The organism is Limnohabitans sp. MORI2, assembly GCF_027925025.1.
Lineage (GTDB): Bacteria > Pseudomonadota > Gammaproteobacteria > Burkholderiales > Burkholderiaceae_C > Limnohabitans.
This window is the reverse complement of record NZ_AP027058.1, coordinates 2,325,020-2,381,988: the sequence shown is the minus strand read 5'-3', so window position 1 is coordinate 2,381,988 and position 56,969 is coordinate 2,325,020. Positions and strand designations below refer to the sequence as shown.

The following is a 56,969-nucleotide window of genomic DNA, read 5'->3' as shown; positions in this document are numbered from 1 at the left end:
TTTTAACTCCCCTTCGTTGGCACGCGAGGTGAGGTAGGCGAACACGGCTTACATCGCTGCGCGACGAATGGCGCCGTATTCGCCTACCTCACCTCGCTTCGCATCGTAATAAGCCCACCTGAATTCCGAAACGTGTGAGGGGCATACAGATGCGGCGCCATTCGTCGCGAAGCGATGTAAGCCGCGTCTGTATGCCCCTCACACGTCTATGCCAACGAGACAGCCATACGCTCATAAAAAAACCGAGCACGCATGCTCGGTTTTTTAGAGTGCTGAGCCCCGAAGAGCTCAGCAGACGCAGAGGGCTTAGTGACCCGATGCGCCAGCAGCACCGTAGCCAGTTTCCGAACGCACTTGTTGTGCGGCGAAATCGGCACGCTCTTTCTTGGCTTGCTCGCTGTTGTCCAAGATGGAGAACAACCACACGCCCACGAAACCAATGGTCATCGAGAACAGAGCTGGAGAGCTGTACTGGAACCAGGCCGAGCCTTTGGGGTAGCCGAGAGTGGCTTCCCACACAGCAGGCGACACCACGGTCAGGCCAACAGAAGAGATCAGGCCCAAGAAGCCACCGATGACGGCGCCCTTGGTCGTGCAATCTTTCCACAGCACAGACATGAACAACACGGGGAAGTTAGCCGACGCAGCAATCGCGAAAGCCAAGGCCACCATGAAGGCGATGTTTTGCTTCTCGAAGGCAATGCCCAAGACCACAGCGATCACGCCCAAGGCCAAAGTGGTGATGCGAGATACGCGCAGTTCAGAAGCGCTGTCAGCTTTACCTTCTTTGAACACAGTGGCGTACAGGTCGTGAGACACAGCAGAGGCGCCAGACAGAGTCAAGCCAGCCACCACAGCCAAGATGGTTGCGAAAGCCACGGCAGAGATGAAGCCGAAGAACACGTCGCCGCCCACAGCCTTAGCCACCAGCACAGCAGCCATGTTGGCGCCACCGGCTTTGAGTTGAGCGTTCAGGTCGGGGTCAGTCATCACCAAGGTGATAGCGCCGAAGCCGATGATGAAGATCAACACGTAGAAGTAGCCAATCCATGTGGTTGCCCAGAACACAGATTTACGAGCTTCTTTGGCATCAGGTACCGTGAAGAAGCGCATCAAGATGTGTGGCAAACCAGCTGTACCGAACATCAAAGCCATACCGAAAGAAATGGCAGAGATGGGGTCCTTGATGAAGCCGCCAGGGCCCATGATGGACAAGCCCACTTTGGCAGCGTCTGTGGCATTGGCTTTTTCCAATGCAGCAGATGCAGCGGCAGCGGCTTCGGGTGTGGCTGCAGCAGCAGCTGATGCGGTGGCTGCTGCAATGGCAGCTTCCTTGGCAACGCCAGCAACAGCAGTCTTGACTTCAACGCCTTTGGCAAACAGGGCTTCAGGGCTGAAACCGAATTGCGCCAAGACCATGAAAGCCATGAAGGTCACACCAGCCAACAACATGATGGCTTTGATGATTTGCACCCATGTCGTAGCAGTCATACCGCCGAACAACACGTACACCATCATCAATGCACCCACGAGCACCACAGCAACCCAGTAGTCCAAACCGAACAACAGTTTGATGAGTGAGCCTGCGCCAACCATTTGAGCGATCAAATAGAAGGCCACCACCACCAACGTGCCAGAGGCAGCGAAGGCGCGGATGGGGGTTTGCTTGAAGCGGTAGCCAGCGACGTCAGCAAAGGTGAACTTGCCGAGGTTACGCAGACGTTCAGCCATCAAGAAAGTGATGACGGGCCAGCCCACCAAGAAGCCGATGGAGTAGATCAAGCCGTCATAGCCGTTGGCCATCACAGCAGCAGAAATACCCAAGAACGAAGCGGCAGACATGTAGTCGCCCGCAATCGCCAAGCCGTTTTGGAAGCCAGTGATGCCACCGCCAGCGGTGTAGAAGTCAGCAGCCGATTTGGTTTTCGCCGCGGCCCACTTGGTGATACCCAAGGTGGCAATCACGAACGCGCCGAACATGATGATGGCGGTCCAGTTGGTCGCTTGCTTGGTGGTTTGACCTAAGTCACCACCGGCTGCGAATGCTGTGCCTGCAGCCAGCGCCAAGACGGCGGCTAAGAGTGTGGAGATTTTTTTCATTTGGTAGCGTCCTCCAAGATTTCCTTGGTCAACGTGTCGTATTCGCTGTTCGCGCGGCTGACGTAAATGCCAGTGATCACGATCGTGAAGATGATCACGCCCATGCCCAATGGAATGCCAAGCGTTGTCACGCCAGCACCGGTGGGTTGTGCGAGGAAAGGTTTGTTAAAGGCAATCAATGCGATGTAGCCGTAGTACACGACCAACATCAACACTGTGAGGAACCAGCCAAAGCCGCTGCGCTTGGCACGCAGTTCTAGGTACTTTGGGTGGCTCTGGATCTTGCTGATCACTGGATCACTCATTGTTTATCTCCCGAATGGGTTATTTAAGAAACGCAAGAAGGACGAATCCTTCATTGACCAAGTCATTGTGTGAATAGGTACTGACCAAGTACTTACGTAAGCACCTGTGGAAAACCCTAGTCTGAACGTTTGTTTCACTGATATCTCAACATTCCGAGGGATTACCTGTACGCTTTGTGGCGAATGACGCTGTGCTTTTTGTCAAAGCATCAACAAGGGTTGTGTGGTTGTCAGAAAACGGTCAGCGAGTACACAGATAGTCGCCGCACAGCTGTCGACTAGCAGCTGCAATTCAAAGTCTAAGGAGACAAAAACTATGGCAACACTAGACGTGAACCGACCGATGTCGGCAGAAGAGAAGAAGGTGATCTTTGCCTCTTCGCTGGGTACGGTCTTTGAGTGGTACGACTTCTATCTGTATGGCTCGCTTGCTGCGATCATTGCGAAGCAATTCTTTAGCGGCTTGGATGAAGGCTCTGCGTTCATCTTCGCGTTGCTCGCTTTCGCTGCTGGCTTCATCGTGCGTCCTTTCGGTGCGATCTTCTTCGGCCGCTTGGGTGACATGATTGGCCGCAAGTACACCTTCTTGGTGACCATCCTGATCATGGGTTTGTCCACGTTCATCGTGGGTATCTTGCCGAACTACGCCAGCATTGGTGTGGCTGCACCTGTGATCCTGATCTGTTTGCGTTTGCTGCAAGGTCTGGCGCTGGGCGGTGAGTATGGCGGTGCTGCCACGTACGTGGCTGAGCACGCACCTCACGACAAGCGCGGTGCTTACACCTCATGGATTCAAACCACAGCGACTCTTGGCTTGTTCCTGTCGCTCATGGTGATCTTGGGGACCCGCACAGTGATTGGCGAAGAAGCCTTTGCTGATTGGGGTTGGCGTGTGCCGTTCATTGTGTCGATCGCTTTGTTGGCTGTGTCGGTCTACATTCGTTTGTCGATGAATGAGTCGCCTGCCTTCCAGAAAATGAAATCGGAGGGCAAGACGTCGAAAGCGCCATTGACGGAATCATTTGGTCAATGGAAAAACTTGAAGGTCGTGATTTTGGCGCTCATTGGTTTGACTGCGGGTCAAGCTGTGGTGTGGTACTCAGGTCAGTTTTATGCCTTGTTCTTCTTGACGCAAGCCTTGAAGGTCGACGGTGCTACCGCCAATATTTTGGTGGCTGTATCGTTGCTGATCGGTACACCTTTCTTCATCGTGTTTGGCGCTTTGTCCGACAAGATTGGTCGCAAGCCCATCATCATGTTGGGTTGTTTGTTGGCTGTGTTGACTTACTTCCCTGTGTTTGAAGCACTGACCAAGGCTGCAAACCCAGACTTGTACGCTGCACAACAAAAGAACAAGGTCGTTGTGACTGCTGATGCTGCTGAGTGCTCATTCCAGTTCAACCCTACAGGTACTGTGAAGTTCACTAGCTCATGCGATATCGCTAAGCAAGTGTTGGCTTCTAGCTCTGTGAGTTATGAAAACGCCGTAGGCACAGCCGGCACTCCTGCCACCATCAAAATCGGTGAAACAGAAATTGCCAGCTACAGCTCTAAAGGCTTGCCAGCTGACGAAGCCAAAGCTAAGGCCGCTGAGTTCAAGAAGGCTGTTTCCGATGCGTTGAAAGAAGCCGGCTACCCAGCTAAAGCTGATCCAGCGAAAGTGGACAAAGTCAAGATCACCATCATCCTCACTTACTTGGTGATTTTGGTGACCATGGTGTACGGTCCTATCGCTGCGATGTTGGTGGAAATGTTCCCCACACGCATCCGTTACACATCCATGTCTTTGCCTTATCACATCGGTAACGGCTGGTTCGGCGGCTTGCTGCCCACCACCGCTTTTGCGATCGTGGCGCAGACTGGCAATATGTACAACGGCTTGTGGTATCCCATCATCATTGCAGGCATGACGTTTGTTATCGGCATGCTCTTTGTGAAGGAAACCAAGGACGTCGACATCTACGCCGACGACTAAGCCTGTCAGCCACCTAGGGCAACCTAGGTGCTACATTCGAGCCCTCCTTCGTGGAGGGCTTTTTACTGATTTCGGAGAGATGAGATGTTGAAAATATTTGTAGGATTTGTGATCTTCGCGGCGCTCGCCATTTTTGTGATCATGAAGGGTGGCGACAGTCTAGACATGGGCGGTGAGAAGCACGGCGCAGATGCTGTGCACGCACCTACTGAAGCCGCTTCGGGTGCTGCGTCGGCGGCCTCTGCAGACGCTTCTGCTGCCAAGTAATTTTTCGTTACTTCGCTTGTCAAAACGCCACGGCTGGTCCGTGGCGTTTTGCTTTGTAGCAGCAGATGAATGCTTAAGGTTGGTAATGTCCCGATGCCAACCTCGACCCGTGCGAATCTCTAGAATATTTGCCACACTTCAAAAGGCACAGCCATGACAGGCACCATTCGTATTCGTGGCGCACGCCAGCACAACCTCAAAAACTTAGACCTCGACATTCGCACCGGCGAACTCACGGTGGTCACCGGCCCCAGCGGCTCGGGTAAATCGAGTTTGGTGTTTGACACTTTGTACGCAGAAGGCCAGCGTCGCTATGTGGAAACCTTCAGCGCCTATGCCCGCCAGTTTTTAGACCGCATGGATCGACCCGCCGTCGACAAAGTGGAAGGTGTGCCCCCCGCGATCGCAATTGACCAAACCAACCCTGTGCGCAGCTCGCGTTCCACCGTGGGCACGATGACTGAGTTGAACGATCACTTGAAGTTGCTCATGGCCCGCGCCGGTCAGTTGTTCGACCGCCAAACTGCCCAGCCCGTGCAACACGACACGCCACAAAGCATCTACGCTGAGTTGCAACGCCGCTGCGCGGCGCAGCCGCAAGACCCGCGCCTCATCATGACCTTTCCTGTGGAGTTGCCCGCCAACACCACACCCGCCGAGGTGGAGCAGTGGCTCAGTGCCAGCGGCTTCACGCGTATCCATGCCGAGCGCGAAGTGGCCACGCCCACGGGGCCACGTAAGTTGTTGGATGTGGTGGCTGATCGATTCAAGCTGGGCAACACCGAACAAGCCCGTGTGGTGGAAGCGATTGAGTTAGCCATCAAACGTGGCGGCGGACGCCTCAATGTGTATTGGTCTTTAGACGCAGAAGCGACGCCTGAGTTGTGGCGGTTTTCCACAGGCCTGCATTGCCCCGACAGCGACTTGCGCTACAGCGATCCCATCCCCTCGATGTTCTCGTTCAACTCGGCCGTAGGGGCGTGCGAGACCTGCCGAGGTTTTGGTCGCGTGATTGGGGTGGACTACGGGCTGGTGATTCCGAACGACAAACTCACCTTGCGTGCGGGGGCTATCAAAACCATCCAAACCCCAGCTTGGTCTGAAACGCAAGACGACCTCATGCGCCACGCCGAAGCCGAAGGCATTCCGCGTGACACCCCCTGGTACAGGCTCAGCCAAGAGCACAAAGACTGGGTCATCAATGGCTCGCCCTTGTGGAAAGGCAAATGGAACCACCAGTGGTACGGCATCAAACGATTCTTTGAATACTTGGAGAGCAAAGCCTACAAGATGCACATTCGCGTGTTGCTGTCTAAGTACCGCAGCTACACGCCATGCGGCACATGTGCAGGTGCGCGTTTGAAAACAGACAGTTTGCTGTGGCGCATGGGCACCAAAGCGCAGGCTGATTCGGTTTTAGTACCTGCTAAACGCTTCATGCCGCAAGGCGTGCAGTGGACGCGCGCTCAACTCGAAGCCATGCCCGGCTTGTGCTTGCATGACTTGATGTTGTTGCCCATCGACAAGTTGCACCAGTTCTTCAATAGTCTTCAAGTCGATGCATCCGGCGCCGATGCGCAAGCCTTGCATTTGCTGATGGATGAAATTCGCACGCGCTTGAAATACCTCAGCGATGTGGGCATTGGCTACCTCACGCTCGATCGACAAAGCCGCACGCTCAGTGGTGGGGAAGTGCAACGCATCAACCTCACCACGGCCTTAGGCACGTCGTTGGTCAACACCTTGTTCGTGTTGGACGAGCCCAGCATCGGTTTGCATCCGCGCGACATGAACCGCATCAACGAAGCCATGCTGCGCTTGCGCGATGCAGGCAACACACTGGTGGTGGTCGAGCATGATCCGGCTGTCATGCTGTGCGCTGACCGCATCATCGACATGGGCCCAGCACCAGGCGTGCGCGGCGGACACATTGTGTTTGACGGCACGAAAGAAGCATTGAAATCGGCCGACACATTGACGGGTGCTTACCTTGGGGCGCGCAAAACGATTGGCTTAGGCCTGAAGCGGTTGGTGACCGACAACACGCCACGTTTGATTTTGGAAGGTGCACGCGAACACAACCTGCAAAACCTCAACATCGAATTTCCGTTGCAACGCTTGGTGTGTATCACTGGTGTCAGCGGTTCGGGCAAGTCGACGCTGATTCAAGACGTGCTGACGCCTGCTTTGCTGCGTCAGTTCGGCCGCGGCACAGAAACACCCGGCGCACACGACCGTTTGTTGGGTGCAGACCATTTGAGCGATGTGGTGTTTGTGGACCAGTCACCCATTGGTAAAACCGCACGCTCCAACCCCGCCAGCTATGTGGGTGCGTGGGATGCTGTGCGCGAAATCTTTGCCGTTGCCCCTTTGTCGAAACAGCGCGGCTACACAGCATCGAAGTTCAGCTTTAACAGCGGCGATGGACGTTGCCCAACGTGTGGTGGCTCGGGCTTTGAACATGTCGAAATGCAGTTTCTGAGCGACGTCTACCTACGCTGCCAAGACTGCAACGGTCAGAGGTACAGACCCGAAATCCTAGAAGTCCGTATCGAGCGCGAAATTCGTGGCGTGGCTGCGGGGGCGACGGCGCAGCGACATTCTGAGCGCAGCGAAGAGGAGCAAGACGTTGCCCCCGCAGCCACGACACGAATCACTCTCAACGTAGCAGATGTGTTGGAGCTGACAGTCGGTGAAGCGCTGGAAATCTTCGCCAATGACCGCGAAGTGGTGCGCACTTTGCAACCCATCGTTGACGTCGGCTTGGACTACGTGAAACTTGGTCAACCTGTACCCACTTTGAGTGGCGGCGAAGCGCAACGCTTGAAGCTTGCTGGCTTTCTGGCCGAAGCTGCGAAAGCCAAAACTTCCAGCAAACAATCTCTCGCTAAAAAAGGCGTGTTGTTCTTGTTCGATGAGCCGACGACGGGCTTGCACTTTGACGACATCGCCAAACTCATGCGCGCCATGCGTCGCTTGTTGGAAGATGGCAACTCGCTCATCGTCATTGAGCACAACCTCGACGTGATTCGTGCCAGCGATTGGCTGATTGACCTCGGTCCCGAAGGTGGCGATGCGGGCGGCTTGTTGGTGGCCGAAGGTACGCCTGAAGATGTGCGTTTGCATCCCACATCGCACACAGGCAAAGCGCTGCGTGACTATGCGGCTGCGATGGGTGTGGTGTACGAGGTAGATGGCGAGAAAGCCTCTGCTGGGTTGGTGGCTGCTGAAGGTGCAACCAGATTTGCTGGCGCTGCAGCCAAAGACAGCGCGATTCAAATCGTCAATGCCAAAGAGCACAACCTCAAAAACCTCAGCGTCGACATTCCGCGTGGCAAGTTCAACGTCATCACGGGTGTGTCCGGCTCGGGCAAGTCCACGCTCGCGTTTGATATTTTGTTCAACGAAGGTCAGCGTCGCTATTTAGAAAGCCTCAACGCCTACGCACGCAGCATCGTGCAGCCTGCGGGTAGGCCCGAGGTGGACGCGGTTTACGGCATCCCGCCGACGGTGGCGATTGAGCAGCGCTTGAGTCGCGGTGGTCGTAAGTCCACCGTGGGCACGACCACCGAGGTGTGGCACTTCTTGCGCTTGCTGTATGTCAAGCTTGGCACGCAGCATTGCATTCACGACGGCGCAGCGGTGCAGCCGCAAACGCCCGAGCGCATTGCGGCGCAGTTGATGCGTGAGTTCAAGGGGCAGCACATTGGTTTGATGAGCCCCTTGGTGATGAACCGCAAAGGTGTGTACACCGAGCTGGCCGATTGGGCGCGTCCACGTGGCTACACGCACTTGCGTGTGGATGGCCACTTCTTGCCGACGAATGGCTTTCCACGCTTGGACCGTTTCAAAGAGCACACGATTGAGTTGCCAGTGGCCAGTCTTGAGGTGTCTGCGCAAAACGAAGCCGCATTGCGTCAAGCACTCGCCACCGCGTTAGAGCACGGCAAAGGCGTGGTGCATGTGTTGAGTCAACTCGATGGCTTGCGCGAAGCGATGGAAGCGGGCACCGACACCAACAGCATTGGCCGCTTGGATGTGTTCTCCACCTTGCGTGCGTGCCCTGTGTGCGCCACCTCGTACACCGAGCTGGACCCGCGCTTGTTCTCGTACAACAGCAAACACGGCTGGTGCCCCGACTGCGTGGGCACGGGCGTGAAACTCAACAAAGACCAACGCAAAGTGTTGGACGACTCGGTGCGTGACGACAAAGACAAAGGTCGCGAGCAAACCTTTGCCGAGCCCGATGTGGAAGATTTGGTCGATGTGGCGTGCCCAACGTGCGAAGGCACACGGCTGAACGCCACCGCGCGTGCCGTGAAGTTTGCAGGCGTGGGCATCACCGACATTGCGCGCTTAAGCGTGACTGAGATTCGCAAGTGGGTGGAGAAGCTTGAGATGAGTGGACGCGATGCTGACATTGCCCGCGACCTGTTGCCTGAAATCAAGAGCCGTTTGGAATTTTTAGAGCAAGTGGGTCTGAACTACCTCACGCTCGACCGTGGTGCGCCCACGCTCAGTGGCGGCGAGGCACAGCGTATCCGTTTGGCCGCGCAGCTGGGTAGCAATTTGCAAGGCGTGTGTTACGTGCTCGACGAACCCACGATTGGCTTGCATGCGCGTGACAATCAAATCTTGTTGAACGCTCTGCACTTGCTGAGCGATAAGGGCAATACGCTCGTGGTGGTGGAGCACGACGAAGACACGATTCGTCGTGCCGACCACATCATCGACATTGGGCCTAGCGCGGGTAAGCGTGGTGGGCGCTTGATGGGTGAGGGCTCGGTGAAAGACATCACTTCTCAAGAAGAGTCGCAGACGGGGCGCTATTTGTTGCATGCGATGCGGCATCCCTTGCAGGCGCGACGGCCTGTTTCTGAGGCTGCGCTTTCTGCTTTTGCGGTTGCGTCTGCTTCGCTCGCTGCGAAGGACGAGGCATTGCCGGGCTCCTCATGCGGCGAGCCAAAATCGTCACCCGGCAACGCCCCATCCTCCGCGAAGGTGGGTAAACGCAAGGCGGCTGCGCCTGTTGCTGAGGAGGTCGCAGTTGATGGCTCGCTTCAGTGGTTGTCGCTTGAAGGGGCTTCGCTCCACAACTTGAATGACGTGAGTGTGTCGATTCCGCTCAAGCGTTTGGTGGCAGTCACTGGTGTGTCTGGTTCGGGTAAGTCCACACTGGCACGCGATGTGTTGTTGCACAACGTGGCGGCTGCGGTGGCGCAGCGCTCGACGCAGGCAGGGCGCAAGCTAGATGATGACGGCCAACATCCTGCATGGGTCGGCTGCACGGGGCTTGATGGTTATCAAACCATTGACCGTGTGTTGGAAGTGGATCAAACGCCGATTGGCAAAACGCCACGCAGTTGCCCTGCGACCTATATTGGTTTTTGGGACACGATTCGCAAACTGTTTGCCGAAACACTCGAAGCCAAAGCACGCGGCTACGGCGCAGGGCGATTTAGCTTCAACACCGGCGAAGGTCGCTGCCACACCTGCGAAGGCCAAGGCATGCGCACGATTGAAATGAGCTTCTTGCCCGACGTGAAAGTACCGTGCGAAAGCTGCCACGGCGCACGTTTTAACCCCGAGACTTTGGCGGTGACATGGCGCGGCAAGAGCATTGGCGATGTGCTGCAAATGGAAGTCGACGAGGCGGTGGACTTCTTTGCCACCATGCCCAACATTGCGCACCCCTTGCAATTGCTCAAAGACGTGGGCTTGGGCTACCTCACCTTGGGGCAGCCTTCACCCACACTCAGCGGCGGTGAAGCGCAGCGCATCAAGCTGGTCACGGAGCTGAGCAAAGTGCGCGACGACGTGACTCGTCGAGGCAACAAAGCACCTCACACGCTGTATGTGTTGGACGAACCCACGGTGGGCCTGCACATGGCCGATGTGGACAAACTCATTCGCGTGCTCCACCGCTTGGTGGATGGCGGGCACAGCGTGGTGGTGATTGAGCACGACCTTGATGTGATTGCCGAAGCGGATTGGATCATTGACCTCGGGCCTGAGGGCGGTGATGGTGGTGGTTTGATCGTGGCTGCAGATACGCCTGAGGCTGTGGTGGCGATGGGGACACACACGGGGGTTGCACTGAAGCCCGTGTTGGCTCGTACGTAACGTGTCTTTTGTTAGGTTTGATGAGCTCTGACTTTTGCTTTGGCGTTGCTGCGTGCTGCGGGACAAGCCTAGGCTCCTCTTCGCTGCGCTCAGAATGTCGCTACGGCTTATCCCGCAGCACTTGTTTGCATGCGCGGAAATTTCGCTCATCTCAATGTGCGTATGAGTGATGCTCTGAGTGCCTATGTTTTTGTGTGCAGTCGGCAGTTGTGTCTGTATCCGAATCTGATGCGTGCCAACGCGAAGAGAGGCTCAGTGGTGTTGCCCGTAGCGACATTCTGAGCGCAGCGAAGAGGAGCCTAGGGCAATGCCACTGAGCCTCTCTTCACTACAAAAGTAAAGAATCAACCCGCTGTAGAAAGCGCAAGTCCAGCGTGCTCACGCAAAGGATGGAAATGAATCTTCGGAAACCGTTCCTGCGCCAACCGCACGTCATAAGGCGATGTGCACAAATACGCCAAGGTATTGGCCGCATCCAAAGCCATGCGCTGCGGATACGCGTTGGTGAATTCGCGCAGCTCCGCAGGTGTGTCCGCCGTGATCCAACGTGCACCGGTGTACTGGCAGCTTTCTAGCTTCACGTCGCAGTCGTATTCGGCTTTCAAGCGGTGTTGCACCACTTCAAACTGCAACTGGCCCACCGCGCCTAAGAGCATTGCGCCGCCGGCTTCGGGTTTGAACACCTGAATCGCGCCTTCTTCACCCAATTGGTCCAAGCCCTGTTGCAGTTGCTTGGTACGCAGTGGGTTTTTCAAAATCACCGTCATGAAAAGTTCAGGCGCGAAGAATGGCAGGCCTGTGAATTGCAAAGCGGGCCCGTCGGTGATGGTGTCACCCAACTGCACGCCGCCGTGGGTGGTGAAGCCGATGATGTCGCCGGCATAGGCTTCTTCCACCGCTTCACGGCGCTGCGACATGAAGGTCACCACGCTGGTGGGGCGCAGTTCTTTGGCGGTGCGTTGCACTTTGAGTTTCATGCCGGGTGTGAACTTGCCCGAGGCCACGCGCACAAACGCGATGCGGTCGCGGTGGTTGGCGTCCATATTGGCTTGTACTTTGAACACCACGCCTGCGAAGCCTTCGTCTTCGGGCTGAATGGTTTTCTCTACTGCTTGTTTGTTGACCACCAAGTGGCTCAAGCGCGGGCGAGGCGATGGGGAGAGGTCGACCAAGGCGTCGAGCACTTCCATGACACCAAAGTTATTCACACCCGAGCCGAAGAACACGGGGGTTTGTTTGCCGGCCAAGAAGGCATCTTTGTCGAACTTGGGCGATGCGCCTGTGGCCAGCTCCATGTTTTCCATGGCGGTGGACCATTCCAAACCGAAGCGCTCAGCCAGTTGGGCTTGCTCGGTGAGGGGGTGGGTTTCGAAGTCTTGTGGCAAACGCTCGGAGCCCGAGTCAAACACGGTCATGGCTTGCGTGCGCAAGTTGATGATGCCGCCGAACAACTTGCCTTGACCCACAGGCCAAGTCATGGGCACGCAAGGCATACCGAGTTCGCGTTCGACTTCGTCAAGGATGTCGAGTGGGTCGCGTACTTCGCGGTCCATCTTGTTGACGAATGTGATGATGGGCGTGTCGCGCTGACGGCACACCTCAATCAAGCGACGGGTTTGCGCTTCAACACCGTTGGCCGCATCAATCACCATCAAGGCCGAGTCCACGGCGGTGAGCACGCGGTAGGTGTCTTCCGAGAAGTCTTTGTGACCAGGTGTGTCGAGCAGGTTGATGACGTGCTCGCGATAGAGCATCTGCATCACAGACGAGGCGACCGAAATGCCGCGTTGCTTTTCAATCTCCATCCAGTCGGACGTGGCGTGACGGCTGGCTTTGCGGCCTTTCACAGCGCCCGCGATTTGAATCGCACCCGAGAACAGCAACAGCTTTTCGGTCAGTGTGGTTTTACCCGCGTCGGGGTGAGAAATGATGGCAAAGGTGCGGCGACGGCGCACTTCGTTCAGAAAGGAGCTCATGGATAGGCAAGAAAAAGGCGCTTAAAAATGGAGCGCAAGGCCAGAATCATAGCGCCGTAGGTTGCGCGTCCTCCTTGAGCGCGTGAGTGAGGATGGCTTGGATCAGCACCTCTTTGTCAAACGGTTTGGGTAGCACGTCTTTGAAGCCTAAGGACATGCATTCATTGACTGCTTCTTCGGCTACGTTGGCGGTCAAGGCAATGACGGGAACATCTGGATGCGGATGGCTTGGATCGTTGCGAATGCGGCGAACCACTTCTGTGCCCGAGATGTCCGGCATGATGAGGTCCATGAGTACCAAGTCATAGCGATGCTCACGCATTTTTTCTAAGGCTTCGGTGCCGTTGATCGCTTGGTCAATATTGGCTTTGGGTAGGCTGCGCTTGATGCTGGCGCTAGCCACCAATCGGTTGGTGAGGTGGTCGTCGACCACGAGCAAGTCAAGCGGCACATCATGAATTACCGCATCTGTTGTGATTCGGTTGGCTGGCGGTGCGACCTCTTCAATGGGCAGTGATACGGTGAATGTGCTGCCAACGCCCAGTTGGCTGGTAACCCCAATGGTGCCTTTGTGACTTTGCACCAAGCTGCGTGTGATGGCGAGGCCGAGACCATTGCCGTGCAATGCATTGCCAGCCTTCAAGTCGTGGTCGCTCACTTTGAGTTGAACAAAGGGTTTAAAGATCGCGTCCAGCGATTCGGGGGCAATGCCTGCGCCTGTGTCTTCGACGCTGATGCTTAATTGACCGTGCCGGCTCTCTGGCGTATCTCGTTTGAAACTGACCCGCATGCGCACTTCGCCACCTGTGGTGAATTTCAATGCATTGCCCAAGAGGTTGATGATGATTTGCGCCAGTCGGTGCGGATCAATCGAAGCCCAGTGAGGAAGAGAGTCCTCCAAGATCAGCGGGTAGTCCAAACCTTGTTCATTGGCGCGTGGGGCCAATGTCTGGTGTGTGCGCGTCAGCATCTCACGAAGATTGACGGCTTGTGGACTAAGCACCAACTTGCCTTGTTGGATTTGTGAAAAGTCCAACAAGTCATTGATGACGGTGACCAAATGTGATGCTGAGTTGCGTGCGCCTTGCACATATTGGCCTGCTGTTTGCGGTAGTTGGGTGTCTGTGGACAAAAGTCCCAAATATCCCATCACTGCATTGAGCGGTGTCCGCATTTCGTGACTCACCATGGCTAAGAATTGATCTTTGTGCGCGTTGGCGAGCTTCAAATTGGCGGAGAGCGTCTCTAGTCGCTTATTGGATTGGCGCAAGCGTCGGAGGTACTGCTCGTTGGCTGTGTCGTACGTTTGCACGAGCACCATTTGTGCAAACAACATGAGTGAAAACATGCCTGCGGCAAACGACATGCTTTGCCATGAGGCGTCTTGACCGATGCCTGAATCACCCACCGATTGAAGCGCAAATTGCACTTCCAAGGCTGGCAACAAACCTCGCGTTTGCGCAAGGTATAGCCCCAACACGCCGAGCATGGATGCAAGCATCGATGCTTGGGCCCATGTGCGTGATGCTGTAAATAAGGGTAGAAGCGGGATGATGGCCAGCCATGTGAGCACGGGGGACGTGACACCTCCTGTGATGGCAGCGTTGTATAGCACAACCCCCATCAAGGTGACTTGGTACAACACCACCCCTGATTTGACGCCGCCGCCATAACGCCAAACCGCCATGGATGCCGCCACTAAAAAGGATGCCACCATGGCCGAGTTTGCACTGCGCATGTTGCCCATCCAGTAGAGCCAAACGGCGATGCTCACCAAGCCGATGATGGCGGAGATCGTGAACGACGCAAAGAAAACATCTCGCATGCTGCGCAGTTGTGGCGGTAGCGAGCGTTTGATGAAAATATGGGTTCGGCGATTGACATGCATCATCCAATGTTAATGCTTAATGACTATTTTTAAGGAAATTGCTTTGCTTGCGCTAAAATGTTGGCATTCCGAGGAGCGCTGCAGCCTGTCGGCCCGCAAGGGGCTGGTTTCACAGGTGAGGCTCGGACTGCCAACCGCGCTCACCCACTAGTCAACGTGAGGTGAGCTCCTCGAAGAATTCTTCGGACTCCCAGATGACGCTGACCGCGCGTTGCTAGTGGCTTTGCCAACTTTTGGAGTCTCACAAATGAACGCTGTTCTTAAAACCAACGCCGCCGCCGATTACATCGTGGCCGACATGTCTTTGGCCGCTTGGGGCCGCAAAGAAATCAAAATTGCCGAAACCGAAATGCCCGGTTTGATGGCTATCCGCGAAGAGTTCGCCAAGTCACAACCATTGAAAGGTGCTCGCGTGACCGGTTCTTTGCACATGACCATTCAAACGGCTGTGTTGATCGAAACCTTGAAGGCTTTGGGTGCTGATGTGCGCTGGGCGTCTTGCAACATCTTCTCGACCCAAGACCATGCCGCTGCTGCGATTGCCGAAGCAGGCATTCCCGTGTTCGCCACCAAAGGCGAGACCTTGGAAGAGTACTGGGACTACACCCACCGCATTTTTGACTTCGGTGCGAAAGGCACACCTGGCGAAGGCCCCAACATGATCTTGGACGACGGTGGCGACGCCACGTTGTTGATGCACTTGGGCAAGCGTGCTGAAAAAGACGCATCCGTCATCGCCAACCCCAGCAGCGAAGAAGAAACTTGCTTGTTCAACTCGATCAAAGCCAAGCTCGCGCAAGACCCAACTTGGTACAGCCGCAAGAGCGCTGAAATCATCGGCGTGACTGAAGAGACCACGACCGGCGTGCATCGTTTGAAAGAGATGTCGGCCAAAGGCACTTTGATGTTCCGTGCGATCAACGTGAACGACTCCGTGACCAAGAGCAAGTTTGACAACCTGTACGGCTGCCGCGAGTCCTTGGTGGACGGCATCAAGCGCGCAACCGACGTGATGATCGCTGGCAAAGTAGCCGTGGTCGCAGGCTACGGCGATGTGGGTAAAGGTTCTGCCCAAGCCTTGCGCGCTTTGAGCGCCCAAGTGTGGGTGACTGAGATTGACCCGATCAACGCCTTGCAAGCCGCCATGGAAGGCTACAAAGTGGTGACCATGGAATACGCTGCTGACAAAGCAGATATCTTCGTGACCACCACAGGCAACCGTGACGTCATCACGTACGAACACATGGCTGCAATGAAAGACCAATCCATCGTTTGCAACATCGGTCACTTCGACAACGAAATCCAAGTTGCCAAGTTGGAAGAGAAGTGCAAGTGGGAAGAGATCAAACCACAAGTGGATCACGTCATCTTCCCAGACGGCAAGCGCATTATCTTGTTGGCTAAAGGCCGCTTGGTGAACTTGGGCTGCGGCACAGGCCACCCCAGCTTTGTGATGTCGTCTTCGTTTGCCAACCAGACGATTGCGCAAATCGAATTGTTCGCACACAAAGACGCTTACGACGTGGGCAAGGTTTATGTGTTGCCTAAGCACCTCGATGAAAAAGTGGCGCGTTTGCACTTGAAGAAAGTCGGCGCCATGTTGACTGAGTTGACCGACGAGCAAGCTGCTTATATCGGCGTGCCGAAGGTTGGCCCTTACAAGCCCGACACTTACCGCTATTGATGTGTGGCGTGCCCCGTTCTCGGGGCACTCGCAACGCGACAAACCCATTCTCCATTCGATGCGTGCAGATCAACTCCTTGTTGAACGAGGTTTGGCTGCGTCGCGCTCTCAAGCGCAGCGGTTGATCGCCTCGGGTGTTGAATGGCGCTTGGGCGCCAAGCTGTGGCAACGCGTGGTCAAAAATGGTGACGAGTTGCCACTGCCATGTGAAGTGCGTTTGCTAGACAACGCTGAAGCTCGCTATGTGTCTCGTGGTGGTTTAAAGCTCGAAGGCGCTTTGCAAAGCAGTGGCTTGTCTGCCCTGGGTTTGCGTTGCCTCGATGTGGGGCAAAGCACCGGTGGCTTCACCGACTGCTTGTTGCAACAAGGTGCTGCACAAGTGGTGGGTCTAGATGTGGGACATGGCCAGTTGCATCCACGCTTGCGTGAGGATGCACGCGTGGTGTGTGTGGAACGCATCAACGCCCGCGAGCTAGAAGCAAATGATGCGCGCGTGCCAGATGCACATCAAGGATTTGATTTGGTGGTGGGCGATTTGTCGTTTATCTCGCTCACCTTGGTGTTGCCTGCGTTGCTGCCTTTGTTGAAAAGGGGCGGCGCGTTGCTGATGTTGGTCAAGCCGCAGTTTGAATTGCAGCCCAGCGACATTGGTAAGGGCGGCTTGGTCAAAGACAAAGCCAGTTATGTGCAGGTTGAAGCGCGCTTGCGCCAGGCCTGTGCTGAGTTAGATTTGAACGTGTTGGGCTACTGGCCCAGCGCCATCGCCGGGGGCGATGGCAACAACGAATTTTGGATTGGTGCGCGTCGTCCATGACGCGCCAACAAGTGAGACGGATATGAACGCGAACAGCAGCTTGAGCATTGAATTTTTTCCACCCAAGACGCCAGAGGGTGCAGAGAAGTTGCGCGCGGTGCGTCAAGCGCTGTACCCACTCAAGCCACAGTTTTGCTCGGTCACTTACGGTGCGGGCGGCTCCACGCAAGCGGGCACCATCTCAACGTTGAAAGAAATTTTGAGCGAAGGCATGTCTGCCGCGTCACATTTTTCTTGCATTGGCGCTACGCGTGAGAGCGTGCGTCAGCAACTGGCCGAGTTCAAAGCCATGGGCGTCAAGCGTTTGGTGGCTTTGCGTGGCGATTTGCCCAGTGGCTATGGCGCGGGCGGTGAGTTTCAATACGCCAGCGATTTGGTGGCGTTCATCAGAGCTGAGACGGGCGATGACTTCAGCATTGAAGTGGCTGCCTATCCCGAGATTCACCCCCAAGCCAAATCGGCAGAAGCGGACTTGCAAGCCTTTGCCACCAAGGTGAAGGCGGGCGCGGATTCGGCCATCACGCAATACTTTTACAACAGCGATGCGTATTTCCGTTTTGTAGAAGATGCTGACAAACTGGGTGTTGAGGCTCCCATCATTCCGGGCATCATGCCTATCACCAGTTCTTCGCAGTTGCTGCGCTTTTCAGATGCGTGTGGTGCTGAGATCCCACGTTGGATTCGCTTGCGCTTGCAAGGCTACGGCGACGACATCGCTTCCATCAAAGCGTTTGGCTTAGAGGTGGTGACCGACTTGTGCGAGCAGCTGCGTGCGGGCGGTGCGCCGGGTTTGCACTTCTACAGCATGAACCAAAGTGCGGCGACTTTATCCATTTGTCAGAACCTAGGGTTGATGAGCTGACAAGTGATCGTTTGATCTTCATCAAACACCTTTTTGCAAGGGTTTGACCGGAGTCAATGTCTTGCTTCCTTCCTCGCTGTGAAATCAACAGCACGGGAATAGACCCGAGTTTAAGGAAGCAAAAAATGAAAAAAGTTCTTATCGCCGCCGCTTTGGGCATGTTGGTTGCTGGTCAGGTTGCCGCTCAAGAAAGCCCTTGGTTGGTTCGCGCACGTGCCGTGAATTTGAATATGGCGAATAACGATGCGACAGGTCTGGGCTTGGGCCTCTCTGTGAATGACAAGACCATTCCAGAAGTGGATGTGAGCTATTTTTTCAATAAAAACGTAGCGGCCGAGCTGATTTTGACTGTGCCACAACAGCAGCATGTGTACTCTAACGGTAGCGACTTGGGAACGTTCAAACATCTGCCGCCAACTTTGACGGCTCAGTACCACTTTACAGACCTCAATGGTTACAAACCATACGTGGGTGCTGGCTTGAACTTCACGCAGATTTCAGCTGAAAAAATCAGCGCAGCTGGCGGTACTAACAACGTCACTCTGAGCGATAAAAGTGTTGGTGCTGCACTTCAAGTGGGTGTTGATGTGCCTTTGACCAAGCAAGTGTCTTTTAACTTTGATGTGAAAAAGATTTATCTCAAGAGCAAGGTCTATGTGGGTGGCGTGGAGCACGGTGACCTCAAGCTCGACCCCGTCGTGGTGGGTGTCGGTGTCGGCTACCGCTTCTAAGCATTAGCATCTTCAAGCAAAAAGGCCTCGCAGTGCGAGGCCTTTTTCCATGCATTTGAAAGCATCGAATTAACCACCCGATTCCACCACCCACCCGCGACCGGGTCCACGTGCCAAAGCTTCTTCCACCACAGGCAAAGCTTCGTTAAGCAAGGGCTTGAGGGTGAACGGCGGGTTGACGATGAACATGCCGCTGGCGCTCAGGCCCGCATCTTTGCTACCCGTTTCGCGGCCAATCGCCAAAGTGGCGTGCATCCATGGTTTTTTGACTTGGCTGCACAAGCCTTTGAGTTTGCGAGGCAAATCGTGTGCTTCAGGGCGCGGGACGATGGGGTACCAGACGATGTAAGTGCCGGTGGCAAAGCGCTTCAAGCTGTCTTGGATGCAATCGATCACGCGGTAGTAGTCGTTCTTGATTTCGTAGCTCGGGTCAATCAACACACAGGTGCGGCGAGAGCCTGTGCTTGACACGGGAGGCGGCAACAAAGCCTTGAGTGACTCAAAGCCATCTGCACGAGCCACGCTGACTGTTCGGCCCGCTTCGAGCTGCTGCACATTGCCCGAGAGCGATTTGTGGTCGGTGGGGTGCAGCTCGAACAACTTTAAGCGGTCGCGCGCTTCGTGGCGCAGCAGCTTGTGGATGATGAACGGCGAGCCTGGGTAAATCTTGTGGCTGCCTTTGGCGTTGAAACTGGCCACCATGTCTAGGTAATCGGTCAGGGCGGCGGGGCCTTTGAGGTTCAAGACCTTCAAAATGCCTTCGGCGGCTTCGCCACTTTTTTCAGCATAGTCGCCGTCCAAACGGTACAGGCCTGCGCCCGCATGCGTGTCCACAAACTGAATGCCCGCGTCTTTGTGCATCAAATGCTTCAAAGTGGCAATCAAAGTGAGGTGTTTGAGGACGTCGGCGTGATTTCCGGCGTGAAAGGCGTGGCGATAACTGAACATAAGCGGGATGGTAACCCGCCAAATCACCTTGTTTTGGCCAAATTTGCGCAAGTGCTTGATTTTGCTTATAATCTTTGGCTATGCAGCGTTTGAGTGGTCCCGCGGCAGAGGCTTTGAAAAAGGCACATCCCACCTAAGAGGTTCTCAACAGAAGAACGCCGACCGTGGAAAAGGACCCTACAAACCAACTCTCCTTTTAGGATTTAACTATGTCTACATTCAGCGCAAAACCCGCTGACGTGGTGCATGAGTGGTTTGTGATTGACGCCACCGATAAGGTGCTCGGACGAGTAGCCAGCGAAGTTGCTCTCCGTTTGCGCGGCAAACACAAAGCCATTTACACACCCCACGTCGATACAGGTGACTTCATCGTCATCATCAACGCTTCCAAGATCAAGGTCACTGGTACCAAGTCTTTGGACAAGGTGTACTACCGTCACTCGGGCTATCCCGGCGGTATCACTGCAACAAATTTCCGCGATCTGCAAGCCAAGCACCCTGGCCGCGCCATCGAGAAGGCTGTCAAGGGCATGTTGCCTAAAGGTCCACTCGGTTACGCCATGATCAAAAAGCTCAAGGTGTACGGTGGTGCAGAGCACCCACACACCGCACAACAGCCTAAAGTGCTGGACATCTAAGGAGCTGACATGATTGGTGAATGGAATAACGGCACCGGCCGTCGCAAATCAAGCGTCGCTCGCGTGTTCTTGAAAAAAGGCTCCGGCAAAATCACGATCAACGGTAAAGACATCGCCGCTTACTTCGGCCGTCAAACCTCGATCATGATTTCGAAGCAACCTCTGGTTTTGACCGGCAACGTTGAAGCATTTGACATCCAAGTCAACGTGCACGGCGGTGGCGAATCTGGCCAAGCAGGTGCTGTGCGTCACGGTATCACTCGTGCTTTGATTGACTACGATGCAGGCCTCAAGTCTGCTCTGTCACAAGCCGGTTACGTGACTCGCGATGCTCGTGAAGTCGAACGTAAAAAGGTTGGCTTGCACTCTGCTCGCCGCCGCAAGCAGTTCAGCAAGCGTTAATCCGCTTCCTGTTTTGCCAAAAGCCGCATGGGTTCGCCCTTGCGGCTTTTTTGTTGTGTGTGTCATTCGCGCCAATGCCCACATCGTCAACAGCGTTTCTAAAGGCCGGCGCAGTGCCATTTCCGACTAAAGCGCTATACTTTTAGCCATTGAATTAGGAGTCCTCCCATGAGCGCAGTTGCTGAAACCGTACCAACAGAAATGCCATCCCCTTTCGTCTTCACCGATAGCGCGGCAGCTAAGGTGGCGGACCTGATTGCAGAAGAAGGCAATCCCGATTTGAAGCTGCGCGTGTTCGTGCAAGGTGGCGGTTGCTCAGGTTTTCAATACGGTTTCACATTCGATGAAATCGTCAACGAAGACGACACCACCATCAACAAAAACGGCGTGTCTTTGTTGGTCGACGCGATGAGCTACCAATACTTGGTGGGCGCTGAGATTGACTACAAGGAAGACTTGCAAGGCGCTCAGTTCGTCATCAAGAACCCCAACGCTACAACCACATGCGGTTGCGGTTCATCGTTCTCGGTTTAAGCCTTATAAATTCCACCCAGTACGCGGGCGCCTTTGGCGCCCGTTACTTTTGGTAGGTTGCCAGGCAGGCCGAGCACGGTTTGACGGGCAAGCCAAGCAAAGGCAGCAGCCTCCACTTGCAGCGGCGGCATGCCGCGTTCGGCAGAAGACAACACGCGTACTTGTGGCAAACCTGCTTGCAAGCGTTGCATGAGCAAACCATTCAATGCGCCACCTCCGCAAACAATGAGTTCAGAGGCTTGTGCTGCATGGCGCAACACATCGTTCACGCACGCACGTGCCGTGAACTCGGTGAGGGTGGCTTGCACATCTGCAGCGTTGGCATGGGCATAACCGCTGAGGTGGTGGGCGAGCCATGTGGGGTGAAAAAAATCGCGCCCAGTGCTTTTGGGCGGCGCTTGGTGCAGAAAAGGTGCAGCCAACATGGCTTGCAACAAAGGCTGAATCACCGTGCCGCTGGCGCCCCAGGCACCATCGTTGTCAAAGGCGTAGCCTGTGTGCGCTTGGCACCAGTGATCAAGCAGCGCATTGCCGGGGCCGCAGTCAAAACCCAACACATCGCCATCGGCGTGAAGCACGCTAAGGTTGGCGATGCCGCCGATGTTCAACACACCCACAGTGCGACCCGCTTGACCAAAGATGCCTTGGTGAAATACCGGTACCAGCGGTGCACCTTGGCCGCCTGCCGCGACATCGCGGCTGCGGAAATCGGCCACCACATCAATCTTGGTGAGTTCTGCTAGGAGTGCAGGGTTGTTGAGTTGAAGTGTGTAGCCCGTGCCGTCAAACGCGCCCGGTTGATGGCGGACGGTTTGGCCGTGGGCACCCATGGCGCACACATCGTTAGGGGATGTGTTTGTATCTGCCAGCAAGGCCTGAACCGTCTGCGCGTAAACCTGCACAAGACCATTGGCAGCGAGTGCGGCACGGTGTAGTTCGTTGTCAGACGGGGTGTTGAGTGCCAGCAACTCTTGCTTGAGCGCTGGTGCAAAAGGCGTGGCGTGATGCGCCAAGACGTGAGGGCGATCGCCTTCGAAATTGACCAGCACGCCATCGACGCCATCCAGCGAGGTGCCCGACATCAGGCCGATGAAATGCGAAGACGATGAAGTAGGCATTTATTCAGCGCTGCTGAGTTGACCGCTGGCTGCAGCAGCAAGCTCAACTTGGGCGATGGCCGCGTGTCGTTTGAATTGCTCACGCGCTGCTGCTGACACTTCCACTGCCACACTTTGACGCGCCATGGTGATCGGGTCTTTGTGTTGACCGTTGACACGGAATTCAAAGTGCAAGTGAGGACCTGTGGCCCAGCCGGTAGAACCAACCAAGCCAAGGGTTTGACCTTGCATGACCGATTGACCGCGCTTGACGTTGATACGGCTCAAATGCGCATAAACCGTCGTTTGTCCGCTGGCATGTTTGACCATCACCACATTGCCAAAACCACCTTGTGTGCCAGCAACATCGACGATGCCTTGGCCCACACTGCGCACGGGGGTGCCTGTGGGGGCCGCGTAGTCCACGCCCAAGTGCGCACGCCATGTTTGCAAGATGGGATGAAAGCGCATTTTGAAGCCGCTCGTCACGCGCGAAAACGCGAGGGGTGAGGCCAAGTAAGCACGTCGCAGGCTGATGCCATCGGCGTTGTAGTAGCCGCCATCTTTGGCATTGGCTTCTTTGAACCAAAACGCTTGATGGGTTTTGCCGTTGTTCACAAACTCGGCAGAGAGAACGCGCCCCGAGCGCAGCACTTCGCCATCGGCTTCGAGTGACTCGTAGACCACGGCAAAGCGGTCGCCCTTGCGCAGGGCGCGGTGGAAGTCGATGTCCCCCGCAAAGATGTCCGCCAATTGGCTGGCCACGCTGTCTGGGATGTTGGCGTCATCGGTGGCGGCAAACAATGAGCTTTGAATCGTGCCATTGCCCATGCGTGTGGTGACATTCAAACGGTCGGTTTCCAAACGTTCCACAAAGCCCTCGGCGGTGCGTTCCATCACCCAGCGGCTGAAGTTTTCACCATCGTCGTTGGCCCAGCGTGCGGTCATGCGGGTGAAGCGGTGCTGCGCATCGCCTTCGACGTTGACCCATCGACCTGCACGGCCCAAGATTTGTTGACGTGCGGTGCGGGTGTTGCGAAGGTAAGTGGCAGCTTCGGCGTCACTCAGGCCGAGGCGCGAGAGCAAGCTGTCTGCTGTGTCGTTCGAGCGTGTGACATCCGAGCGAAAGAGTTGTAACGGTTGCTCGACGGACAGACTGGGTAACGACAAAGTGCTGACGCTTTCGAGCACTTGATGCAAGGGCGTTTGGTTGCTGTTGGCATCCAAGCTGGCTACCGCAAACGCCCCACCACCCAAAAGTGACAGCGATACCGCCACGCCGGCTAAAACGCGACGTGGGTGCTGTTGAGCGATGTTTTGTAGGCGCGTGGCCCACGAAGCAAAGAGTGTCTGCAAGGCGGTGTCTCCAGCAGTTGGTCAAAGGTGGAGCCAAGCCCGCAGCCTCAAAGTTTGAGCCTCTAAAATCAGGCCCAAACACCAAACCGTCGAGTATACCTTGGATGGTGAAAAATCCTTATGAATCAAGCACCTGCACAAAATACCTCCGCTACCCATCCAGTTACTGATCGCGTCCTCGAAGCCTTGGCTGTCACCAAACGCGGCTGCGAAGAACTGATTCCCGAAGACGCATGGGTGAAAAAGCTTGCGCGCTCAGAGGCGACGGGCCAACCGCTGCGCATCAAATTGGGTTTGGATCCGACAGCACCCGACATCCACATTGGCCACACCGTGGTGCTCAACAAAATGCGCCAGTTGCAAGACTTGGGGCATCAAGTCATCTTTTTGATTGGCGACTTCACCAGTTTGATTGGCGACCCATCAGGCCGCAACAGCACACGTCCACCGCTCACGCCTGAGCAAATCAAGGTGAACGCGGAGACGTATTACAAGCAAGCCTCGTTGGTGCTCGACCCTGCGAAAACTGAAATTCGCTACAACAGCGAGTGGTGCATTCCACTGGGCTCCATGGGCATGATTCAACTCGCGTCCAAGTACACCGTAGCACGCATGATGGAACGCAACGATTTCCATGATCGCTTCCACGCCAACACGCCCATCAGCGTGCACGAGTTTTTGTATCCGCTCATGCAGGGCTACGACTCGGTGGCTTTGAAGTCTGATCTGGAACTGGGCGGTACGGACCAAAAATTCAACTTGCTCATGGGTCGCCACTTGCAGGCTGAGTACGGCCAAGAAGCGCAATGCATTTTGACCATGCCTTTGCTTGAAGGTTTGGATGGCGTTGAAAAAATGTCCAAGTCCAAGAACAACTACATCGGCATCAGCGAAGAGCCCAACACCATGTTTGCCAAGGTGTTGTCGATCTCTGATGTGCTCATGTGGCGCTGGTACACCTTGCTGTCGTTCAAATCGATGGCAGAGATTGAAGCGTTGAAAAAAGAAGTCGAAGGCGGTCGCAACCCCAAAGACGCCAAGGTGGCCTTGGCCAAAGAAATCACCGCACGCTTCCACGGTGCAGCAGCGGCAGAAGCGGCGGAACAAGACTTCAATAACCGCAGCAAAGGCGGTGTGCCTGACGAAATTCCAGAGGTGTCGCTCAGCGGCGCACCGATGGGTATTGGTGCATTGCTCAAGTCTGCTGGCTTGGCCCCTTCCACCAGTGAAGCCAACCGTTTGATCGACGGCGGTGGTGTGCGCGTGGATTCGAGTGTGGTCAGCGACAAAGGCTTGAAGCTCGATGCCGGAACGTTTGTGGTGCAAGTGGGCAAGCGCAAATTTGCGCGTGTCACATTGGCATAACAGAGCGGCTTTAGACTGCACGGATGAACACCCAGACCTTTGAAAAATGGCTCTCGCCCAAAGGCTTGCTTTGGGCTTCTGTGGCGGTCGCTTGCATCACCATCGCCTTGAAAACCTTGGCGTGGCACTTGACCGACTCAGTGGGGTTGCTGTCTGACGCCATGGAGTCCCTGGTCAATTTGGCCAGCGCTGTGTTTGGGTTGATGATGGTCACCGTAGCGGCCATGCCCGCAGACGAAGACCACCCCTACGGCCATCACAAGGCTGAGTATTTTTCTTCGGGCTTTGAGGGCATCCTCATCGTGGTAGCTGCGCTGGGCATCATGTGGGCGGCGGGGCATCGTTTGTTCGACCCGCAACCCCTTGAGCAAGTGGGCATTGGCTTGGCGTTGTCTGTCGCCAGCTCTGCGCTGAATGGCTTGTTGGCATGGGTGATGTTTCGTGCGGCCAAAACACACCGTTCGATTGCGCTCGAGGCCGACGCGCGCCATTTGGTGACGGATGTGTGGACCTCCGCCGGTGTGGTGGTGGGCATTGCGCTAGTGAGCTACAGCGGTTGGTTGTGGCTCGATGCCGCTGTGGCGATGGGGGTCGCGCTCAACATTCTCAAAGAAGGTTGGCATTTGATTTGGGATGCGTCACAAGGCTTGATGGATGAAGCGGTGGAGCCCGAGGTGCTGGCGCAAATTCATGCGGTGTTGCATGACGTGTCCATGACCCACGAAGAGGCAGGGGCTGATCACACGCACATCGTGCGCTTTGACCACATCATCACCCGCAAGGCGGGGCAGCGCCGTTTTGTGGATTTGCACATGCACATGCCCGCCGAATGGACCTTGGGGCGTGCGGCCATGTTTCGCGGCAACGTTGAGCAAGCCTTGATGAAGGCGGTGCCGGGACTGCGCGCCACCATTCAGCTGCTTCCCAACGATGTGGAAGCGCACATCGACGACCCATTGGATGCGCCGACAACTCTCGGGTAGAAAGGGCAACTCGTGAAAGCAGTGTTACAGCGCGTGAGCGAAGCCCGAGTGGTGGTGGATGGCCAAACAGTGGGTGAGATTGGCCAAGGCTTGGTGGTGTTGCTGTGCGCCGAAAAAGGCGACACCGAGGCCACGGGCCAAAAAATGCTCGACAAAATTTTGAAGCTGCGCGTGTTCTACGACGATGCTGGCAAGATGAACCGCAGCGTGACCGATGTGCAAGGTGGTTTGCTGATCGTCAGCCAATTCACGCTAGCAGCAGACACCAGCAGTGGCACGCGTCCGAGCTTCACCAGTGCCGCCCCCGCTGACGAAGGCCGTCGTCTGTACGATGCCTTTGTGGCGCAAGCCAAGTCGCGTCACGCCCTTGTGCAAACGGGCATTTTTGGTGCGGACATGAAGGTGCATTTGGTCAACGATGGCCCAGTGACCATCCCGATCACGATAATCGGTGAATGACCGATATCAAAAACAGCGCTACCACCTTTGCCGCCTTGCCCTTGGCGGCTGCCACCCTCGATAACCTGAACCAACTGGGCTACGCCCAGATGACTCCAATCCAAGCCGCGAGCTTGCCCCTCACCTTAGCGGGGCGCGACTTGATAGCCCAAGCTAGCACAGGCAGCGGCAAAACGGCCGCCTTTGGCATTCCCTTGGTTGAAAAACTGGATGCCACCTTGTTTGACGCGCAAGCCTTGGTGCTTTGCCCCACGCGTGAACTGGCCGACCAAGTGACGCAAGAGCTGCGCCGCTTGGCACGTGCCGTGGGCAACATCAAAGTGGTCACGCTTTGTGGTGGTGTGGCATTGCGCGGACAAGTTCAAAGCTTGGAGCACGGCGCGCATGTGGTGGTCGGTACACCTGGTCGCATCATGGACCACTTGGAGCGTGGCTCACTCAGCTTGCAAGGCCTCAAGACCTTGGTGCTCGACGAAGCCGACCGCATGTTAGACATGGGGTTCTTTGACGACATCGCCAAGGTCGCGCGCCAGTGCCCCAAAGATCGTCAAACCTTGTTGTTTTCGGCCACTTACCCTGATGGCATTGCCAAGCTCGCCGCGCAGTTCATGCGCGAGCCGCAAACCGTCAAGGTGCAGGCGCAGCACGACGCCCACAAGATCAAACAAATTTTTTACGAGGTGAGCAACCACGAGCGTTTGCACGCGGTGTCGCAACTGCTCAACCACTTCCGTCCCGAATCGACGCTGGCGTTTTGCAACACCAAGCAGCAGTGCCGCGATTTGGTGAGCGTGTTGCAAGCGCAAGGCTTTAGCGCTTTGGCTTTGTTTGGCGAACTCGAACAACGCGAGCGAGACCAAGTGCTGGTGCAGTTTGCCAACCGCAGCTGCTCGGTGTTGGTGGCCACCGATGTGGCAGCGCGTGGTTTGGATGTGGCCAACTTAGAAGCCGTCATCAACGTGGATGTGACGCCCGACCCCGAGGTGCACATTCACCGCATTGGTCGTACTGGTCGAGGCGACGCCGAAGGCTTGGCCCTGTCACTCGCCAGCATGGACGAGATGGGCTATGTGGGGCGCATTGAGCTCTTGCAAAACCGCGAGTCCACTTGGGCCCCGCTCAGTGGCCTCACGCCTGCAGCGGGTGGTGTGTTGCAGCCACCCATGGCGACCTTGCAAATTGTGGGTGGTCGCAAAGAAAAAATTCGCGCCGGCGATGTGCTGGGGGCGCTCACCGGCGAAGCGGGTTTTGCCAAAGAGCAGGTGGGCAAGATCAACGTGAACGAGTTTTCTACTTACGTCGCGGTCGAACGTGGCATTGCGCGTGAGGCCGTCAAGCGTTTGAACGCGGGGCGCATCAAAGGCAAAACGGTCAAAGTGCGTTTGCTGGAAGACGCGGCAGGTCGTTAGTCACACATTCGGCATGTGACTCTCGCACGCTGCACCGTTCCGGCTGCGTGCGCGTCCTGCATCAATACGGGCAAGGCAGCCCTAGTTCGGCCATGATGAGCATTTCTAGGGTCTCCATCTCAATGGCGTCTTTGTCAGAGGTCTCGTGGTCGTAGCCCTGCGCATGCAAGGTGCCGTGAATCAGCAGATGCGCGTAGTGTGCTTGCAGCGACTTGCCTTGCTCTTTGGCCTCAGCCGCCACCACAGGGGCGCACAGCACGAGGTCGGCCATCACCATCGGGGCTTGGGCGTAGTCAAACGTCAGCACATTGGTGGCGTAATTTTTTTTGCGGTAGCTGCTGTTGAGTGCTTGGCCTTCTTCGGCATCCACAATGCGCACCGTCATCTCGGCATCGTGGGCCAAGGCGTGGCGAATGCAGCGGTTCACAAATGCGCGGGGCAGAGCGGCTTTGTGGCGGGCGGCGTAGGGGATGTCGCCAAATTGCAGGGTGAGGTCTAAGTTGGGCAGGGCCATGTTTTTAAGCTTGTTTGCGTGAAGGAGCGCCGCTCGTTGCGCTGCGCTGTGCGTCGTACGCATCGACGATGCGCGCCACAAGCGGATGACGCACCACGTCTGCGCTGGTAAAGCGGGTGGTGGAAATGCCTTTGACGCGTTTCAACACGCGCTCTGCGTCAATCAAGCCACTGAGCTGGCCCTTGGGCAAGTCAATCTGGCTCACATCACCCGTGACCACCGCTTTGGCACCAAAGCCAATGCGGGTGAGGAACATTTTCATTTGCTCGGGCGTGGTGTTTTGTGCTTCGTCCAAGATCACAAACGCGTTGTTGAGGGTGCGCCCACGCATGAAGGCCAGTGGTGCAATCTCAATCGCGTTGCGCTCAAAGGCTTTTTGCACGCGGTCAAACCCCATCAGGTCGTACAACGCGTCGTACAGGGGGCGCAAATAGGGGTCTACTTTTTGGCCTAAGTCGCCGGGCAAGAAGCCGAGCTTTTCGCCCGCTTCCACCGCAGGGCGTGTGAGCACAATGCGTTGCACCGCGCTGCGTTCCAGTGCATCCACCGCACAGGCCACGGCCAAATAGGTTTTGCCTGTGCCCGCAGGGCCAATGCCAAAGCTGATGTCGTGCGCGGCAATGTTGTCGAGGTAAGCCGCTTGCGTGGGCGTGCGTGGGCGCAGGTCGGTGCGGCGGGTTTGTAGCGTGGGAATGTCTTCTTCCTCCATGCCGCTGTCGCCTGCCAGCATGAGCTGCACTTGCTCGGGCGGAATGGCCTTGGCTGCACGTTCGTAGAGCGCTTGCAGCACTTCGAGCGCACGGGTGGCTTTGGCTTTGTGGCCGTCCACTTTGAACTGCTCATGACGATGGGCGATTTTCACGTCCAAGGCAAGTTCGATGGTGCGCAAGTGTTCATCGGTAGGGCCGCACAAATGCGACAAGCGCGTGTTGTTGTGCGGGGTAAAGGTGTGGCGAAGAATCAAGTCGATAATCTCTCAAAAGGTCCCCAATGATAGGCAAGATGTGATTGGCAAATTAACCGGCATCCTCAGCGAGAAAAATCCACCTCAAGTATTGGTGGACTGCAATGGCGTGGGCTACGAGGTCGATGTGCCCATGACCACGTTTTACAACCTGCCCGCCACGGGGGAAAAGGTGTCTTTGCTCACCCATTTTGTTGTGCGTGAGGATGCCCAAATTTTGTACGGCTTTGGCACGGCGGCGGAACGCGCCTCGTTTCGCCAGCTCATCAAAATTTCAGGCGTGGGCCCGCGCACAGCGCTGGGTATTTTGAGTGGCCTAAGCGCGGACGAACTGGCTCGCGCGGTGTCCGACCAAGACGTGACGCGCTTGACCAAGGTGCCGGGCATTGGCAAAAAAACCGCCGAGCGTTTGTTGCTCGAACTCAAAGGCAAACTGGGCGCTGACCTAGGGCCCAGCGCAGCGGCGAGTACGGGCAACCAGAGCGACATCTTGCAAGCCTTGCTGGCCTTGGGCTACAACGACAAAGAGGCCGCTGCCGCACTCAAGGCTTTGCCAGCCGATGTGGGCGTGAGCGAGGGCATCAAGCTAGCGCTGAAAAGTTTGGCGAAATAAACCATGAGCATCCAGACCGACGACTTTGGTGAGTTCACCCCCGCGCCTCGCGTGGTGTCTGCTGCACCCATGTCTTCCAACGAGGAAGCCATTGAACGCGCCTTGCGCCCCAAGCTGCTGCAAGAGTATGTGGGCCAGCCCAAGGTGCGCGAGCAGTTGGAAATTTTCATTGGCGCGGCCAAAAAACGCAGCGAAGCGTTAGACCATGTGCTGCTGTTTGGTCCGCCCGGTTTGGGCAAGACCACGCTGAGTCACATCATTGCGCAAGAGCTGGGTGTGAACCTGCGTTCCACCAGCGGTCCTGTGCTCGAAAAGCCCAAAGACTTGGCAGCGCTGCTCACGGGCTTGGAAAAAAACGATGTGCTCTTCATCGACGAGATTCACCGTTTGTCGCCTGTGGTGGAAGAAATTTTGTACCCCGCGCTCGAGGACTACCAAATCGACATCATGATTGGTGAGGGGCCTGCCGCCCGCAGCATCAAGCTCGACTTGCAGCCCTTCACCTTGGTGGGCGCCACCACGCGCGCAGGCATGTTGACCAACCCACTGCGCGACCGCTTTGGCATTGTGTCGCGCTTGGAGTTTTACAGCGCCGAAGATTTGCTGCGCATCGTCATGCGCAGCGCGGGCTTGCTCGACACGCCGATTGACGAAGCAGGTGGTTTTGAGATCGCCCGCCGCTCACGTGGCACACCGCGCATTGCGAACCGTTTGCTGCGCCGTGTGCGCGATTACGCCGACGTCAAAGGCACGGGCCGCATCACGCAAGAGATGGCGCAAAAAGCATTGGCCATGTTGGACGTCGACCCGCAAGGTTTTGACCTGATGGACCGCAAGCTGCTCGAAGCCGTGATTCACCGATTCGACGGCGGCCCAGTGGGCCTTGACAACATCGCCGCCAGCATTGGCGAAGAGCGCGACACGATTGAAGACGTGATCGAGCCGTACCTGATTCAGCAAGGTTTCTTGCAGCGCACACCACGTGGTCGCACGGCCACCTTGGCGGCGTACCGCCACATGGGTGTGACGCCGCCCAAGTCGGCCTCTGACCTGTTTAACGAATAAAGCAGCTCAAGTGGTGCTCTCGTCACGCGGGGCGCCATGGGTCTCGTCAAAGTGAGACACATCGCCCCAACCGACCAAGCTCAAGCCTTGAGGCGTCCACAACAAGCGGTTGATGGCCGCATTGCCTAGATGCCAAGTGCGTGGTGCTTCGACCGATTGGTTGGTTGCCAAACGGTACAACGCATCCATCACGCCACCATGAGCGACCAACACAATTTGTGCCCCCATGTGTTGACTGGCTAGGCTGTCCACACACTGGCGGATGCGCTCGCGCAAGGCGGTGAGTGATTCGCCGCCTTTGGGTGCCCAGTGCGGGTCGCGACCTCGCCAAAGTCGACACTCTTCGGGATGTTGGGTTTCAATTTCCGCCCAAGTTTTGCCTTGCAAGTGTCCAAAGTGACGCTCTCGCAACAGCAGATGCGGTGTGACTTGCAAGGGCGTGGGCGTGTGTGCCATCAAGCGTGCGGGGGCGGTGGCGATGGCTTGCGCGGTTTCAAATGCACGTCGCAAATCGCTGCTGTAAATGGCTTGAATCGGCTCTTGCGCCAATGCATGGCCCACGCGTTCGGCTTGCCATCGACCGGTTTCATTCAGGTCGATGTTGAGGTGGCCTTGAATGCGTGTATCCACATTCCACAGGGTTTCCCCGTGGCGTATGGCGAGAATTCTGGTGGCTTGCATAGGGGTTTAGTTTAAAGATTCAAAAATCATGCAAAATAGCACGACCGTTCTTTTTCTGGTTTTTGTTTTTGACACGACGCATGACCTCTCCTCGCAAACCCACCGCATCAGAAGCCAAGGCCTTACAAAAAGGGCAGCAGACCAAAGCCGCGATTGTGGATGCAGCTTTGGGCTTGGCCACCCAAATTGGCTTAGAGGGCTTGAGCATAGGTGCCCTGGCTGAAGTCGCTCGCATGAGCAAATCGGGGGTGTTTGCTCATTTTGGCTCGCGTGAAGAGCTGCAATTGTCGGTGGTGCGCGAGTACCACACGCGTTTTGAAGCGGAAGTATTTTTCCCAATTTTGGAGGCAGAGCGAGGCTTGCCTCGCTTGCGACAACTGTTTGCCAATTGGACCAAGCGAACGTCTGCAGAAATTGACTCCGGCTGTTTGTACATCAGCGGTGCCGCTGAGTTTGACGACCGTCCTGGGCCTGTGCGTGATGCGTTGGCAGGCATGGTCAAAACATGGTTAACGGCAGTACACCGCACCGTGGTGCAAGCGCGTGAGGAGGGCCATTTGGCAGCTGACATGGATGCTGAGCAAATGGTGTTTGAGCTACACGGCCTCATCTTGGCGTTGCAATACGAAGCACGGTTTTTGCGTTCGTCCAAGTCGTTGGCGCGCACTCACAAAGGTTTTGAAAACATCTTGCAGCGCTATGGCGCAAAAGATGTGGCATCCAACATTCAAACAAGCGCTAAGCGCAACACCTCATCCAAAAAATAAGGAGACCCACCATGCCCAGCTACACCCCACCTCTGCGCGATATGCAATTTGTGTTGCACGAAGTGCTGCACGTCACCGATGACTTGAAACAAATGCCCAAGCATGCCGATATCGATACCGACACGATTGCGGCGGTGTTGGAAGAGGGCGGTAAGTTTGCGTCTGAGGTGATCTTCCCGCTCAACCAAGTGGGCGATCAGCAAGGCTGCGTGCTCAACCGCGACACGCACGAAGTCAAAACGCCAGATGGTTTCAAAGCAGCGTATGACCAATACGTGCAAGGTGGCTGGCCCGCTTTGAGCGCTGACCCCGACTACGGCGGTCAAGGTTTGCCTGTGGTGGTGAACCAGTGTTTTTACGAAATGCTCAACAGCGCCAACCAAGCGTGGACCATGTACCCAGGCCTCACGCACGGCGCATACGAGGCCTTGCACGCACACGGCACAGACGCACAAAAAGCGCTGTACTTGCCCAAGCTCACCAGCGGTGAGTGGACCGGCACCATGTGCTTGACCGAGCCGCATTGCGGCACAGACTTAGGTCTGTTGCGCACCAAGGCAGAGCCACAAGCCGATGGCACATACCGCATCACCGGCAACAAAATTTTCATCAGCGCCGGTGAACACGACATGGTGAGCAACATCGTGCATTTGGTGTTGGCACGTTTGCCTGATGCGCCTCCCGGTAGCAAAGGCATCAGCTTGTTTGTGGTGCCCAAGTTTCACGTCAACGCCGATGGCAGCTTGGGTGAGCGCAACGGCATTTATTGCGGCGGCTTAGAACACAAGATGGGTATCCACGGAAATGCCACCTGCCAAATGGTGTTAGACGGTGCCGTGGGTACGATGGTGGGTCAACCCAACAAAGGCCTGGCCGCGATGTTTGTGATGATGAATGCCGCGCGCGTGGGTGTGGGTATGCAATCGCTGGGCTTGACTGAAGTGGCGTATCAAAACGCTTTGGCTTATGCCAAAGACCGTATCCAATCGCGCAGCTTGACGGGGGTGAAAGAACCCAGCAAACCCGCAGACAGCATCTTGGTGCACCCAGATGTGCGCAAGATGCTGCTCACTGCACGTGCCTATGCTGAGGGTGGTCGTGCGCTGGCTTTGCACTGCGCCATGTTGATTGACCGTGAGTTGAGTCATCCCGATGAGGCGGTGCGTGCCGAGTCTGCTGAGCAAGTGGCTTTGCTCACTCCGATTGTCAAAGCCTTCATCACGGATAACGCGTGGACAGCCACCTCGTCGTGCATGCAAGTGTTTGGTGGGCATGGCTTCATTCGCGAGTGGGGCATGGAGCAATACGTGCGCGATGCTCGCATCAATATGATTTATGAAGGCACCAACACCATTCAAAGTTTGGACTTGTTGGGCCGCAAGGTCTTGGGCAACCAAGGCGCATCGCTCAAGAAGTTTGGCAGGCTCATTGCCGCGTTGGTAGAGGAGGCGCAGGGTGATGAAGACATGGCCGAGTTCATCAACCCACTGGCCAAGCTGGGCCAGCAAATGACGCAGTTCACAGGTGAGATTGGCTACAAAGCCCTAGAAAACGCCGATGAGGTGGGCGCAGCCGCAGTGGACTACTTACGCGTGGCCGGTCACTTGGTGTTTGGTTATTTTTGGGCGCGCATGGCGCATGTGGCCTTGCAAAAAATTGCGGAGGGCAACCGCGATCCGTTTTACCAAGCCAAGTTACAAACCGCGCGCTTTTACTTTGCCAAGCTGTTCCCAGAAACAGCCTCGCTCATGCTCACGGCGCGTGCGGGCTCGGGTGTGCTCATGGAGACAGAAGCGGTGTTTGCCTGAGTTGTTTCAAACTTTGAATGGAGTAAATTCAAACCATGATCCAAATTAACTTTTCAAGATGCGTGGCTGCAGCGAGTTTCTTACTGGCCAGCTGTAGCTTTGCGCAAATGACCCCCGTGGGCACTTGGCACACGATTGACGATAAAACTGGCGAGGCCAAAGCCGAGATTCAAATCGTTGACAACGGTGGTGTGCTCAATGGCCGTGTGGTCAAGTCGTTGCGCAACGACCCCAATGCCAAGAAAACTTGCGACGACTGCAAAGACGATCGCAAAGGCAAAGACATCATCGGCATGGAAATCATCCGTGGCGTGAAGCCTGATGCCTCTGGTGAAAATTTGTGGGCCAACGGTGGGAAAATTTTGGACCCAGAAAACGGCAAGGAATACACCGTGAAAATGGTGCCGCTGGAGGGCGGTAAAAAACTGCAAGTGCGCGGCTATATCGGTCCTTTCTTTCGCACACAAACTTGGCTGCGCGCCCAATAAACAAGGACTCTCATGAGCGAAATTCTGAGCCACATCGATTCGGGTGTGATGACCCTGACATTCAATCGCGTTGACAAGAAAAATTCACTGACAGCGGCGATGTACACCGCACTAGCCGATGCGGTTGAACAAGCCGAACGCAACCCAGATGTGCGCGTGTTGGTGTTTCAGGGCGCAGAAACGGTGTTTTGCGCTGGGAACGACATTGCAGACTTTTTGAATAACCCACCATCTACGCAAGATGCGCCGGTGTTCCGTTTGCTCAAAAACGTGGCTGCGTTTCCTAAACCCATGTTGGCGTCCGTGGCAGGCCCTGCTGTAGGCATTGGCACCACGCTGCTGTTTCATTGCGACTTGGTTTACGCCGGTGACAACGCTGTGTTTGCCATGCCGTTTGTCAATCTGGGTATTTGCCCAGAGGCTGCGTCTAGTTTGCTGGCGCCACAAATGATGGGCTACCACCGTGCGGCAGAGGCTTTGCTGTTGGGCGAGCCTTTCATGGCTGAAGCCGCGCTGGAGGTGGGGTTGGTCAACCGTGTGTTGCCCCCCACGGAAGTCAACAGCTACGCTCAAGCGCAAGCCCGCAAGCTGGCAGCGAAGCCACTGACATCGCTCTTAGAAACCAAGCGCTTGATGAAAATGGGACAAACCCAGTTGGTGCAACAGCAAATGAATGCTGAGGCTGTCTCATTTGGCCGCATGTTGAAAGAGCCTGCTGCCAAAGAGGCGTTTGGCGCGTTCATGGAAAAGCGCAAACCAGATTTTTCAAAATTGTGAGCGCTGTGGATATGACACCACCCATGGCAAGCCCTGTTGTTTTTGAGCCTGAGTACCTCGAAGGCTTTCGTGAAATCTACGAAGAGAAGATTGTCTTCAACCAAACACTAGGGTTGAAATTGGTGAGCGTCACACCTGATGAAGTGGTGGCTCGCATTGAGATGCGCCCAGAGTTGGTGGGGCACTACGCGTACAACCGCATTCATGGAGGCGTCATCAGTGCGGTGCTGGACGCGATTGGCAGTGCTGCCGTCATGGCGTGTTTGGCAGCGAAGCACATGAAGGAGTCTCCGTCCGAGCGTTTGGAGCGTTTTGCCAAACTCGGCACGATCGATTTGCGGGTGGATTATTTGCGTCCCGGAATTGGCGAATACTTCACCGTGCATGCTCACGCTTTGCGTGTAGGCACGCGTGTGGGTACATCGCGCATGGAATTTCGCGGGCCCGATGGGATGTTGATGTCCACGGGCACAGGCGCGTACATCGTTTCTTAGTCTTTGGGGATGACGCGCGGCTTGCCGTCTTTGTCGATGGCCACATAGGTGAGGGTGGCTTGCGTCACCTTGATGTACTGGCCTTGCTCATTCCAACGTTCGGCAAATACCTCCACACTCACCGTGATGGAGGTGTTGCCCAACTTCACCACGCGTGAGAAAAAGCTCAAGATATCGCCCACGCGCACGGGCTGCTTGAAGATGAACTCATTCACCGCCACGGTGGCAAAACGCCCGCGTGCATGACGTGCAGGCAACACAGCCCCTGCCAAGTCCACCTGCGCCATCACCCAGCCGCCAAAAATATCGCCATTGGCATTGCAGTCGGCGGGCATGGGGATAACCTTTAAAACCAACTCTTGGTCTGTGGGGAGATGTTCGGCGTGAGGGCGAGGTGTGTGAGACATGGGCACAATCGATGAGTTATTTATTGGCATTGTGCAACATGCGTCATCACGGTCATTCTTCGATTCCCTTGCCCGACGGGCAAACCCATCACCAGCGCGCTGACAGCGACACACTCAAACGCCTCTTTCCCTATTTGTGGCAATACAAGTGGCGCGTGTTCGCCGCTTTGGCATTCATGGTCGGTGCCAAGCTGGCTAATGTGGGCGTGCCCTTGCTGCTCAAAGAGTTGATCGACGCCATGTCGTTCAAACCGAACGATCCCGCCGCGCTCATCGTGGTGCCCGTGTCGTTGTTGGTGGTGTACGGCGTGCTGCGTTTGTCGGTGTCGGCCTTCACCGAGTTGCGTGAGTTGGTGTTTGCCAAAGCCACGCAAGGCGCGGCACGGCAAATTGCGTTGGAAACGTTTCAGCATTTGCATGGTTTGAGTTTGCGTTTCCACTTGGAGCGTCAAACCGGCGGCATGACGCGCGACATTGAGCGCGGCGTGCGCGGCATTGAGTCGCTGATTTCGTATTCGCTCTACAGCGTCGTGCCCACGCTCATTGAGGTGGCCTTGGTGCTGAGCATCTTGGCGGTGAAGTTTGATGTGTGGTTTGCAGGCATCACCGTGCTGGCGCTGGCGCTGTACATTGTCTTCACCGTCAAGGTGACCGAGTGGCGCACGCAGTACCGCCGCCAAGCCAATGAGTTTGACTCGGCTGCCCACACCAAAGCGGTGGATTCGTTGCTCAACTATGAAACGGTCAAGTACTTCAACAACGAAGCCTTTGAGGCGGCGCGTTACGACAAAAGCCTAGAGGCCCTGCGCCGCGCGCGTTTGAAAGCGCAAACGTCCTTATCGCTGCTCAACACAGGGCAGCAACTCATCATCGCCGTGGCTTTAGTGGCCATGCTGTGGCGCGCCACGCAAGGTGTGGTGGATGGCCGCATGACTTTGGGTGACTTGGTCATGATCAATGCTTTCATGATTCAGCTCTACATCCCGCTCAACTTCTTGGGTGTGCTTTACCGCGAGATCAAACAAAGCCTGACCGACCTCGATCGCATGTTCACCTTGATGGAAAAAGAACGCGAAGTGGCCGACGACGCAGGCGCCAAAGACTTGGCCTTGCAAGGCTCGCCGCATGTACGTTTTGACAACGTGGTGTTTGCCTACGAAGCCACGCGCCCGATTTTGCAAAGCGTGAGCTTTGACATTCCTGCAGGCAAAACCGTGGCGGTGGTGGGCGCGTCGGGCTCGGGTAAGTCGACGCTGGCGCGTTTGCTGTTTCGCTTTTACGACGTGGGCGCAGGTGCCATCACCATCGACGGCCAAGACATTCGCTGCGTCACGCAACTGAGCGTGCGCCGCGCCATTGGCATCGTGCCGCAAGACACCGTCCTGTTTAACGACACGGTGCGCTACAACATCGCCTATGGCCGACCTGAGGCCACGCCCGAAGAAGTGGAGCAAGCCGCCAAGGCCGCGCATATTCACGACTTCATCGCAGCTACGCCCAAGGGTTACGACACCATGGTGGGCGAGCGCGGCTTGAAACTCTCTGGCGGTGAAAAGCAACGCGTGGCCATTGCTCGCACCTTGCTGAAGAACCCGCCGATTTTGATTTTTGATGAGGCCACTTCAGCACTCGACAGTGCCAACGAACGAGCCATTCAAGCCGAACTGCAAAGCGCCGCGCACAACAAAACCACGCTGGTGATTGCGCACCGCCTCTCGACCGTGGTGGATGCCCACGAAATTTTGGTGATGGAAGCGGGGCGCATTGTGGAGCGTGGCACGCATACGGTGTTGCTGGCTATGAATGGCAAGTATGCGCAGATGTGGGCGTTGCAGCAGTCTGCTGAGGTTTGATTTTTGCTCGCTGGTTGGTTGCTTTGACGTTGCAGCGAAGCTTGGGTGGCGAACCCCAAACGGCTTACATCGCTTCGCGACGAATGGCGCCTTATTGGGGTACGCCACCCAAGCTTCTTTGAGCGAACGATGCTGAAATGAAAACCTTTCGCGCCTGAAACATTCCGAACCACCAAATGCGAGTTGGGGTAGGCAGATGCGGCGCCATTCGTCGCGAAGCGATGTAAGCCGCGTCTGCTTACCCCAACTCGCATCTTCGAGGAACCCAAAAAAAAGGCTTCTCGTAAAAACGAGAAGCCCCTTGCTTGGGTGAGTCAGTATTTTGGTCTTCGCTCACATCGCTAAGCGATATGAGCTTCGCCCGCGTACTGACAAGCTGCGCACGATGTGCGCAGTGGCCTTACAGGCCAGCTGCAGCTTTGAGAGCTGCAGCCTTGTCGGTACGCTCCCAAGTGAATTCAGGCTCTTCACGACCAAAGTGGCCATAAGCCGCTGTCTTGCTGTAGATAGGACGTAGCAAGTCGAGCATTTGAATGATGCCTTTGGGGCGCAAGTCAAAGTGCTCAGCCACCAGTGCTGACAACTTGTCATCAGAGATCACGCCAGTGCCTGCCGTGTTCACGGTAATGTTCATGGGGCGTGCCACGCCAATGGCGTAAGCCACTTGCACTTGGCATTGCTTGGCCAAGCCAGCGGCCACGATGTTTTTAGCCACGTAGCGTGCAGCGTAAGCGGCAGAGCGGTCCACCTTGGATGGGTCTTTGCCAGAGAACGCGCCACCGCCGTGAGGGCATGCGCCACCGTAGGTGTCAACAATGATCTTGCGGCCAGTCAAACCGCAATCGCCTTGTGGGCCGCCGATGACGAAACGGCCTGTGGGGTTGATCAAATACTTGGTGTCTTGCAACCACTCTTTGGGCAACACGGGCTTGATGATCTCTTCGATGATGGCTTCATTGAAGCTGGCCTTCATCTTGGTGGCTGACTCGCTTTGGTCTGGGCTGTGTTGGGTAGACAACACCACGGTGTCAATGCTGTGAGGCTTGCCGTCGACGTAGCGCATGGTCACTTGGCTCTTGGCATCGGGGCGCAGGAAAGGCAAGCGGCCATCTTTGCGCAACTGGGCTTGGCGCTCGACCAAACGGTGTGCGTAGTAAATAGGAGCGGGCATCAGCTCAGGCGTTTCGCTGCACGCGTAGCCAAACATCAGGCCTTGGTCGCCCGCGCCGATGTTGAGGTGGTCGTCTGACGCGTGGTCCACGCCTTGGGCGATGTCGTTGGATTGCTTGTCGTAGCACACCATGACGGCGCAACCTTTGTAGTCGATGCCGTAGTCGGTGTTGTCGTAGCCGATGCGCTTGATGGTGTCGCGTGCGACTTGGATGTAGTCGACGTGTGCGTTGGTGGTGATCTCGCCAGCCAACACAACCAAACCAGTGTTGGTCAGTGTTTCGGCGGCCACGCGTGAACGTGGGTCTTGTTCAAAGATCGCGTCCAAAATCGCATCAGAAATTTGGTCAGCCACTTTGTCTGGGTGGCCTTCTGAGACGGATTCAGAGGTAAAGAGGAAGTCGTTAGACATGAAAAAAGCTCCTTGTTTTCAATGGGTTTATCGGCGTTGCCGACCCTGAAAACTTGGAGCCTAGCGAACGCTTTAGCAGAGTGGCCTTGATCGCTCATAGCCTGCACACCGAAGTGTGTCGTCGCCCTGCAAGTAGTTCTTTAACTCGGCGACAATCAAGATTCTAGTGGATTTATCAAAGTCATCAAAAAGTTCATGTCGGCCACCACGCGCATCTTTCATTTCCTAGCTCGCTTGCCTCTGCCTTTGATGCAGCGACTAGGCGCTGTGCTCGGGTGGCTGGTGTGGTGGCTGTCGCCCAGCTATCGCCGAAACTTCCATGCGAATGTGCAAGCGGCAGGTGTGGCTTGGCACGAGGCTCGCCCTGCGGTGGCGGCCATCGGTCGCATGGTGGCCGAGTTGCCTTGGGTGTGGATGCGTCCGCACACGGCCACGCTCGATGGTTTGGTGAAGTGGGATGGCGCGGAGCATTTTGAATCTGCCATGCAAGCAGGCAAAGGCGTCATCATCATGTCGCCGCACATCGGCGCGTGGGAGATTGGCGCGCAAGCCATTGCTGAAAAATTTGGCCCCACCTATGGCCCCATGATTGCCCTGTTTCGCCCTGCGCGCAAAGCTTGGTTAGAGCCGTTGGTGGCCAATGCCCGCACCCGCCCTTATTTAGATTCAGCACCCACTTCATTGGCAGGCGTGCGCACGCTCATTCGCGCTTTGCGCAATGGCGGCTACACGGCTATCTTGCCGGACCAAGTGCCACCTCTTGGGCAAGGTGTGTGGGCGCCATTTTTCGGTCGCGATGTCTACACCATGACCTTGCTTGCCAAGCTGGCGCAACAAACGGGTGCGCAAGTCATCATGACGTGGTGCGAGCGTTTACCAACGGGGCAGGGCTTTTGCATGCACATGCGCCCCTTTGAAGCGCCTGAGATGAAAGACGCGACGGTATCACCCGAGGTGGCCGCTGCCGCTGTGAACCGTGGTGTGGAGCGCATGGTCTTAGATGCGCCAGGTCAATACCTGTGGGGCTATGCCCGCGACAAACAACCGCGTGCAGAAGGCTAAGCCATGTTTACTAAGTTTGGCTTATTGTTTTTGCGCGCTTTGAGCTATTTGCCCTTGTCATGGTTGCGAGCATTGGGTGCAGGTTTAGGTGCTGTGCTGATGGTGGTGATTCCATCTCGTCGCCGCGTGGTGCAAGCCAATTTGCGCGTGTGCTTTGCGCATTTGAGTGAGGCCGAGCGCGATGTGTTGACCCGCCAAACCTTTGTGTATTTTGCGCAAGCGTGGCTGGATCGCAGCTGGTTGTGGCACCGCAGTGCAGCCTGTATCCAAGCGCGTGTGCAGCTGTCGGGTGAGGTGGCCGCTTTGTCTGAGGCTACGCCAACCGTGTTGTTTGCACCGCATTTCATGGGGCTAGATGTGGGATGGACGGCGCTCACCATGAGCCTACCTTTGAACTTCACCACCATCTTCACACCGCAGTCCAATGCGGCGGTCGATGCGTGGGTGGCCGAGGGGCGTCAACGTTTTGGGCAGGTGCGTTTGTTCAGGCGTGAGGACGGCGTTAAGCCCATCGTCAGTGCGCTACGTCAAAACGAATTGTTGTATTTGCTGCCCGACATGAATTTTGGCCCGAGCGAGTCGATCTTTGTGCCGTTTTATGGTGAGCAAGCGGCGACAGTGCCCTCGCTCTCGCGCTTTGCCAAATTGGGCCGTGCCCGCGTGATGCCTGTGATCACGCGCATGACGTCCACAGGCTATGAGGTGGTCGTTCACCCTGCGTGGACAGATTTCCCGACCGACGATGCCGAGGCGGACACTGCCGCCATGAACCAACGCTTAGAGGTATTCATCAACGCCATGCCAGCGCAGTACTTCTGGGTGCACAAGCGCTTTAAGACTCGGCTGCCAGGCGCGCCCAGCATCTACTGAGCTTAGGGATGCATCCATTGGTACAAGGTGCTGGCTACTTCATCCACACCTTGTTTTTTCAACGCTGAGAACAAACGCACTTCACCGCCACCGGCTTGCAGCTTGGTGATTTGCAGTGCTTTGTTGGCTTCGGCGCGGTTGAGTTTGTCAGCCTTGGTGAGCAGCACCAAAAATTTCAAACCTTCTTCCACGCGTGGGCGAATCACGTCCAACAAAATTTCGTCCAGTTCTGTCAGGCCATGACGTGGGTCACACATCAGCACCACCGCACGCAAATTGGGGCGTGTGAGCAGATAGTTGGCCATCACCTGTTGCCAGCGAATCTTGTCTTGCTTGGGCACAGCGGCGTAGCCGTAGCCAGGTAAGTCGGCTAGCACGGCATCGGTTTTGCCTTGGCGCCCCATGGCGAACAAGTTGATGTGTTGGGTGCGACCTGGGGTTTTGGAGGCGAATGCCAAGCGCTTTTGCTGGGTCAGCACGTTGATGCAGGTCGATTTACCTGCGTTAGAACGACCCACAAAGGCAATTTCAGGCAAGTCGTAGGTGGGTAGGTGGTGCAATTGCGCGGCGGTGGTCAAAAACCGGGCGGTGTGCAACCAGCCCATGGCGTATTTGGCTTGGTCTTTGGGGTTGAGTAGCTCAAAAGCAGCTTTGGCTGCGGCGCGATCTGCATCGCGCTGGGCCTCAAATTCAGCGTTCAAGACCGCGATTTCAGGCACCTCGGGCGTGTCATTCGGGGCTGGGGTGTCGTGTGGGTCTGGCTGGTTCATACGGCATTGTAGAATCTCTGCAGTTTTTCGACGTCTTTGAGACCCTTAACCAAAGAACATATATGAAGTTGATTGCCTCCTTGTTGATCGCCGCCGCATTGGTGGCCCCCGCCCTTTCTCATGCCAACGAGCCAGCAGCGCCTGCTGCCAAGGCCGATTTGGCCAAAGGTGAAGCCACTTACAACGCCATTTGTGCAGCTTGTCATGGCGCCGATGGCAACTCAGGTTCGCCTGCGTACCCCAAGCTGGCTCAGCAGCACCCCGATTACTTGGTCAAGCAATTGCAAGAATTCAAATCAGGCAAGCGCGCCAACGCCATCATGATGGGCATGGCTGCTGGTTTGTCTGACGCCGACATGAAGAATGTGGCTGCTTGGGTGGGTTCTAAAACATCGGCTGCCAACTTCGCCAAAGAAAAAGACTTGGTGGTTTTGGGTGAGCGCATCTACCGCGGTGGCGTGGCTGAGCGTCAAATCGCTGCTTGCGCAGGTTGCCACAACCCAACAGGTGCTGGTATTCCCGCTCAATACCCACGTTTGGCAGGTCAACATGCGGACTACACCGTGGCTCAACTGAACGCATTCCGCGAAAACGGCACCAGCAAAGGATCTGCCCAAGCGGTGGGCCGTGGCAACAGCGTGCAAATGAGTGGCGTGGCTGCAAAGTTGAATGACCGCGAAATCAAAGCAGTGGCCGACTACATCGCAGGCCTGCGTTAATTCAACGTTTTCAAATGCACTTAAAAAAGCTGGCCTTGTGCCAGCTTTTTTGTTTTCAGATGCAAGGTCTTTCTAGGCTTGCTGTGTGTCGCCATGCACTTTGACCCACAATGCGATAAGCTTTTGTTTCGGGGAGAGTTCGCGTGCGCTTGAATCAATTTTCAAAAAATGCTGACACAGGTTTTGTGCATGGCTTGGGCAGTGAGATCACACCGCAAACGGTGTACGCCCAACGCCGCGACTGGCTCAAGCAAGTCGCCGCTGGCGCAGCAGGCCTCTCGATGGCGGCATGGGCCTCTCGTGAAGCTCTGGCTCAAGCGTCCAGTGCAGCGGTGGTGCGTGCGGGCAAGTTGGCCCCTTTGACGGGGGCGGTGAGCCGAGTGAGTGGTGCCAACACCATGGAAAAAATCACCGCCTATACCGACGCCACCAGCTACAACAATTTCTATGAATTTGGCACCGACAAGTCAGATCCCGCCAAATACGCGCACACTTTGCAAACCTCGCCGTGGACGGTCGAGATCGAAGGTCTTGTTAAAAAATCTGGTCGCTTCGACCTCGATACCTTGCTCAAACTCAGCCCGATGGAAGAGCGCATTTACCGCCTGCGTTGCGTCGAAGGTTGGTCGATGGTGATCCCTTGGGTTGGGTATTCGCTCGCTGAACTCATCAAGCGCGTCGAACCTTTGGGCAGTGCCAAGTATGTGGAGTTCATCACCCAAGCTGACCCCAAGACCATGCCCGGTGTGCGCTCTCACGTGCTGGATTGGCCTTACGTGGAAGGCTTGCGCATGGACGAAGCCATGCATCCACTCACGCTGTTGAGCTTTGGCATGTATGGCGAAGTCTTGCCCAATCAAAACGGCGCGCCTGTGCGTTTGGTGGTGCCATGGAAATACGGTTTCAAAAGCGCCAAGAGCTTGGTGAAGATTCGCTTTGTTGAAAAACAACCCATCAATTCATGGGGCCGCTCAGCGCCGCAAGAGTATGGGTTCTATTCCAACGTGAACCCGAACGTGAACCATCCGCGCTGGAGCCAAGCCACCGAGCGCCGCATTGGCGAAGACGGCTTGTTTGCTAAAAAGCGCAAGACCTTGATGTTCAACGGCTACGAGGCGCAAGTGGGGCAGCTGTATGCGGGCATGGATTTGAGCAAGCTGTATTGATGTGAATCTCGTCTTGCGCCAAGCCTTGCAACACCGCAGCACAAAGTCTGTGCTGTGGTTGTTGTGTCTCATGCCTTTCACATGGTTGGTATGGGGAGCTGCCAACGATGCGTTGGGCGCCAATCCCGCCGAATACCTGATTCGCGCCACAGGCGACTGGACGCTGCGTTTGCTCTGCGTCACCTTGGCAGTCACGCCCCTGCGTGTGATGTTCGGTTTGCCCGAACTTGCCAAGCTTCGGCGTATGTTGGGGCTGTTCACCTACTTCTATGTGGTGCTGCATGTGTTGAGCTACAGCGGGTTTGATATGGGTTTTGAGTGGCGCGATGTGTTGGCCGACATCACCAAGCGCCCGTTTATCTTGGTGGGGTTCAGTGCGTTTGTGCTTCTTACGCCCCTGGCTTTGACTTCGTTCAATCGAGCCATTCGCTGGTTAGGTGCCAAGCGTTGGCAGAGCTTGCATCGCTTGGTCTACGGCGTCGCCGTGTTGGCTGTGTTGCACTTTTTTTGGATGCGGGCGGGGAAGAGTAACTTTGCGGAGGTCTTTGTTTATGCCTCTGTCTTGAGTGTGCTGTTACTGTATCGGTTGCGTGGTGTTGCTGGTTCTTGGGTGTCTGACTTCACTCGCTGATGCGGCTACGGGTGAGAGTGCGCAAACAGGTTGCGATTCCACCTTTGGTTAGCCTGAATCCGAAGCCTCGGCGAGCAGTCAGCGCCTGACTTGGCGACATTCGTCGCGCAGCGATGGGAGCCATGGCAGGTGCTGGCTGCTCGTCGTGGCGGAGCGAAAGAGCCAACACGAAAACACACCAGCAGCAAAAGAAAAAGCGAGCCACATAAGGACTCGCTTCGAAAGTGATGAAAAGAAAGAATCAGCGAACCAAAGCTTCACAAGCCATCTGATCTTCCACCGTCTCACGACGACGAATCACATGTGCCTTTGTGCCATCCACCAAAATCTCAGCCGCACGACCACGCGTGTTGTAGTTGCTAGACATCGCCATGCAATACGCACCGGTCGACAACACGGCCAGCAAGTCACCTGCTTGCACGGTGAGCTGACGGTCACGGCCCAGCCAGTCGCCGCTCTCACACACGGGGCCCACCACGTCATACGTCACCGCTTCGCCTGTGCGCGCCGACACTGGCACGATTTGGTGGAAGGCTTCGTACATTGCGGGGCGAGGCAAATCGTTCATCGCAGCATCGACGATGCAAAAGTTCTTTTGCTCGCCAGGTTTGATGTACTGCACCTCGGTCAAGCACACACCCGCGTTGCCCACGAGTGAGCGACCGGGTTCAATCATCAGCTGGCGCTGGCCGTAGCCGCGCGCGTCGAGTTTGGCCAACAGTTGTGCCCACAGTTCATCTGCAGCGGGCGGTGTGTCGCCGTTGTAGTTGATGCCTAGGCCGCCGCCAAAGTCGATGTGGTGAATGGCAATGCCTGCTGCTTCAATGGCATCGACCAAATCCAACACGCGGTCCATCGCGTCGAGGTAAGGTGTGCTCTCTGTGATTTGCGAGCCGATGTGGCAATCGATGCCCGTCACTTGCAAGCCGGGCAGACTGGCGGCACGTTGGTACGTGGCCAAAGCACGTTCATGCGCCACGCCAAACTTGTTGCCTTTGAGGCCGGTGGAAATGTAGGGGTGGGTTTTGGCGTCGACGTTGGGGTTGACGCGAATGCTCACGGGCGCACGCTTGCCCATGCTGTGGGCCACATCGCTCAACACTTCGAGCTCGGCTTCGCTCTCCACATTGAAGCAGGCAATGCCCACTTCCAAGGCTTTGCGCATTTCGGCGCGTGTTTTGCCTACGCCAGAAAAGATCACTTTGGAGGCGTCGCCTCCGGCTGCGATGACGCGGTCAAGCTCACCGCCAGAGACGATGTCAAAGCCGCAACCCGCTTGCGCAAACACTTGCAACACAGCGAGGGATGAGTTGGCCTTCATGGCGTAGCAAATGCGGGCATTGCGGCCTGCAAAGCCGCGTTGGTACGCTGCGAGCGCGCTGAGCATCGCGGCTTTGGAATACACAAACAAAGGCGTACCGTGGGCGTGTGCAAGGTCGGCGAGTTTGACGCCTTCCAAATACAAATCGTTGTGTTGGGTGGCCACAAAAGGCGCACCGGCAAGCGTGGTGTGTGTCATCTGATGGCTCTTAGAAAATTAACGACCCGCCGCAGAGGCTGCACTGGCAGGTGGCGTTGTGTTGGATGGTGCGGATGCAGGGGGCTTGGCAGGTGTTGCCGTGTTGCCCGGTAATTGACGGCGCACAATCTCAGGCAGGGTTGCACGCTGTCTGAACTCGGGGTCGTTGGGCATGTAAAGGTTTCCCTTTTGGCCACACGCGGTGAGGGCGGCACATGCACACAATGCAGAGGCCACAACAACGCGTAGGCCTTTGCCCGTGACTAGAATCTTTTGTTCAATACCCATGGCGCAAATTGTAATGACCGATCTCGAATTCTTAGACCGCGCAGAACTTCTGCTCAAAGCCGTTGAATTGGCTTGTGACCGCATCAACGATGAGGGCGATGCCGACATCGATAACCAGCGTGTGGGCGGCATGATCACGCTCACATTTGAGAACAAGAGCCAAATCATCATCAATTTGCAAAAGCCCTTACACGAGGTGTGGTTGGCGGCGCGTTCGGGTGGTTACCACTTCAAGTTTGACGGGCAACATTGGGCGGATACCAAAGGTCAAGGCGAGTTCTTTGAGCGCCTCAGTCAAGATGCCAGCACACAGACGGGACAGGCGTTGCTTTTTCAAGCGTAAGTTGATGGCACGCATGAAAAAGGGCGCCGAAGCGCCCTTTTTTAGTTTTTGAACAAATCGAGAATCTTTTTCTTCTCGTCGTTCGCTGGCAGCGGTTCGTTGCTGTTGCTAGATCGGCTCTCCATGCCTAGGCTGCTCACGCCACCGCCTTTGCTGAACTCGGTATACGCCCAGTCGCCACCCTCGTGGGTCAGACCAGCGGGCGGTGTCAGCTCTGCCACAGGCACATTTTGCAAAGCGTGTTGCATATAGCTGATCCACACAGGCAGGCTCAAACCACCACCGGTTTCACGGTCGCCCAGTTTGCGTGGCGTGTCGTAACCAATCCATGTGACGGCGGTTAGGGTGGGGTGGTAGCCCGCGAACCAAGCATCCATCGAATCGTTGGTGGTGCCTGTTTTACCGAAGATGTCGTTGCGCTTCAAGGTGGCTTGCGCGCGTGCGGCTGTACCTGAGCGTGTGACTTCTTGCAGCAAGCTGGTCATCACAAAGGCATTGCGTGCATCGATGGCACGGGCTGATTCATCCAAGGGGGGCGGTGTGAATTCAGACAACACCTTGCCCATTTGGTCGGTCACCTTGGTGATGAGATAGGGGTTCACACGGTAGCCGCCGTTGGCAAACACCGAATAGCCAGCGGCCATTTGCATTGGCGTGACCGAGCCAGCACCCAAGGCCATGGTCAGGTAGGGCGGGTGTTTTTCGGCGTCAAAGCCAAACTGGGCAATCCAGTCCTGTGCGTTTTGGGCACCCACCGATTGCAGCACGCGAATCGAAATCATGTTTTTCGATTTGGCCAAGCCTTTGCGCAAAGTCATAGGGCCTTCAAACGTGCCGTCGTAGTTTTTGGGTTCCCATGGCTGACCGCCAGTCACGCTGGCATCAAAGAACAAGGGCGCATCGTTCACCACGGTCATGGGCGTGAAGCCTTTTTCCAATGCGGCTGAATAAATGAAAGGCTTGAAGCTCGAACCCGGTTGACGCCACGCTTGGGTCACATGGTTGAATTTGTTTTTGTTGAAATCAAAGCCGCCCACCAGCGCGTGAATGGCGCCGTCGCGTGGGTCGATGGACACAAACGCGCCTTCCACTTCTGGCAGTTGGGTAATTTCCCAGCCGCCTTTGGCAGTCTTGGTGATGCGCACCAGGGCGCCCGGACGCAGCTTGATGTTGGGCGCGGCTTTGTCAGACAAGCCCGATTGCACAGGCTGCAAACCTTCACCTGTGATTTCGAGTACTTCGCTGTTTTGGCGCATCACGCGCACTTTCTTAGGGGTGGCTTCCAACACCACAGCTGCCAGCAAGTCGCCCTTATCGCCTTGCTCAATCAGAGCGTCGTCAATCGCGTCTTCCAGCTCAGCAGGCTTGGAGGGTAAGTTGATGAAGCGTTCAGGGCCACGGTAGTGTTGGCGACGCTCGTAGTCCATGATGCCACGACGCAGCGCAAAGTAGGCCGCTTGTTGGTCGCTGGCGCGAATGGTGGTGTACACGTTCAAGCCGCGTGTGTAGATTTCGGGACCGTACTGCGCAAACATCAGCTGACGAGCCATTTCTGCCACATAGTCAGCGTGCGTGTTAAAGCTGCTGGTCGCGCTTCGAATCTTCAGTTCTTCTTGTTTAGCGGCTGTGGCTTGCTCGGCCGTGATGAAGCCGTTTTCTTCCATGCGCTCAATGATGTAGAGCTGACGTGCGCGTGCGCGTTTGGGGTTGGCAATCGGGTTGTAGGCCGATGGCGCTTTAGGCAGACCCGCCAACATGGCTGCTTCGGCGATGCTGATGTTTTTCAAGGGTTTGCCAAAGTAGGCCTCAGACGCAGCTGCAAAGCCGTAAGCGCGGTTGCCCAAATAAATTTGATTCAGATAAATTTCAAAAATCTGATCTTTGGTGAGCATGTGCTCGAGCTTGCTGGTCAGCAAGATTTCATAAATCTTGCGCGTGAATGTTTTCTCAGAGGACAGGTACACGTTACGCGCCACCTGCATGGTGATGGTTGATGCGCCTTGGCTCTTGGCGCGGCCTAAGTTGGCCAAGCCTGCACGCATGAGGCCGATGTAGTCAACACCGCTGTGTTGGTAAAAGCGTGCGTCTTCAATGGCCAGCACCGCGTCTTTCATCACCTTGGGGATGTCCTTGAACGGTGTGAGGTTGCGCTTCTCTTCACCGAACTCCCCAATCTGCGTGCCCTCGACCGAGTAAACGCGCATTGAGAGCTTGGGGCGATAGTCGGCTAGGTCTGAGACGTCCGGCAATTGTGGATAAGCCATGGCCAAGGCCACCGCCACCAACAAGCCCACGACCGTGGCCAGAGCGGCCCCAATGCCAAAGGTCCAGAGCAAGACATGACTCAGCAAAGAGCGGGGCGCAGCGGGTTCTGCGGTGTGTTCTTTCGAACCTTCAGGGGTGTGGTTTGTCGCCATAAGTGAGAAGGATTATAAAAACACGCTTTCATCACAAAAGTCTCGAGTCAAACACCTCCGCAAGCGCCTGTCAACGGGTTGAAATTCAAAGCATCTAGGCCATTTGCAAAAGGATATGTCTCATGCGTTGGACTTCATGGCTACCCCGCTCACGCCCGCGCCGCTTCAGCGTGTTGGGTTTAGATGTGGGGCCAGATGCTTGTAGTTTGGTCGTGCTCAGCGGCTCGCCAAGCCAGCCTGATGGGGTGTGTTGCGCAGAGCGTTTAGAGCTTCCAGACGGGTTGGTCACTGACGGCGAGGTGTTGCAGTCGGTGGTGTTGGGCCAGTGGTTGCGCGCTTATTTAGAGGCAGGGGACTACCAGCCCGAGTTGGCCTATTTGAGTTTGGACAGTGCTTGCGTGTCTAACCACTTGGTGAGTTTGACTGCAGGTTTGTCACCAGACGATGTGGCGTTTCAGTTGCAAGCCGATGTGCAATCGGTCTTGCCCGATCACGCGCCTGAGATGTGCATCGATTACAGCTTGGACACAGAAGCCTCGCCTGCGGGCGAGCAGCGCTATTTGGTGCAAGCTGCGCCACGCTTGCGTGTGGAGGCTTTGCAGCGCGTGGCGCACCATGCAGGGTTGAAAGCAGCAGTGGTGGAGCCCCGCCACGATGCCGCACAACGGACGGAACAAAGTCATGCTTTGGTGGGGCACTTGCCCCAAGCCAGTGCGGCGTTGGCATTGCAGTGTGACGAAGCGTTTGGCTTGGCCTTGCGTGCTTGGCACGATGAGGGCACTAATTTTTTGCCTCATCGCGAAAACACGCAGCATGTGTTGCGCCGAGCCTGGTTGTTGGGGGTGGCGGTGTGCGCCATGGGTGGTGCATTTTTGGCGGCTGGCTTTGCCATCGTCATGACGTCTGCCGCTGACAACAAACAGCCGTCGATGACAGATGTGAGGGTTTCCGCGCGCGCCTTTGAGGACGCACAAAAAGCGCACATGCAGGCCAAAGCACAGCAAGACCGCTACGCAGAGCAGGTGAGGTGGCTCAAGGCTCGCCAAGAGTTGCAATCTCAAAGTTTGCAATGGAGCCGTGTGCTCAGCCATGCGGCGCATGGCGTGTGGGTGGCCAGCGTTAAACAACAAGGCACACGTTGGACGGTGCAAGGTGAAGCCTTGTCGTCTAAGCATGCACAGCAATTGGTGCAGCAACTCAAAGTGCTTGATATTTGGGCGCGAGCCCCAGAGTTGCCGCAGTTACAAGTCATACCTGCGCTGTCGACCACGGGTCTGCCTGTCTGGCAATTTCGCATCGAAGCTGATTTGAAAGTGGGGGTGTGATGAAAGGTTTGAATATCGCTCTTGCACAGTTGGATTTGCGCCAACCTTGGCGCTGGCCTCGTGCGTATCAATACGCTTTGTTTGTCGGTGCGGGTGTTTTGGGGGCGCTGCTGCTCACCCCGTGGTGGCTACATAGCTGGCAGTCTTGGGATGACGCGAGCCAGGCCAAGGCTGATTTGGTGGCGCAACAAGCTTCTACGCAAGCGTTGCGCGCACAGACTGCACAGCTGTTGCAAACGTCCAGTCAGCCGCAAATCGCCTTTGTCGACCCATCCACGCTGAGTCACTTGGCGCAACAGCAGGGCTTGCAGTTTTCCCATGTCGGTTTAGACAAACCGCAACACAGTCCAGCAATGGCGGCCTTACACATGCAGCAATTGCCGGTGCACCTGAATGTGCAGGGCTCGTGGGAGGGTTGGCTCAATTGGTTGTCCCAGTGGCCCATATCGGCGCCTGGTGTGACCGTGTCTTCGCTTGAACTCAAGGCGGACCCGCGAGGTGGCATTTCTGCGCAAGTGTTGGCAGTTGCGCCGCAGTCAACTGCAGCGGACGCTGCGTTTGAACTCTCGAGTGTGAATTTAGATGATTTGGCTTCTAACGACCCGTTCAATGCACAAACGTGGACGAACGCCCAACGCACCCACGCCGAGCAGCACCCCAGTTATGCCCGCTTGGTTGCGCCTGAGTTGCTCAGGCCTCGTGACTTACTGGAAACCTTTTCACGCGATCGTCTGCAGTATGTGGGGCAAATTGCATCAAGGGGTGAGGTGGAGGCCTTGGTGAAAGTGCTGCCACCTACAGGGGTTAAAAAAGAGGTGCCCATGATGAGCGTGCATCGCGTGCGTGTGGGGCAACACTTGGGTCAGGACTTTGGCAAAGTGCTGGCGATTGAACCCGATCACTTGGTTGTGCAAGAACTGGCGCTGAACCCTTCGGGTGAATGGCACACCCGTGAGGTGCGTTTGCCATTGCATGAGGCTGCGCCATGAGCAGTAGGTTGGTGCGTGGGCTGTTGATGCTTTCTCAGCATATGACGGCAACGTGTCGTGGCCTTGTGTGTATTTGTCTTTGGTTGTTAAGTGTGGTCATGTCGCCACTAAGTAGCCAAGAAATCAAGCCCGCCTACACCGGTGCGCCCATGTCGATGAATTTTCAAAACATCGAAGTGCGCACCGCCTTGCAAATCGTTGCCGATTTCACTGGGCTCAACATCATCACGTCTGACAGTGTCACGGGTTCGCTGACTCTCAAACTACACAAAGTGCCATGGGATCAAGTGCTGGACATCATGGCGCAAGCCAAGGGCTTGAGCGTGCGCAGGCAGGGCAATGTCATTTGGGTGGCTCCGCGTGCCGAAGTGGCGGCGCGAGAAAAGCTGGAATATGAAAGCAAACTCGCTGCGCAAAACCTAGAGCCCATGCAAACGCGAGGCTTCGCGCTCAACTACGCCAAGGCGGTGGATGTGCTCACACAAATTCAAGGCGGCACAGTGTTGCCTGCGATGCCCATGGTGGGTGGCTATGGTGCAGGAGCTGGCGCTTACGGTGGTTTGGGTGGTTTCGGTAGTGCAGGCCTAGGCTACGCCTCGCCAGCAAGCACCGCACCCTTCAGCCTGTCTTCGATGGGCGGTGGCTCACGCATTCTCAGCATACGCGGCAGCGCCATGGCCGAGTCGCGTACCAACCAACTCTTTGTCACCGACATTGCCGAGCGCCTTGACCAAGTGGCGCAGATGATTGCCAAGATCGACATCCCTTTGCGCCAAGTGATGATCGAAGCGCGCATCGTGCAAGCCAGCGACACATTTGGCCAAACCCTGGGTGTGCGCTTGGGCGGCATGGGGCAGGGTGGCTCGCAAACCGTGTGGGGGCCGACCAATACCAACGTCATCGCCAATGCCAACCCCACGGCACAGCAAGGCACCAGCTTCAACATCGCCGACAAAGCGCTGGACACCTCCGGCAGCTTCGTCAACTTGCCTGCGGCCAGTCTGAACGGTTTTGCATCCGCCAGTTTTGCGGTGTCCATCTTCAACTCAGCCAAAAACCGTTTTCTGAATCTTGAGTTATCGGCATTAGAGGCCGATGGCAAAGGCAAGGTGGTCTCTAGTCCCCGCGTGGTTACAGCCGACCAAGCCAAGGCCGTGATTGAGCAAGGCACAGAGCTTCCGTACCAAGTGGCGGCAGCCAGCGGTGCATCCACCTTGGCGTTTCGCAAGGCCAATCTCAAGCTCGAAGTCACACCGCAAATCACGCCCGAGGGCGGCATCGTGTTGGACCTTGATATTTCCAAAGACAACGTGGGCCAAATCACCCCCGCCGGTTTTGCCATCGACACCAAGCACGTCAAGACCCAAGTCCTGGTGGAAAACGGCGGCACGGTCATGATCGGTGGCATTTACGAGACCAGCGAGCAAGAGGACGAGTACAAAGTGCCGCTCTTGGGCGACATCCCTGTGCTGGGCTATTTGTTCAAAAACCGCCGCACCGCCCAAGCCAAGCAAGAGTTGCTGGTCTTCATAACGCCTAAAATGCTTGATCACAGTGCCGTTGCACGTTAAGAAAGCATATGTTGTTGGTTTTGGTGGGTCTGCCGGGTTCCGGCAAAACGACCGTTGGGCGTCAACTCGCTCGACGTCTTCACCTCCCCTTTGTTGATTCGGATCACGCGATTGAGAACCGCTTGGGTTGCTCGGTCCGCGAATATTTCGAACGCGAAGGGGAAGACCGCTTTCGCGATCTCGAATCCGAAGTGCTCGCCGATTTGTGTCACAACCACCACGGCGTCTTGTCCACAGGCGGCGGCTCTGTGCTGCGACCCATCAATCGCGAACGCTTGCGCGAACACGGTCACGTGTTTTATTTGCGCTCCAGTCCTGAAGAGGTGTTTCGCCGTTTGCGCAACGACCAAAACCGCCCCTTGCTGCAAGTGGCCGACCCGCAAGCGCGTTTGCGCGAACTCCTCGACGTGCGTGACCCGCTGTACCGCGAAACCGCGCACTACGTCATCGAAACAGGCCGCCCCAATGTGGCGGGCTTGGTCAACATGATCGTGTCGCAGCTCGAATTGGCTGGCCACATCAAACCCGTCTCGCCCCCCGCGCCTGCCGACCGCCCACGCGTGTCGCCCCCACACCGAATTTGAGCCATGTCGAACACACCACACCTTGAACGCGTTGCCATTGACTTGGGCGACCGTAGCTACAACATTTTCATTGGCGAGCAGCTGCTCAATACCGCCAGCACATGGGCCGATTTACCCAAGGCCTCGGCCGCACTCATCGTCACCAACGACACCGTGGGCCCCATCTATGCCGAGCGTTTGCGAGCTGCACTTGCGCCCCTTTACAAACACGTGCACACCGTGGCCTTGCCCGACGGTGAGAGCCACAAAGATTGGCAAACGCTGAACTTGATTTTTGACGAACTACTGGGCAAAGGCGCCGACCGCAAAACCGTGTTGTTCGCTTTGGGTGGCGGCGTGGTAGGCGATATGACCGGCTTTGCTGCCGCGTGCTACATGCGCGGCGTTCCCTTTGTGCAAGTGCCTACCACCTTGCTGGCGCAAGTCGATTCATCGGTGGGCGGCAAGACCGCCATTAATCACCCCATCGGCAAAAACATGATTGGCGCGTTCTATCAACCGCAACGCGTGGTGTGCGACCTTGATACCTTGCAAACCTTGCCCCAGCGCGAGATGAGCGCGGGCTTGGCTGAGGTCATCAAATACGGCCCCATCGCTGACATGCAGTTTCTCGATTGGATTGATGCCAACCTTGACGCACTCCTTGCGCGTGACCCGAAGGCCTTGGCGCATGCCGTGAAGCGCAGTTGCGAAATCAAAGCTTGGGTCGTGGGCCAAGACGAACGCGAAGGCGGCATCCGCGCCATCCTCAATTTCGGTCACACCTTTGGCCACGCCATCGAAGCCGGCTTGGGCTTTGGCGAATGGCTGCACGGCGAAGCCGTAGGCTGCGGCATGGTCATGGCCTCGCACCTGTCGCAACGTTTGGGCTTGGTGGACGAGTCGTTTGTGTCGCGCTTTACCGCACTCATTGCCCGCGCGGGCTTGCCCATCGTCGGCCCCAAACTCGGTGCAGACGAGTACCTGCACCACATGCGTGTCGATAAAAAAGCAGAAGCTGGCGAAATCAAATTCGTGCTCATCGACAAGCCCGGCACGGCCATCGTGCGCGGCGCGCCGGATGCTTTGGTGGCCCAAGTCATTGACGATTGCTGTGAAAAAAAAGAGCGGCGAAGCTAGGCGAGTGAAACAAAGCCCCGACGCAGTCTGGCGGTATGGGGGATGTGCTGCTGATGATTCCTGGACCAGCATGAAGAAGCGGCACATCCCCCATGCCGCCAGCGAGCACAGATAAAAAAAGCAATGACCCACCTCGCCCCCTACGCCTGCCTCCCAGACCAATCGCGCGGCCGCCGCCACGCAGAGCCCCAACTACCCGCCCACGCCTCGGGCATGCGCAACCCGCATCAACGCGACCGCGACCGCATCGTTCATTCCACAGCCTTCAGACGCTTGGTTTACAAGACTCAAGTCTTCTTGAACCACGAAGGCGATTTGTTTCGCACGCGCATGACGCACTCGTTAGAGGTGGCGCAACTGGGCCGCTCCATCGCCCGCGCGTTGAACTTGAACGAAGACTTGGTCGAAGCCATCGCCTTGGCGCACGACCTAGGCCACACGCCTTTCGGCCACGCCGGTCAAGACGCGCTGAACGAATGCATGGCCCCCTACGGCGGCTTCGAACACAACCTGCAAAGCCTGCGCGTGGTGGACGAATTGGAAGAACGCTACCCCGCGTTCAACGGCCTCAACCTCAGCTTTGAGACACGCGAAGGCATCTTGAAACATTGCGCACGCCGCAACGCCGAGCTCATCAACGCGCAAGAGCCCAATGGCATTGCCGCTCGTTTCTTGAACGGCACACAGCCCAGCCTAGAAGCACAGCTCTGTAATTTGGCCGATGCCATTGCCTACAACGCGCACGACATTGACGACGGCGTGCGCTCAGGTTTGCTCACGCTGGAGCAAATGCAAGACGTGTCGTTGTTTGCGCGCTATCACGCGCACACCTTGGCCGAGTACCCTCAGTTGCAAGGCCGCCGTGTGTTGTACGAAACCATCCGCCGCATGTTGAGCGATCAGGTGTACGACGTGATCAACGCCACTCGGGCAGCACTCCAGCAACACGCCCCCACCAGCGCAGACGAAGCGCGTCAGTGTCCGGCACTGGTGCAGTTCAGCGCGGCGATGTACGAAGAATCCAAAGCGCTCAAGTCGTTTCTGTTCCGCAATTTGTATCGTCACCCGCAGGTCATGCAGACCACTGAAGGCGCGCGTGTTGTGGTCAAAGACCTATTTGATGTGTACATGGCCAATCCCCAAGAAATGCCCGCCGCTTACGCCCAGCGCAGCGATGTGCCGCGTGCTGTGGCCGACTACTTGTCCGGCATGACCGACCGTTTTGCCACGCGTGAGCATGCACGACTCACGGCGTAAAACCAGCCGCATTTTTTTCAGCATGAGCAAGCACCGCTTTGGCATCCACCCCTCGTGGGTCATCGTGTTTGCAGGCGTGTGCGCCGCGTTGCATGTGGGCAAGCTGCCGCCCGCTTTGCCGGTGCTGCAAGACGCACTCAACATCACCTTGGTGCAAGCGGGGTTCTTGTTGTCTGCCGTGCAAATTGCCAGCATGACGCTGGGCCTTGCGGTGGGGCTGAGTGCTGACAGTTTGGGCCTGCGTCGCAGCATGTTGACGGGCTTGGCGCTGTTGTCAGTCGCCAGCATCAGTGGTGGCTTTGTGACCGATGCGCAAGGTTTGCTGATGTTGCGTGCGCTTGAAGGGTTGGGCTTTTTATTGGTCGTCATGCCTGCGCCTGCGCTCATTCGCAGCACTGTGGATGCGTCGC

At 56.3% G+C, this 56,969-nt stretch carries 51 protein-coding genes, 1 pseudogene and 1 riboswitch (1 of these 53 cut by a window edge); of the genes and pseudogenes, 35 read left to right on the top strand and 17 right to left on the bottom strand.

What is annotated here, in order from left to right:
* Positions 1-306: 306 nt before the first annotated feature.
* Positions 307-2,100, bottom strand: a complete 1,794-nt coding sequence (locus QMG27_RS11410) for a cation acetate symporter (protein WP_281811421.1) — start codon at positions 2,098-2,100, stop codon at positions 307-309.
* Positions 2,097-2,405, bottom strand: a complete 309-nt coding sequence (locus QMG27_RS11405) for a DUF485 domain-containing protein (protein WP_281811419.1) — start codon at positions 2,403-2,405, stop codon at positions 2,097-2,099. The genes QMG27_RS11410 and QMG27_RS11405 overlap by 4 nt, the downstream gene beginning before the upstream one ends.
* A 316-nt stretch (positions 2,406-2,721) precedes the next feature.
* Here QMG27_RS11405 and QMG27_RS11400 point away from each other — a divergent pair, with 316 nt between their 5' ends.
* From QMG27_RS11400 to QMG27_RS11390, 3 genes are all read left to right on the top strand, one after another.
* Positions 2,722-4,380 (top strand): MFS transporter, encoded by a 1,659-nt coding sequence (locus tag QMG27_RS11400; RefSeq protein ID WP_281811417.1) that lies wholly within the window; start codon positions 2,722-2,724, stop codon positions 4,378-4,380.
* Positions 4,381-4,464: 84 nt separating this feature from the next.
* Entirely contained in the window at positions 4,465-4,647 is a 183-nt protein-coding gene (locus QMG27_RS11395; RefSeq protein WP_281811415.1) for a hypothetical protein, read from the top strand.
* A 153-nt stretch (positions 4,648-4,800) separates the two neighbouring features.
* Positions 4,801-10,770: an excinuclease ABC subunit UvrA gene (locus tag QMG27_RS11390; protein WP_281811413.1), complete on the top strand. Its 5,970-nt coding sequence runs from the start codon at positions 4,801-4,803 to the stop codon at positions 10,768-10,770.
* Between the two features lie 344 nt (positions 10,771-11,114).
* On the opposite strand, the gene QMG27_RS11385 is transcribed toward QMG27_RS11390, so the two are convergent.
* Both QMG27_RS11385 and QMG27_RS11380 read right to left on the bottom strand, forming a co-directional pair.
* Positions 11,115-12,746: a peptide chain release factor 3 gene (locus QMG27_RS11385; protein WP_281811411.1), complete on the bottom strand. Its 1,632-nt coding sequence runs from the start codon at positions 12,744-12,746 to the stop codon at positions 11,115-11,117.
* Positions 12,747-12,792: 46 nt separating this feature from the next.
* Positions 12,793-14,571: an ATP-binding protein gene (locus QMG27_RS11380; protein ID WP_281811409.1), complete on the bottom strand. Its 1,779-nt coding sequence runs from the start codon at positions 14,569-14,571 to the stop codon at positions 12,793-12,795.
* A gap of 127 nt (positions 14,572-14,698) precedes the next feature.
* Positions 14,699-14,783: riboswitch (S-adenosyl-L-homocysteine riboswitch) on the top strand.
* Between the two features lie 98 nt (positions 14,784-14,881).
* Here QMG27_RS11380 and ahcY point away from each other — a divergent pair.
* The 4 genes from ahcY (at position 14,882) to QMG27_RS11360 (ending at position 18,725) form a co-directional block, all read left to right on the top strand.
* On the top strand, positions 14,882-16,318 hold the full coding sequence (gene ahcY, locus QMG27_RS11375) for an adenosylhomocysteinase (RefSeq protein ID WP_281811407.1): 1,437 nt from the start codon (positions 14,882-14,884) through the stop codon (positions 16,316-16,318).
* A gap of 58 nt (positions 16,319-16,376) precedes the next feature.
* Positions 16,377-17,132 carry a TlyA family RNA methyltransferase gene (locus QMG27_RS11370; RefSeq protein ID WP_281811405.1) on the top strand — a complete coding sequence of 252 codons (756 nt, stop codon included), beginning with the start codon at positions 16,377-16,379 and terminating at the stop codon, positions 17,130-17,132.
* A gap of 22 nt (positions 17,133-17,154) precedes the next feature.
* Positions 17,155-17,994, top strand: a complete 840-nt coding sequence (gene metF / locus QMG27_RS11365) for a methylenetetrahydrofolate reductase [NAD(P)H] (RefSeq protein WP_281811403.1) — start codon at positions 17,155-17,157, stop codon at positions 17,992-17,994.
* A 125-nt stretch (positions 17,995-18,119) separates the two neighbouring features.
* Positions 18,120-18,725, top strand: coding sequence for an OmpW family outer membrane protein (locus QMG27_RS11360; RefSeq protein ID WP_281811401.1), 606 nt, complete (start codon positions 18,120-18,122; stop codon positions 18,723-18,725).
* Between the two features lie 69 nt (positions 18,726-18,794).
* Here QMG27_RS11360 and rlmJ read toward each other — a convergent pair whose 3' ends face one another.
* Entirely contained in the window at positions 18,795-19,673 is an 879-nt protein-coding gene (gene rlmJ / locus QMG27_RS11355) for a 23S rRNA (adenine(2030)-N(6))-methyltransferase RlmJ (protein WP_281811399.1), read from the bottom strand.
* 209 nt (positions 19,674-19,882) lie between these two features.
* Here rlmJ and rplM point away from each other — a divergent pair, with 209 nt between their 5' ends.
* From rplM to erpA, 3 genes are all read left to right on the top strand, one after another.
* Positions 19,883-20,311, top strand: coding sequence for a 50S ribosomal protein L13 (gene rplM / locus QMG27_RS11350; protein ID WP_104799524.1), 429 nt, complete (start codon positions 19,883-19,885; stop codon positions 20,309-20,311).
* A gap of 9 nt (positions 20,312-20,320) precedes the next feature.
* Positions 20,321-20,713 carry a 30S ribosomal protein S9 gene (gene rpsI, locus QMG27_RS11345; protein ID WP_281811397.1) on the top strand — a complete coding sequence of 131 codons (393 nt, stop codon included), beginning with the start codon at positions 20,321-20,323 and terminating at the stop codon, positions 20,711-20,713.
* Positions 20,714-20,881: 168 nt separating this feature from the next.
* Positions 20,882-21,247 (top strand): iron-sulfur cluster insertion protein ErpA, encoded by a 366-nt coding sequence (erpA, locus tag QMG27_RS11340; RefSeq protein WP_281811395.1) that lies wholly within the window; start codon positions 20,882-20,884, stop codon positions 21,245-21,247.
* Here erpA and QMG27_RS11335 read toward each other — a convergent pair.
* Complete coding sequence (locus QMG27_RS11335) at positions 21,244-22,365, bottom strand: anhydro-N-acetylmuramic acid kinase (protein ID WP_281811393.1); 1,122 nt, start codon at positions 22,363-22,365, stop codon at positions 21,244-21,246. The genes erpA and QMG27_RS11335 overlap by 4 nt on opposite strands.
* Positions 22,366-23,700 carry a M23 family metallopeptidase gene (locus QMG27_RS11330; RefSeq protein WP_281811391.1) on the bottom strand — a complete coding sequence of 445 codons (1,335 nt, stop codon included), beginning with the start codon at positions 23,698-23,700 and terminating at the stop codon, positions 22,366-22,368.
* Between the two features lie 120 nt (positions 23,701-23,820).
* Between QMG27_RS11330 and tyrS the strand changes: the two genes are divergently transcribed.
* From tyrS to dbpA, 4 genes are read left to right on the top strand one after another with little or no spacing between them, the layout of a single operon-like run.
* Positions 23,821-25,065 carry a tyrosine--tRNA ligase gene (tyrS, locus tag QMG27_RS11325; RefSeq protein ID WP_281811389.1) on the top strand — a complete coding sequence of 415 codons (1,245 nt, stop codon included), beginning with the start codon at positions 23,821-23,823 and terminating at the stop codon, positions 25,063-25,065.
* 23 nt (positions 25,066-25,088) lie between these two features.
* Positions 25,089-26,048 carry a cation diffusion facilitator family transporter gene (locus QMG27_RS11320; RefSeq protein ID WP_281811387.1) on the top strand — a complete coding sequence of 320 codons (960 nt, stop codon included), beginning with the start codon at positions 25,089-25,091 and terminating at the stop codon, positions 26,046-26,048.
* Positions 26,049-26,060: 12 nt separating this feature from the next.
* Entirely contained in the window at positions 26,061-26,507 is a 447-nt protein-coding gene (gene dtd / locus QMG27_RS11315) for a D-aminoacyl-tRNA deacylase (RefSeq protein WP_281811385.1), read from the top strand.
* Positions 26,504-27,916, top strand: a complete 1,413-nt coding sequence (gene dbpA / locus QMG27_RS11310; RefSeq protein WP_281811383.1) for an ATP-dependent RNA helicase DbpA — start codon at positions 26,504-26,506, stop codon at positions 27,914-27,916. The genes dtd and dbpA overlap by 4 nt, the downstream gene beginning before the upstream one ends.
* A 61-nt stretch (positions 27,917-27,977) precedes the next feature.
* On the opposite strand, the gene ybeY is transcribed toward dbpA, so the two are convergent.
* Both ybeY and QMG27_RS11300 read right to left on the bottom strand, forming a co-directional pair.
* Complete coding sequence (ybeY, locus tag QMG27_RS11305) at positions 27,978-28,430, bottom strand: rRNA maturation RNase YbeY (RefSeq protein WP_281811380.1); 453 nt, start codon at positions 28,428-28,430, stop codon at positions 27,978-27,980.
* 4 nt (positions 28,431-28,434) lie between these two features.
* On the bottom strand, positions 28,435-29,394 hold the full coding sequence (locus tag QMG27_RS11300; protein WP_281811379.1) for a PhoH family protein: 960 nt from the start codon (positions 29,392-29,394) through the stop codon (positions 28,435-28,437).
* A 40-nt stretch (positions 29,395-29,434) separates the two neighbouring features.
* On the opposite strand from QMG27_RS11300, the gene ruvA reads away from it, so the two are divergent.
* Positions 29,435-30,007: a Holliday junction branch migration protein RuvA gene (gene ruvA / locus QMG27_RS11295; RefSeq protein WP_281811377.1), complete on the top strand. Its 573-nt coding sequence runs from the start codon at positions 29,435-29,437 to the stop codon at positions 30,005-30,007.
* Between the two features lie 3 nt (positions 30,008-30,010).
* The gene (ruvB, locus tag QMG27_RS11290) at positions 30,011-31,072 is read left to right on the top strand and encodes a Holliday junction branch migration DNA helicase RuvB (protein ID WP_281811375.1); all 1,062 of its coding nucleotides are present in this window, start codon (positions 30,011-30,013) and stop codon (positions 31,070-31,072) included.
* 6 nt (positions 31,073-31,078) lie between these two features.
* Here ruvB and QMG27_RS11285 read toward each other — a convergent pair whose 3' ends face one another.
* Entirely contained in the window at positions 31,079-31,753 is a 675-nt protein-coding gene (locus QMG27_RS11285; protein ID WP_281811373.1) for a histidine phosphatase family protein, read from the bottom strand.
* Between the two features lie 80 nt (positions 31,754-31,833).
* Here QMG27_RS11285 and QMG27_RS11280 point away from each other — a divergent pair, with 80 nt between their 5' ends.
* The 5 genes from QMG27_RS11280 to QMG27_RS11260 are packed head-to-tail and all read left to right on the top strand — an operon-like array spanning position 31,834 to position 36,087.
* Positions 31,834-32,520 carry a TetR/AcrR family transcriptional regulator gene (locus QMG27_RS11280; RefSeq protein ID WP_281811371.1) on the top strand — a complete coding sequence of 229 codons (687 nt, stop codon included), beginning with the start codon at positions 31,834-31,836 and terminating at the stop codon, positions 32,518-32,520.
* A gap of 11 nt (positions 32,521-32,531) precedes the next feature.
* The gene (locus tag QMG27_RS11275; protein WP_281811369.1) at positions 32,532-34,328 is read left to right on the top strand and encodes an acyl-CoA dehydrogenase C-terminal domain-containing protein; all 1,797 of its coding nucleotides are present in this window, start codon (positions 32,532-32,534) and stop codon (positions 34,326-34,328) included.
* A 35-nt stretch (positions 34,329-34,363) separates the two neighbouring features.
* Positions 34,364-34,816 (top strand): DUF2147 domain-containing protein, encoded by a 453-nt coding sequence (locus QMG27_RS11270; RefSeq protein WP_281811367.1) that lies wholly within the window; start codon positions 34,364-34,366, stop codon positions 34,814-34,816.
* A gap of 12 nt (positions 34,817-34,828) precedes the next feature.
* Complete coding sequence (locus QMG27_RS11265; protein WP_281811365.1) at positions 34,829-35,593, top strand: enoyl-CoA hydratase; 765 nt, start codon at positions 34,829-34,831, stop codon at positions 35,591-35,593.
* An 11-nt stretch (positions 35,594-35,604) separates the two neighbouring features.
* The gene (locus QMG27_RS11260; RefSeq protein ID WP_281811363.1) at positions 35,605-36,087 is read left to right on the top strand and encodes a thioesterase family protein; all 483 of its coding nucleotides are present in this window, start codon (positions 35,605-35,607) and stop codon (positions 36,085-36,087) included.
* Here the strand turns inward: QMG27_RS11260 and QMG27_RS11255 are convergent.
* Positions 36,084-36,494, bottom strand: a complete 411-nt coding sequence (locus tag QMG27_RS11255) for an acyl-CoA thioesterase (protein ID WP_281811361.1) — start codon at positions 36,492-36,494, stop codon at positions 36,084-36,086. The genes QMG27_RS11260 and QMG27_RS11255 overlap by 4 nt on opposite strands.
* Before the next feature lie 38 nt (positions 36,495-36,532).
* On the opposite strand from QMG27_RS11255, the gene QMG27_RS11250 reads away from it, so the two are divergent.
* Positions 36,533-38,347 carry an ABC transporter ATP-binding protein/permease gene (locus QMG27_RS11250; protein WP_281814643.1) on the top strand — a complete coding sequence of 605 codons (1,815 nt, stop codon included), beginning with the start codon at positions 36,533-36,535 and terminating at the stop codon, positions 38,345-38,347.
* 400 nt (positions 38,348-38,747) lie between these two features.
* Here QMG27_RS11250 and metK read toward each other — a convergent pair whose 3' ends face one another.
* Positions 38,748-39,929, bottom strand: a complete 1,182-nt coding sequence (gene metK, locus QMG27_RS11245; RefSeq protein ID WP_281811359.1) for a methionine adenosyltransferase — start codon at positions 39,927-39,929, stop codon at positions 38,748-38,750.
* A 195-nt stretch (positions 39,930-40,124) separates the two neighbouring features.
* Here metK and QMG27_RS11240 point away from each other — a divergent pair, with 195 nt between their 5' ends.
* Together QMG27_RS11240 and QMG27_RS11235 are read left to right on the top strand one after the other, a co-directional pair.
* Complete coding sequence (locus tag QMG27_RS11240; protein ID WP_281811357.1) at positions 40,125-40,991, top strand: lysophospholipid acyltransferase family protein; 867 nt, start codon at positions 40,125-40,127, stop codon at positions 40,989-40,991.
* 3 nt (positions 40,992-40,994) lie between these two features.
* Complete coding sequence (locus QMG27_RS11235) at positions 40,995-41,861, top strand: lysophospholipid acyltransferase family protein (RefSeq protein ID WP_281811355.1); 867 nt, start codon at positions 40,995-40,997, stop codon at positions 41,859-41,861.
* Between the two features lie 2 nt (positions 41,862-41,863).
* On the opposite strand, the gene yihA is transcribed toward QMG27_RS11235, so the two are convergent.
* Positions 41,864-42,466, bottom strand: a complete 603-nt coding sequence (gene yihA / locus QMG27_RS11230) for a ribosome biogenesis GTP-binding protein YihA/YsxC (protein WP_281814639.1) — start codon at positions 42,464-42,466, stop codon at positions 41,864-41,866.
* Positions 42,467-42,693: 227 nt separating this feature from the next.
* Here yihA and QMG27_RS11225 point away from each other — a divergent pair, with 227 nt between their 5' ends.
* The 3 genes from QMG27_RS11225 to QMG27_RS11215 all read left to right on the top strand — a co-directional run bounded on the left by QMG27_RS11225 (position 42,694) and on the right by QMG27_RS11215 (position 45,147).
* The gene (locus QMG27_RS11225; RefSeq protein ID WP_281811353.1) at positions 42,694-43,350 is read left to right on the top strand and encodes a c-type cytochrome; all 657 of its coding nucleotides are present in this window, start codon (positions 42,694-42,696) and stop codon (positions 43,348-43,350) included.
* Positions 43,351-43,499: 149 nt separating this feature from the next.
* The gene (gene msrP, locus QMG27_RS11220) at positions 43,500-44,516 is read left to right on the top strand and encodes a protein-methionine-sulfoxide reductase catalytic subunit MsrP (protein ID WP_281811351.1); all 1,017 of its coding nucleotides are present in this window, start codon (positions 43,500-43,502) and stop codon (positions 44,514-44,516) included.
* Positions 44,517-44,529: 13 nt separating this feature from the next.
* Entirely contained in the window at positions 44,530-45,147 is a 618-nt protein-coding gene (locus QMG27_RS11215; RefSeq protein ID WP_281814636.1) for a protein-methionine-sulfoxide reductase heme-binding subunit MsrQ, read from the top strand.
* A 241-nt stretch (positions 45,148-45,388) separates the two neighbouring features.
* Here QMG27_RS11215 and lysA read toward each other — a convergent pair whose 3' ends face one another.
* From lysA to QMG27_RS11200, 3 genes and pseudogenes are all read right to left on the bottom strand, one after another.
* Positions 45,389-46,666, bottom strand: a complete 1,278-nt coding sequence (gene lysA, locus QMG27_RS11210) for a diaminopimelate decarboxylase (RefSeq protein WP_281811349.1) — start codon at positions 46,664-46,666, stop codon at positions 45,389-45,391.
* 18 nt (positions 46,667-46,684) lie between these two features.
* Positions 46,685-46,840: a hypothetical protein gene (locus tag QMG27_RS11205; protein WP_281814711.1), complete on the bottom strand. Its 156-nt coding sequence runs from the start codon at positions 46,838-46,840 to the stop codon at positions 46,685-46,687.
* Positions 46,841-46,954: pseudogene (locus QMG27_RS11200) on the bottom strand (lipoprotein); the annotation flags it as partial.
* Between the two features lie 13 nt (positions 46,955-46,967).
* Here QMG27_RS11200 and cyaY point away from each other — a divergent pair.
* Complete coding sequence (cyaY, locus tag QMG27_RS11195; protein WP_281814633.1) at positions 46,968-47,297, top strand: iron donor protein CyaY; 330 nt, start codon at positions 46,968-46,970, stop codon at positions 47,295-47,297.
* A 41-nt stretch (positions 47,298-47,338) separates the two neighbouring features.
* Here cyaY and QMG27_RS11190 read toward each other — a convergent pair whose 3' ends face one another.
* Positions 47,339-49,714 carry a penicillin-binding protein 1A gene (locus QMG27_RS11190; protein ID WP_281811347.1) on the bottom strand — a complete coding sequence of 792 codons (2,376 nt, stop codon included), beginning with the start codon at positions 49,712-49,714 and terminating at the stop codon, positions 47,339-47,341.
* A gap of 122 nt (positions 49,715-49,836) precedes the next feature.
* On the opposite strand from QMG27_RS11190, the gene pilM reads away from it, so the two are divergent.
* From pilM to QMG27_RS11155, 7 genes are all read left to right on the top strand, one after another.
* The gene (pilM, locus tag QMG27_RS11185) at positions 49,837-51,039 is read left to right on the top strand and encodes a pilus assembly protein PilM (protein WP_281811345.1); all 1,203 of its coding nucleotides are present in this window, start codon (positions 49,837-49,839) and stop codon (positions 51,037-51,039) included.
* Positions 51,039-52,028 carry a pilus assembly protein PilP gene (locus QMG27_RS11180; protein WP_281811343.1) on the top strand — a complete coding sequence of 330 codons (990 nt, stop codon included), beginning with the start codon at positions 51,039-51,041 and terminating at the stop codon, positions 52,026-52,028. Before pilM ends, QMG27_RS11180 begins: the two co-directional genes overlap by 1 nt.
* Before the next feature lie 98 nt (positions 52,029-52,126).
* A complete protein-coding gene (pilQ, locus tag QMG27_RS11175) occupies positions 52,127-53,599 on the top strand; it encodes a type IV pilus secretin PilQ (RefSeq protein ID WP_348773620.1) in 1,473 nt (490 codons plus the stop codon).
* A gap of 8 nt (positions 53,600-53,607) precedes the next feature.
* Complete coding sequence (locus tag QMG27_RS11170) at positions 53,608-54,183, top strand: shikimate kinase (RefSeq protein WP_108281743.1); 576 nt, start codon at positions 53,608-53,610, stop codon at positions 54,181-54,183.
* A 3-nt stretch (positions 54,184-54,186) separates the two neighbouring features.
* Positions 54,187-55,302 (top strand): 3-dehydroquinate synthase, encoded by a 1,116-nt coding sequence (gene aroB, locus QMG27_RS11165; protein ID WP_281811339.1) that lies wholly within the window; start codon positions 54,187-54,189, stop codon positions 55,300-55,302.
* A 123-nt stretch (positions 55,303-55,425) separates the two neighbouring features.
* Entirely contained in the window at positions 55,426-56,559 is a 1,134-nt protein-coding gene (locus QMG27_RS11160) for a deoxyguanosinetriphosphate triphosphohydrolase (protein ID WP_281811337.1), read from the top strand.
* A 22-nt stretch (positions 56,560-56,581) separates the two neighbouring features.
* A protein-coding gene (locus QMG27_RS11155; RefSeq protein WP_281811335.1) for an MFS transporter crosses the window boundary here: on the top strand, positions 56,582-56,969 show its 5' end (the start). 845 nt of this gene lie beyond the right edge of the window; only the first 388 of its 1,233 coding nucleotides appear in the window; the start codon lies at positions 56,582-56,584; its stop codon lies off the right edge, out of view.

Bases quoted from the DNA above. Each gene is read 5' to 3' on its own strand.
- QMG27_RS11410 (WP_281811421.1), bottom strand. From the start codon at position 2,100: ATGAAAAAAATCTCCACACTCTTAGCCGCCGTCTTGGCGCTGGCTGCA.
- QMG27_RS11405 (WP_281811419.1), bottom strand. From the start codon at position 2,405: ATGAGTGATCCAGTGATCAGCAAGATCCAGAGCCACCCAAAGTACCTA.
- QMG27_RS11400 (WP_281811417.1), top strand. From the start codon at position 2,722: ATGGCAACACTAGACGTGAACCGACCGATGTCGGCAGAAGAGAAGAAG.
- QMG27_RS11395 (WP_281811415.1), top strand. From the start codon at position 4,465: ATGTTGAAAATATTTGTAGGATTTGTGATCTTCGCGGCGCTCGCCATT.
- QMG27_RS11390 (WP_281811413.1), top strand. From the start codon at position 4,801: ATGACAGGCACCATTCGTATTCGTGGCGCACGCCAGCACAACCTCAAA.
- QMG27_RS11385 (WP_281811411.1), bottom strand. From the start codon at position 12,746: ATGAGCTCCTTTCTGAACGAAGTGCGCCGTCGCCGCACCTTTGCCATC.
- QMG27_RS11380 (WP_281811409.1), bottom strand. From the start codon at position 14,571: ATGCGAGATGTTTTCTTTGCGTCGTTCACGATCTCCGCCATCATCGGC.
- ahcY (WP_281811407.1), top strand. From the start codon at position 14,882: ATGAACGCTGTTCTTAAAACCAACGCCGCCGCCGATTACATCGTGGCC.
- QMG27_RS11370 (WP_281811405.1), top strand. From the start codon at position 16,377: ATGCGTGCAGATCAACTCCTTGTTGAACGAGGTTTGGCTGCGTCGCGC.
- metF (WP_281811403.1), top strand. From the start codon at position 17,155: ATGAACGCGAACAGCAGCTTGAGCATTGAATTTTTTCCACCCAAGACG.
- QMG27_RS11360 (WP_281811401.1), top strand. From the start codon at position 18,120: ATGAAAAAAGTTCTTATCGCCGCCGCTTTGGGCATGTTGGTTGCTGGT.
- rlmJ (WP_281811399.1), bottom strand. From the start codon at position 19,673: ATGTTCAGTTATCGCCACGCCTTTCACGCCGGAAATCACGCCGACGTC.
- rplM (WP_104799524.1), top strand. From the start codon at position 19,883: ATGTCTACATTCAGCGCAAAACCCGCTGACGTGGTGCATGAGTGGTTT.
- rpsI (WP_281811397.1), top strand. From the start codon at position 20,321: ATGATTGGTGAATGGAATAACGGCACCGGCCGTCGCAAATCAAGCGTC.
- erpA (WP_281811395.1), top strand. From the start codon at position 20,882: ATGAGCGCAGTTGCTGAAACCGTACCAACAGAAATGCCATCCCCTTTC.
- QMG27_RS11335 (WP_281811393.1), bottom strand. From the start codon at position 22,365: ATGCCTACTTCATCGTCTTCGCATTTCATCGGCCTGATGTCGGGCACC.
- tyrS (WP_281811389.1), top strand. From the start codon at position 23,821: ATGAATCAAGCACCTGCACAAAATACCTCCGCTACCCATCCAGTTACT.
- QMG27_RS11320 (WP_281811387.1), top strand. From the start codon at position 25,089: ATGAACACCCAGACCTTTGAAAAATGGCTCTCGCCCAAAGGCTTGCTT.
- dbpA (WP_281811383.1), top strand. From the start codon at position 26,504: ATGACCGATATCAAAAACAGCGCTACCACCTTTGCCGCCTTGCCCTTG.
- ybeY (WP_281811380.1), bottom strand. From the start codon at position 28,430: ATGGCCCTGCCCAACTTAGACCTCACCCTGCAATTTGGCGACATCCCC.
- ruvB (WP_281811375.1), top strand. From the start codon at position 30,011: ATGAGCATCCAGACCGACGACTTTGGTGAGTTCACCCCCGCGCCTCGC.
- QMG27_RS11285 (WP_281811373.1), bottom strand. From the start codon at position 31,753: ATGCAAGCCACCAGAATTCTCGCCATACGCCACGGGGAAACCCTGTGG.
- QMG27_RS11280 (WP_281811371.1), top strand. From the start codon at position 31,834: ATGACCTCTCCTCGCAAACCCACCGCATCAGAAGCCAAGGCCTTACAA.
- QMG27_RS11275 (WP_281811369.1), top strand. From the start codon at position 32,532: ATGCCCAGCTACACCCCACCTCTGCGCGATATGCAATTTGTGTTGCAC.
- QMG27_RS11270 (WP_281811367.1), top strand. From the start codon at position 34,364: ATGATCCAAATTAACTTTTCAAGATGCGTGGCTGCAGCGAGTTTCTTA.
- QMG27_RS11265 (WP_281811365.1), top strand. From the start codon at position 34,829: ATGAGCGAAATTCTGAGCCACATCGATTCGGGTGTGATGACCCTGACA.
- QMG27_RS11260 (WP_281811363.1), top strand. From the start codon at position 35,605: ATGACACCACCCATGGCAAGCCCTGTTGTTTTTGAGCCTGAGTACCTC.
- QMG27_RS11255 (WP_281811361.1), bottom strand. From the start codon at position 36,494: ATGTCTCACACACCTCGCCCTCACGCCGAACATCTCCCCACAGACCAA.
- QMG27_RS11250 (WP_281814643.1), top strand. From the start codon at position 36,533: ATGCGTCATCACGGTCATTCTTCGATTCCCTTGCCCGACGGGCAAACC.
- metK (WP_281811359.1), bottom strand. From the start codon at position 39,929: ATGTCTAACGACTTCCTCTTTACCTCTGAATCCGTCTCAGAAGGCCAC.
- QMG27_RS11240 (WP_281811357.1), top strand. From the start codon at position 40,125: ATGTCGGCCACCACGCGCATCTTTCATTTCCTAGCTCGCTTGCCTCTG.
- QMG27_RS11235 (WP_281811355.1), top strand. From the start codon at position 40,995: ATGTTTACTAAGTTTGGCTTATTGTTTTTGCGCGCTTTGAGCTATTTG.
- yihA (WP_281814639.1), bottom strand. From the start codon at position 42,466: ATGGGCTGGTTGCACACCGCCCGGTTTTTGACCACCGCCGCGCAATTG.
- QMG27_RS11225 (WP_281811353.1), top strand. From the start codon at position 42,694: ATGAAGTTGATTGCCTCCTTGTTGATCGCCGCCGCATTGGTGGCCCCC.
- lysA (WP_281811349.1), bottom strand. From the start codon at position 46,666: ATGACACACACCACGCTTGCCGGTGCGCCTTTTGTGGCCACCCAACAC.
- QMG27_RS11205 (WP_281814711.1), bottom strand. From the start codon at position 46,840: ATGCCCAACGACCCCGAGTTCAGACAGCGTGCAACCCTGCCTGAGATT.
- cyaY (WP_281814633.1), top strand. From the start codon at position 46,968: ATGACCGATCTCGAATTCTTAGACCGCGCAGAACTTCTGCTCAAAGCC.
- QMG27_RS11190 (WP_281811347.1), bottom strand. From the start codon at position 49,714: ATGGCGACAAACCACACCCCTGAAGGTTCGAAAGAACACACCGCAGAA.
- pilM (WP_281811345.1), top strand. From the start codon at position 49,837: ATGCGTTGGACTTCATGGCTACCCCGCTCACGCCCGCGCCGCTTCAGC.
- QMG27_RS11180 (WP_281811343.1), top strand. From the start codon at position 51,039: ATGAAAGGTTTGAATATCGCTCTTGCACAGTTGGATTTGCGCCAACCT.
- pilQ (WP_348773620.1), top strand. From the start codon at position 52,127: ATGTCGCCACTAAGTAGCCAAGAAATCAAGCCCGCCTACACCGGTGCG.
- QMG27_RS11170 (WP_108281743.1), top strand. From the start codon at position 53,608: ATGTTGTTGGTTTTGGTGGGTCTGCCGGGTTCCGGCAAAACGACCGTT.
- aroB (WP_281811339.1), top strand. From the start codon at position 54,187: ATGTCGAACACACCACACCTTGAACGCGTTGCCATTGACTTGGGCGAC.
- QMG27_RS11160 (WP_281811337.1), top strand. From the start codon at position 55,426: ATGACCCACCTCGCCCCCTACGCCTGCCTCCCAGACCAATCGCGCGGC.